41 protein-coding genes and 1 other RNA gene (1 of these 42 only partly in view) are annotated in these 42710 nt (G+C 52.6%); 12 read left to right on the top strand and 30 right to left on the bottom strand.

Annotated elements, in window-relative coordinates:
- The 4 genes from ACO2Q8_RS09490 to ACO2Q8_RS09475 all read right to left on the bottom strand — a co-directional run.
- A partial coding sequence (locus tag ACO2Q8_RS09490; RefSeq protein WP_423344558.1) for a LysE family translocator occupies nucleotides 1-636 on the bottom strand: 636 nt, incomplete at its 3' end.
- Nucleotides 626-1132: a DinB family protein gene (locus ACO2Q8_RS09485; protein WP_423344557.1), complete on the bottom strand. Its 507-nt coding sequence runs from the start codon at nucleotides 1130-1132 to the stop codon at nucleotides 626-628. The genes ACO2Q8_RS09485 and ACO2Q8_RS09490, both read right to left, overlap by 11 nt.
- Before the next feature lie 27 nt (nucleotides 1133-1159).
- Nucleotides 1160-1579: a DoxX family protein gene (locus ACO2Q8_RS09480; protein WP_423344556.1), complete on the bottom strand. Its 420-nt coding sequence runs from the start codon at nucleotides 1577-1579 to the stop codon at nucleotides 1160-1162.
- 24 nt (nucleotides 1580-1603) lie between these two features.
- Nucleotides 1604-2077, bottom strand: a complete 474-nt coding sequence (locus tag ACO2Q8_RS09475) for a YHS domain-containing (seleno)protein (RefSeq protein ID WP_423344555.1) — start codon at nucleotides 2075-2077, stop codon at nucleotides 1604-1606.
- Nucleotides 2078-2252: 175 nt separating this feature from the next.
- Here ACO2Q8_RS09475 and ACO2Q8_RS09470 point away from each other — a divergent pair, with 175 nt between their 5' ends.
- The 5 genes from ACO2Q8_RS09470 to ACO2Q8_RS09450 are packed head-to-tail and all read left to right on the top strand — an operon-like array spanning nucleotide 2253 to nucleotide 7654.
- Nucleotides 2253-2375, top strand: a complete 123-nt coding sequence (locus tag ACO2Q8_RS09470; RefSeq protein WP_423344554.1) for a hypothetical protein — start codon at nucleotides 2253-2255, stop codon at nucleotides 2373-2375.
- Between the two features lie 50 nt (nucleotides 2376-2425).
- Entirely contained in the window at nucleotides 2426-4303 is a 1878-nt protein-coding gene (locus ACO2Q8_RS09465) for an ATP-binding protein (RefSeq protein WP_423344553.1), read from the top strand.
- Nucleotides 4300-5799: a sigma-54-dependent transcriptional regulator gene (locus tag ACO2Q8_RS09460; protein ID WP_423344552.1), complete on the top strand. Its 1500-nt coding sequence runs from the start codon at nucleotides 4300-4302 to the stop codon at nucleotides 5797-5799. Before ACO2Q8_RS09465 ends, ACO2Q8_RS09460 begins: the two co-directional genes overlap by 4 nt.
- Nucleotides 5800-5841: 42 nt before the next feature.
- Entirely contained in the window at nucleotides 5842-6567 is a 726-nt protein-coding gene (locus tag ACO2Q8_RS09455; protein WP_423344551.1) for a hypothetical protein, read from the top strand.
- Nucleotides 6554-7654 carry a hypothetical protein gene (locus ACO2Q8_RS09450; RefSeq protein WP_423344550.1) on the top strand — a complete coding sequence of 367 codons (1101 nt, stop codon included), beginning with the start codon at nucleotides 6554-6556 and terminating at the stop codon, nucleotides 7652-7654. The genes ACO2Q8_RS09455 and ACO2Q8_RS09450 overlap by 14 nt, the downstream gene beginning before the upstream one ends.
- A gap of 164 nt (nucleotides 7655-7818) precedes the next feature.
- Here ACO2Q8_RS09450 and ACO2Q8_RS09445 read toward each other — a convergent pair whose 3' ends face one another.
- The 5 genes from ACO2Q8_RS09445 to ACO2Q8_RS09425 form a co-directional block, all read right to left on the bottom strand.
- Nucleotides 7819-8811, bottom strand: coding sequence for an aldo/keto reductase (locus ACO2Q8_RS09445; protein ID WP_423344549.1), 993 nt, complete (start codon nucleotides 8809-8811; stop codon nucleotides 7819-7821).
- 25 nt (nucleotides 8812-8836) lie between these two features.
- The gene (locus ACO2Q8_RS09440) at nucleotides 8837-9697 is read right to left on the bottom strand and encodes a polysaccharide deacetylase family protein (protein ID WP_423344548.1); all 861 of its coding nucleotides are present in this window, start codon (nucleotides 9695-9697) and stop codon (nucleotides 8837-8839) included.
- Entirely contained in the window at nucleotides 9697-10461 is a 765-nt protein-coding gene (locus ACO2Q8_RS09435) for a methionyl-tRNA formyltransferase (protein ID WP_423344547.1), read from the bottom strand. Before ACO2Q8_RS09435 ends, ACO2Q8_RS09440 begins: the two co-directional genes overlap by 1 nt.
- Nucleotides 10462-10637: 176 nt before the next feature.
- Nucleotides 10638-11510, bottom strand: coding sequence for a 1-aminocyclopropane-1-carboxylate deaminase/D-cysteine desulfhydrase (locus ACO2Q8_RS09430; RefSeq protein ID WP_423344546.1), 873 nt, complete (start codon nucleotides 11508-11510; stop codon nucleotides 10638-10640).
- Nucleotides 11511-11524: 14 nt separating this feature from the next.
- Nucleotides 11525-11899: a hypothetical protein gene (locus ACO2Q8_RS09425; protein ID WP_423344545.1), complete on the bottom strand. Its 375-nt coding sequence runs from the start codon at nucleotides 11897-11899 to the stop codon at nucleotides 11525-11527.
- Nucleotides 11900-12096: 197 nt separating this feature from the next.
- On the opposite strand from ACO2Q8_RS09425, the gene ACO2Q8_RS09420 reads away from it, so the two are divergent.
- From ACO2Q8_RS09420 to ACO2Q8_RS09410, 3 genes are all read left to right on the top strand, one after another.
- A complete protein-coding gene (locus tag ACO2Q8_RS09420) occupies nucleotides 12097-13158 on the top strand; it encodes an RluA family pseudouridine synthase (RefSeq protein ID WP_423344544.1) in 1062 nt (353 codons plus the stop codon).
- A gap of 121 nt (nucleotides 13159-13279) precedes the next feature.
- A complete protein-coding gene (locus ACO2Q8_RS09415) occupies nucleotides 13280-13729 on the top strand; it encodes a GNAT family N-acetyltransferase (protein WP_423344543.1) in 450 nt (149 codons plus the stop codon).
- Nucleotides 13730-13789: 60 nt separating this feature from the next.
- A complete protein-coding gene (locus ACO2Q8_RS09410; protein ID WP_423344542.1) occupies nucleotides 13790-15955 on the top strand; it encodes a transglycosylase domain-containing protein in 2166 nt (721 codons plus the stop codon).
- A gap of 77 nt (nucleotides 15956-16032) precedes the next feature.
- On the opposite strand, the gene trmD is transcribed toward ACO2Q8_RS09410, so the two are convergent.
- The 10 genes from trmD to fabG all read right to left on the bottom strand — a co-directional run bounded on the left by trmD (nucleotide 16033) and on the right by fabG (nucleotide 26940).
- Complete coding sequence (gene trmD, locus ACO2Q8_RS09405) at nucleotides 16033-16707, bottom strand: tRNA (guanosine(37)-N1)-methyltransferase TrmD (RefSeq protein ID WP_423344541.1); 675 nt, start codon at nucleotides 16705-16707, stop codon at nucleotides 16033-16035.
- Entirely contained in the window at nucleotides 16697-17284 is a 588-nt protein-coding gene (gene rimM / locus ACO2Q8_RS09400) for a ribosome maturation factor RimM (RefSeq protein WP_423344540.1), read from the bottom strand. Before rimM ends, trmD begins: the two co-directional genes overlap by 11 nt.
- Before the next feature lie 208 nt (nucleotides 17285-17492).
- Entirely contained in the window at nucleotides 17493-18035 is a 543-nt protein-coding gene (locus tag ACO2Q8_RS09395; protein WP_423344539.1) for a 30S ribosomal protein S16, read from the bottom strand.
- Between the two features lie 280 nt (nucleotides 18036-18315).
- Nucleotides 18316-19863 carry an OmpA family protein gene (locus tag ACO2Q8_RS09390; RefSeq protein WP_423344538.1) on the bottom strand — a complete coding sequence of 516 codons (1548 nt, stop codon included), beginning with the start codon at nucleotides 19861-19863 and terminating at the stop codon, nucleotides 18316-18318.
- 110 nt (nucleotides 19864-19973) lie between these two features.
- Nucleotides 19974-20417, bottom strand: an RNA gene (gene rnpB / locus ACO2Q8_RS09385) — RNase P RNA component class A.
- Between the two features lie 125 nt (nucleotides 20418-20542).
- The gene (locus ACO2Q8_RS09380; protein WP_423344537.1) at nucleotides 20543-21943 is read right to left on the bottom strand and encodes a DUF4403 family protein; all 1401 of its coding nucleotides are present in this window, start codon (nucleotides 21941-21943) and stop codon (nucleotides 20543-20545) included.
- A gap of 16 nt (nucleotides 21944-21959) precedes the next feature.
- Nucleotides 21960-22958, bottom strand: a complete 999-nt coding sequence (locus ACO2Q8_RS09375; protein WP_423344536.1) for a Smr/MutS family protein — start codon at nucleotides 22956-22958, stop codon at nucleotides 21960-21962.
- A 119-nt stretch (nucleotides 22959-23077) separates the two neighbouring features.
- The gene (locus ACO2Q8_RS09370; RefSeq protein ID WP_423344535.1) at nucleotides 23078-24013 is read right to left on the bottom strand and encodes a DUF2279 domain-containing protein; all 936 of its coding nucleotides are present in this window, start codon (nucleotides 24011-24013) and stop codon (nucleotides 23078-23080) included.
- Nucleotides 24000-26084 (bottom strand): VWA domain-containing protein, encoded by a 2085-nt coding sequence (locus ACO2Q8_RS09365; protein ID WP_423344534.1) that lies wholly within the window; start codon nucleotides 26082-26084, stop codon nucleotides 24000-24002. Before ACO2Q8_RS09365 ends, ACO2Q8_RS09370 begins: the two co-directional genes overlap by 14 nt.
- 109 nt (nucleotides 26085-26193) lie before the next feature.
- Nucleotides 26194-26940 carry a 3-oxoacyl-[acyl-carrier-protein] reductase gene (gene fabG / locus ACO2Q8_RS09360; protein WP_423344533.1) on the bottom strand — a complete coding sequence of 249 codons (747 nt, stop codon included), beginning with the start codon at nucleotides 26938-26940 and terminating at the stop codon, nucleotides 26194-26196.
- A gap of 207 nt (nucleotides 26941-27147) precedes the next feature.
- Between fabG and ACO2Q8_RS09355 the strand changes: the two genes are divergently transcribed.
- Nucleotides 27148-27918, top strand: coding sequence for a phosphatidylinositol-specific phospholipase C/glycerophosphodiester phosphodiesterase family protein (locus tag ACO2Q8_RS09355; RefSeq protein ID WP_423344532.1), 771 nt, complete (start codon nucleotides 27148-27150; stop codon nucleotides 27916-27918).
- Nucleotides 27919-28003: 85 nt separating this feature from the next.
- Nucleotides 28004-29224: an enolase C-terminal domain-like protein gene (locus ACO2Q8_RS09350; protein ID WP_423344531.1), complete on the top strand. Its 1221-nt coding sequence runs from the start codon at nucleotides 28004-28006 to the stop codon at nucleotides 29222-29224.
- Between the two features lie 11 nt (nucleotides 29225-29235).
- Here the strand turns inward: ACO2Q8_RS09350 and ACO2Q8_RS09345 are convergent, their stop codons facing one another.
- Together ACO2Q8_RS09345 and ACO2Q8_RS09340 are read right to left on the bottom strand one after the other, a co-directional pair.
- Nucleotides 29236-29916, bottom strand: coding sequence for a hypothetical protein (locus ACO2Q8_RS09345; protein ID WP_423344530.1), 681 nt, complete (start codon nucleotides 29914-29916; stop codon nucleotides 29236-29238).
- A 114-nt stretch (nucleotides 29917-30030) separates the two neighbouring features.
- Entirely contained in the window at nucleotides 30031-30372 is a 342-nt protein-coding gene (locus ACO2Q8_RS09340; RefSeq protein WP_423344529.1) for a hypothetical protein, read from the bottom strand.
- 206 nt (nucleotides 30373-30578) lie between these two features.
- Here ACO2Q8_RS09340 and ACO2Q8_RS09335 point away from each other — a divergent pair, with 206 nt between their 5' ends.
- Complete coding sequence (locus tag ACO2Q8_RS09335) at nucleotides 30579-31514, top strand: alpha/beta fold hydrolase (protein WP_423344528.1); 936 nt, start codon at nucleotides 30579-30581, stop codon at nucleotides 31512-31514.
- 14 nt (nucleotides 31515-31528) lie between these two features.
- Here the strand turns inward: ACO2Q8_RS09335 and ACO2Q8_RS09330 are convergent, their stop codons facing one another.
- From ACO2Q8_RS09330 to ACO2Q8_RS09320, 3 genes are all read right to left on the bottom strand, one after another.
- Complete coding sequence (locus ACO2Q8_RS09330; protein ID WP_423344527.1) at nucleotides 31529-32677, bottom strand: hypothetical protein; 1149 nt, start codon at nucleotides 32675-32677, stop codon at nucleotides 31529-31531.
- A 187-nt stretch (nucleotides 32678-32864) separates the two neighbouring features.
- Nucleotides 32865-35393, bottom strand: coding sequence for an ATP-dependent Clp protease ATP-binding subunit (locus ACO2Q8_RS09325; RefSeq protein WP_423344526.1), 2529 nt, complete (start codon nucleotides 35391-35393; stop codon nucleotides 32865-32867).
- 60 nt (nucleotides 35394-35453) lie between these two features.
- Nucleotides 35454-36107, bottom strand: a complete 654-nt coding sequence (locus tag ACO2Q8_RS09320) for a WbqC family protein (protein ID WP_423344525.1) — start codon at nucleotides 36105-36107, stop codon at nucleotides 35454-35456.
- A gap of 115 nt (nucleotides 36108-36222) precedes the next feature.
- On the opposite strand from ACO2Q8_RS09320, the gene ACO2Q8_RS09315 reads away from it, so the two are divergent.
- A complete protein-coding gene (locus tag ACO2Q8_RS09315; protein ID WP_423344524.1) occupies nucleotides 36223-37098 on the top strand; it encodes a lysophospholipid acyltransferase family protein in 876 nt (291 codons plus the stop codon).
- A gap of 126 nt (nucleotides 37099-37224) precedes the next feature.
- Here the strand turns inward: ACO2Q8_RS09315 and ACO2Q8_RS09310 are convergent, their stop codons facing one another.
- The 6 genes from ACO2Q8_RS09310 to mltG all read right to left on the bottom strand — a co-directional run.
- Nucleotides 37225-38244, bottom strand: a complete 1020-nt coding sequence (locus ACO2Q8_RS09310) for a hypothetical protein (RefSeq protein WP_423344523.1) — start codon at nucleotides 38242-38244, stop codon at nucleotides 37225-37227.
- Nucleotides 38245-38535: 291 nt separating this feature from the next.
- Nucleotides 38536-39159, bottom strand: a complete 624-nt coding sequence (locus ACO2Q8_RS09305) for an L-threonylcarbamoyladenylate synthase (RefSeq protein WP_423344522.1) — start codon at nucleotides 39157-39159, stop codon at nucleotides 38536-38538.
- Nucleotides 39160-39244: 85 nt separating this feature from the next.
- The gene (locus tag ACO2Q8_RS09300) at nucleotides 39245-40291 is read right to left on the bottom strand and encodes a glycosyltransferase family 2 protein (RefSeq protein ID WP_423344521.1); all 1047 of its coding nucleotides are present in this window, start codon (nucleotides 40289-40291) and stop codon (nucleotides 39245-39247) included.
- A 255-nt stretch (nucleotides 40292-40546) separates the two neighbouring features.
- Entirely contained in the window at nucleotides 40547-41500 is a 954-nt protein-coding gene (locus ACO2Q8_RS09295; RefSeq protein WP_423344520.1) for a YihY/virulence factor BrkB family protein, read from the bottom strand.
- Nucleotides 41501-41526: 26 nt separating this feature from the next.
- On the bottom strand, nucleotides 41527-41946 hold the full coding sequence (locus ACO2Q8_RS09290; RefSeq protein WP_423344519.1) for an acyl-CoA thioesterase: 420 nt from the start codon (nucleotides 41944-41946) through the stop codon (nucleotides 41527-41529).
- 84 nt (nucleotides 41947-42030) lie between these two features.
- Nucleotides 42031-42710, bottom strand: the 3' portion of a protein-coding gene (gene mltG / locus ACO2Q8_RS09285; RefSeq protein ID WP_423344518.1) for an endolytic transglycosylase MltG. It continues 358 nt past the right edge of the window; the window shows 680 of its 1038 coding nt (coding positions 359-1038); its start codon lies off the right edge, out of view — the gene reads right to left on this strand; the stop codon is at nucleotides 42031-42033.

Here is a 42710-nt window from a genome sequence, read left to right as displayed (position 1 = left end):
TCGAATGGCCTGCCAGACCGCCATGGCCACGAAAACCCCGCCCCCCAGGTAATTGAACCAGCGACCGCGCAGGTACCGGCCCAGATGGTGCCGTTGACGATCGGCCAAATACACCAGGGCCAGCAACAGCGCGAAGGCCCCAGCCGAGGTTCCGAGGGCAAACACCCACTGACCCGCGCCGGTACGGGTTGGCAGCAGGCCGGTCTGGTTCAGGTATAACCAAACCGCCGACCAAAACGGCAGGAGTTGCGGATTGGTAGCGGCCAGTGTTACCCCTTTCCAGAATGGAGCCACCCCTGCGTCCCGGTTTACGCCCGGGCTCGGGGCAATCACCACCGGTTTTTGCCAAAAAGCGGCCCAGCCAGCGCCCAGCAAAACCGGCAGCGAAGCCCACGACAGCCAATGCGTCCAGGACGAAACCGGCAGCGCCATCAGTCCACCGGCCGACAGCGCCCCGTAACCGAACTCGGGCAGGCTTCCGCCCAACGCCAGCCATAGACCGGCACGCCGGTTTTGAGTCAATGTGGTTTGGATGACCGCCAGATTCACTGTACCCGGATGCAACGATCCCGCAAAACTGATCAGAGCGACAAGTCCGAAAAGGGAAAGCAGCGTGGACACTGATTCAGGATTCATGCGACTGGTATTGAAGGGTCGAATAAGCAACCCCGAATTGGGGCGGCAACACCACCTGCGGGAACGAAGTTCGGACAGCCACCTGAATGAGTGCCATGTGGTGAATGGCGTGTTCGATGTTGTAGAGCAGTTCGCGGGCGAAGGTCGACGGAATCTGCACCGGTTTTTCGGCCACCACCGACAGTTCGGCTTGCAACGCCAGCGGGCGACTCAGGTCGAGCAGATGAACGGCCCGGTCCAGCGCCCCGATGCGCCGGAGGGCTTCGTGGGTGTCCACCTCCAGCCGGAGATCGCGTTTACGGTGATCATAGTTCAACCTACCCGTTGGCGCACAGTCGATCAGCAATTCGTAGAATTCAAGAATGTGCCGAACGTGTTTGCCAACGGTATTGCCGGACAAAACCGCAAGTGGTCGGGCATACGCTTCGTTCGTAAGTTGACCGATGGCGTCGGCCAATTGCATCAGGATATCGGTACTGGCGGATTTTAGTGACATAGTAGGCAGCAGAAAAGAAGTCCAAAATCAGGCTCCGGCGGTTTTCGACCGGTTTAAAACTTGCTCAACAATGGGCCACCACTGCGACCGGGTCAGCACCAGGATGGTTCCGCAACTCAGCGCCACCACGAGCGCCAGAAAAAAGAGGTAGCCGCCATCGCCCAGGATGTCGATGCCCAGTACGGTGAGGTGTGCTCCGATAGCGCCTGCCATCACACCCAGACCCAGACCTGCCCCGATCCAGGATGTGCGAGGAATCAGGATCAGAATCGATGCGATCAGTTCGACAACACCCGAGCCAATGCGTCCCCAGGGTTCGACGCTCAGTTTGGAGAAAATGTAAACGGATTCGGCCTGCGCGCCAAATTTGAAATACAGCGTTTGGAGCAGAATCAGGGCGGCCAGCAAGCGAGCGGCCCAAAGCAGATAAATCAACGGTTTTTTCATGGTGGGTTGGTTTTAAAAAGTTGGTCAGGAGTTGGAGTGGACAAACTTCAGCCAGCTTGCATCGGCTTTCCGTTGCAGATTCATTTCATCCTTATTCCACTTGGGCAGGGTGTTGTTGATAAAGCTGTGGTAGAAGAGGTAGAGTTTTCCGTCTTTGACCTTGAAGGTCTCGGGGTCGATTTCCACTTTTTCGCCGGTGGCACCCATTGCGTAGGCACACCAGCCGCCGTACTGAGGTTCGTATTTTTCCGGGTTTTCCTGAAACGCTTTCAGGTTGGCAGGAGTGGCAAACCGGTACGTAATCGTTTTGTACGTAAGCGTATTAGCCGCAGAACCTTTCACCGCTTTGTTCTGGGTGAAGTAGGCAACGGGGTCGTAGCCTTGCAGGGCCAGGCCATTTTCAAGGTTAAACTGTTGTTTGCGAACTGATGGGTTGTTCTGAGCATTGGCAAGCTCGAGCAGCAAAAAAGCAAACAGGAAAGTCAGGATGGGTTTCATTCGATTGCTTGGTTCGTTGGTTTGATGACGTTGTCATTATCCCTAAGCCAAATCCCGTTCCAGGAGTAAAAACCGCTCACAAACCGCCCTCCAGCCACCAAAAAGACCGATTTATCCCTTTGGCCCTGTACTGGATTTCCGTTCGATTATTACGATATTTCGTAAGCTTTACGAAATGACGGAGTTCCGTCCGGTTTTCGGTCAGCCGTTTGGAACGCCCCGACTGGCGAAAACCGGTCAATCCTTGCGCATTAGCAGTCCATTTGGCATCCTAGCCGGTTTGGAGTGGGATTTGTAGCAGAAAACCGTGAAAGCAAATAGTTCATCGTTGATTGCCCTGACTAGCCGATGTACCAATTCTCCGAAATTCCTGAACAAGTGCTGCGACTGTCGCATTCAACCATCGATCAGGCGCTAGATCCTATTTTACTCTTTGATGAACGAGGTCGTCTAATCCGGGCCAACCTCCCGGCAGCTCAACAGTTGGGTTACGAATCAGACTGCTTGCCGGGCGTCCAGTTCAGCGAACTCCATCCCGGCTACGATGCGGTAGAGTATCAACAATTGTGGTTGCGCGTACGTCAAAACCAGACAATGACTCTGGATTTACCCCAGCTCCGCCGGGACGGTGCGCAACGGTGGACGGAAATCACCCTTACCTTCATCCGGATGGACGAAAGCGACTATCTCTGCGCATTTGTCCGGGATGTAACCGAACGAAGTCAATTGGACGAAACCCTGCGCCGAATTTCGGAAGGAACAGCCGCCGAGATTGGCGTGGACTTTTTTCAATCATTGGTCCGGCAATTGACGGCTATTTTGAACGTTCAGTATGCCTTAGTTACCGAATGCACCCACGTCGGCAAAACACGGGTACGCACACTCGCTTTCAGTCAGCATGATGCGTTACGCGAAAATATTGAGTACGATCTGGCCGGTACGCCCTGCGATATTGTCATGCGCGACCGCGATTTATATATCCCCGGCAATGTATCGGCCAATTTCTTTCAGGCCGTGGGCATTGAATCCTATCTGGGGGTACCGATTCATGACAAATCCGGTGAAGTGGTGGGCCACCTGTCCGTTTCGGATTCACGCCCCATGCGAAATCACCACCGCTACCTGGGCATTCTCCGGGTGCTGGCGGCCCGATCAGGAGCCGAAATCGGCCGGAAAGTAGCCGAAGAAAAACTTCTGCAAATTCAGCAGAACCTGGAGGAAACCGTCCGGCTTCGCACCCTCGAACTGGCCCGCGCCAAGGAGGAAGCCGAGTCGGCCAACCGGGCTAAAAGCGAATTTCTGGCGACAATGAGCCACGAACTCCGGACTCCGCTGAACGGCATTCTGGGCTACACCCAGCTTTTCCGACAGGACGAACGGATTACGAACGGTTTCCGGAAAGGCGTGGAGGTAATTCACAACTGCGCCGAAGACCTGCTATCGCTTATCAACGACGTGCTGGATCTGGCTAAAATTGAAGCCCGGCGCATGGAGGTACTGAACGAACCCCTGCACCTGCCCGCCCTGCTCCGGAACCTGACAAGCCTGATGCGGGTCCGGGCCGAACAGAAAGGACTGGCTTTCGATTTGCAACTGGCTCCCGAGTTGCCCGACTGGGTTGTGGGCGACGAACGGAAACTGCGGCAAGTACTGCTTAACCTGCTCGGCAATGCCGTAAAATTCACCCAATCAGGTCGTATCTGCCTGACCGTAAACCGACTGCCGAGCCAATCAATCCTTCGGTTTTTGGTAGAAGACACGGGCGTAGGCATGAGCAGTGAACACGTTCCGGACATTTTTCAGCCGTTTGGTCAGATCCGGGAGTCGGGGCAGTTCGTCGAAGGCACGGGATTGGGTTTATCCATCACCGATCAGTTGGTTCGGCTTATGGGAGGGAATCTGCTGGTCGCCAGCGAGCCGGGTGTGGGGACCCAGTTTCGACTCCTCCTGAATTTACCCGAACTAAGCCGGTATCAACCGCCTGCAGCCCCCGTCCGCCCCTTACCTCGCCCCGACGCCCCGGCCGAACTGCCCCCCATCGAACAACGACAGGCGCTGCTTCGACTGGCTCAAATGGGCGATATCGGGGGTATTCTACAGGTGTTGACCGATCTTGAAAGCACACCGGCCTATGCCACCTTCGTGCGCCAGATGCGTCAGGCCGCCGAAGAATTCGATACCGCCAAATTGAAGCAATACCTCACCCAGCCCTTCAAAAACGCATGAGCCTTCCGTACGACTCCGGGGCTGGCCGGACCATCCTGATCGTGGACGACATGCCCAACAACATTAGTGTGTTATTCGAAACACTCAGCCGCTTCGACTACAAAGTGCTGGTGGCCCGCGACGGCAAAAGCGCCATTGAGCAAGCCCGGCTGGCTCATCCCGACCTGATTCTGTTGGACATCATGATGCCCGGCATGGATGGTTTCGAAACCTGCCGACGGCTCAAACACGACGACCAACTCCGGTCGATTCCGGTGCTGTTCATGACGGCCCTCTCCGAAACGATGGATAAAGTCAACGGTTTTAACATGGGCGCCGTCGATTACATCACCAAACCGTTCCAGTTGCAGGAGGTCATTTCAAGGATCAATACGCATCTGGAACTGCGAAGATTGCAGCGCGATCTGGAAGAAGCTAACACCCGGCTCGAAGCCCGCGTGGCCGAACGGACCGAATCACTGGCGAAAGCGCTGTCCGAAGTTGAAAGCCTGAAAAACCGCCTTCAGGCCGAAAACGTTTATTTGCGCGAGGAAATTAAGCAAACCAGTAATTTTGAGGAAATTGTCAGCCAGAGCAAGGCTTTCGGCCGGGTGCTGCGGCAAGTCGAGCAGGTAGCCCCCACGCAGACGACGGTGTTGATTCTGGGCGAGTCCGGAACCGGCAAAGAACTGCTGGCCCGGGCGGTTCATAGCCGCAGCAGCCGGAAAAACAAAGCGCTGGTCAAGATCAACTGCGCAGCCCTGCCCGCGACGCTCATCGAAAGCGAGTTGTTCGGGCACGAAAAAGGCGCGTTCACCGGAGCCACTACTCAGAAAATGGGACGTTTCGAACTGGCCGACGGTGGGACGCTCTTTCTGGACGAGATTGGCGAAATGCCGCTCGATTTGCAGGCCAAACTGCTGCGGGTGTTGCAGGAAGGTGAGTTTGAGCGCGTGGGCAGTACCAAAACCGTCAAAGTTTCGGTCCGGATCGTGGCCGCCACTAACCGGGATCTTGAAAAAGAAATCAGTGAAGGTCGGTTTCGGGAAGATTTGTTTTACCGGCTCAACGTTTTCCCGATCCAAAGCCTGCCGCTCCGAGAACGCAAGGAGGATATCCCGCTGCTGGTCAGGCACTTTTGCCTGAAACACGGCCCCGGTGTCGGCAAAACCATCACAGACATTTCGCAGGAAATGCTCGACGCATTGATGAATTACCACTGGCCGGGAAACATTCGTGAACTCGAAAACGTCGTGGAACGATCGCTGATCATCTCCTCGGGCCACCAGCTCGAATTGGGCGATTGGGTGGGCAACCGGCTGCTCCACCGGAAGAGTTCAGCCCCACCCAATACCACTTTGCTCACGATGGAAGAATGCGAGCGCAACCACATCATCGCCGTCCTGGAACATACCCGCTGGAAGGTCAGTGGCGAAAACGGAGCCGCCCGGATTTTGGGCATGATCCCGACCACACTGGATTCCCGCATGAAAAAGCTGGGCATTCGACGGCCCTAACCTATTACGATTTACCGGACTTTACCAGCAAACAGCTTGCTCATGTGTACCGCAACCTATCTGCCCCTTCCCGACGGTGATTATATGTTAACCCACAGCCGCGATGAGAAAACCATTCGGCCAGCCAGCTTCCCACCCCGCTCCTATTGCCACACCGGTCAGACGCTGGTTTATCCGAAAGACCCGCAGGGCGGTGGTACCTGGATTGTAGCCAGTGCCCGATTAACGGTTTGCCTGCTCAACGGCGCATTCAGACCCCATTTACCACAGCCGCCTTATCGGCACAGCCGGGGCCTTGTCCCATTGCAGGTTTTCGACTACAATTCGATCGATGATTTCCTGGATCAGCACAAGCCCGAAGGACTAGAGCCGTTTACACTATTGCTGGTTCAAAAGAACCGGTTGGTCGAACTGCGCTGGGATGGGCGTCGGCGGTGCGTAACTGAGCAGCTTTCCGACCGTCCCCGCATCTGGTCATCGGTAACGTTGTATTTGCCAGAGGTGATCGGGCAACGGGAATACTGGTTTTACGACTGGCTCCAGCATAATCCCGAGCCGACATTCACCGACATTCGCCAGTTTCACCTGACGGCTGGTCAGCACGATCCCGAAAACGGACTCTTCATGAATCGGCAGGATGCACTCAAAACCCTGAGCCTGACCGGTATTCTCCACCAGCATGGTGTTGTCGAGATTCACCACGACGATTTTATTCGCCAACAAGCTACCCACCATACCCTCCAACCGTCCTGTCATGCAACCGCTTAGTCTTTCCGATTCACCCAAGTCTTCGTCATTCGAGCCGGGTTTCCGGCCCTTCCTCTCGCGCTGGCGCTCCCGAAGCCGCTTCTGGATTCGGTTGCGGCATTGGGAGTACTGGCCCTTCGAACTGGTTTACTTCCCCATTTTCGTCTACTGGCTCTGGCTTTCGTTGAAGGCCCGCTCTTTCTTTTTCTTTTCTGCGTCCAACCCCGCCATCGAATCGGGTGGATTGCTGGGCGAATCGAAATGGGATATACTGAGCCGGATTGACAAGGCCTATAAACCAAAAACGATTTTTGTTTCGACGAAAACCGATGCCGAAGAGGTGTTGAATCGACTGCAAAAGGCGGGTATGCGGTTTCCGGTAATTGCCAAACCCGATGTCGGCGAACGGGGTTGGCGCGTGAAAAAGATCGAAAAACCGGACGAATTACGGGCCTATGCTTTCGAAAGTCCCGGCGATTTTCTGGTGCAAGCCTATGTCGATGAACCGCTGGAATTGGGTGTTTTCTACTACCGGATGCCCGGCCAGGCGCAGGGAACGGTTTCATCGATTGTGCAGAAAGAATTCCTGACCGTTCGGGGCAACGGGCACAATTGCATCGAAGAGTTGATCGGACAAAACGAGCGGGCGTTTCTGCAACTCCCGGCATTGCGCGAGCGGTATGGTGACTTTCTGCACGTCATACCCGCAGCCGGTGAAACGATTCCCCTGGAACCTATCGGTAATCACAGCCGGGGCACTAAATTTCTGAATGCCAACCACCTGATTACGCCCGAACTGACCGCCGTTATTGACCGCATTAGTCAATCAATCGACGGTTTTTACTACGGGCGTTACGACTTGCGCTGCCGCAGTCTGGCCGATTTGCAAGCGGGTCGGACCATTCAGATTCTGGAACTTAACGGGGCCGGGGCCGAACCAGGGCACATTTATCAGCCCGGTTTTTCGCTTTGGGAAGCCTATAAGGTGTTGTTTCGGCACTGGCGGGTCCTGTACGCCATCAGCCGGGAAAACCACCGGTGGGGAGTGCCCTACATGACGTTACGCGAGGCTTATCGCTTGTGGAAAAAGCATTCCGCGCTGAAATGATGGAAGGAGCCAGTGTACGGTTTTTAAACTTCGTTATTTGGTGTTCGCTATTCATTATTCGATATTACTTTTAAAGTTTTAATATCGAATAACGAACACCGAATGTTGAATAACGAAGTTTGGGGAATGCAAGACGGAAGCGTCTGGAACGGACTGCGGCCCGGTCACACCAGTTGAACGGCTTCGAGTTGCTGGTCAATGAAGGCGGTTTCGTCGGCGGTTAACGTCACATCAATAGCCTTCGCGTTTTGAACGGCCTGTTCGGCATTGCGCGCGCCCACCAGCGCGACGGTGATTGCGGGTCGGTCGATGGTCCAGCGAATGACCAGTTGGCCCAGGCTCACCTGCTTCTGGTCGGCCAGGGGCCGGATTTTCTCCAGAAACGATGCGATACGCTCCAGATTTCCATCCTTGAAAGCTTTGTAGTTAGCGCGGTGGTCGCCCTCGGCAAATTGATGACCCGGTTTGATTTTTCCGGTCAGCAAGCCCCGCTCCATCGGGCTATAAGCCAGTATGGATTTCTGGTTTTCGAGGCAATACGGTACCAGGTCGGCTTCGATGTCGCGTTTCACCATGCTGTACGGCACCTGATTCGACACCAGTTTCAGTGTCTGTTCGGCCTCCTTCATTTGCTCGACGCTGTAGTTGCTAACGCCCGCCGTCCGGACTTTACCTTGTTCGATCAGCCGCCCAACGGCTTCCATCGTTTCGGCAATCGGCGTGGTTACATCCGGCCAGTGAATCTGGTACAAATCGATGTAATCGGTGCTCAGTCGTTTCAGGCTGTCTTCGCATTCTTTGATGATGCTTTCTTTTCCGGCGTATTTGTAAATGTCGATCGGCGTACCGGCATTGTCTTTCGACTGAAAGGCCAGCGTTCCTTTCGTCAAGTCCCAGCGCATGCCGTATTTGGTCAGAATCTGAACTTTGTCGCGGGGTAAATCCTTAATCGCTTCGCCCACAATTTCCTCGCTGGTGCCCTGTCCGTACACCGGGGCCGTGTCGATGGATGTCACGCCGAGGTCATACGAAGCCCGGATCGCATCCACGGCCTCTTTACGCTCGGTTCCGCCCCACATCCAGCCCCCGGCGGCCCAGGCTCCGAAGGCGATGGCCGACACGGTCACGTCCGAATTGCCCAATTTACGATATTCCATGTTTAAAAAGTTGAGTTAGTGTCTGTCAAATCGTCACGTTGAACCGCTGAATCCGGTTGTCCGACCAGTTGACCCGTCGTTCGGCTTCGGCCAGGTCGATAAATTCGTATTCGAGCAACAATTGCTTCAGTTTGTCCCAGCAGCCCGCCAGCCCGTAGTAGGATTTAAATTGCCGCGTCCGGCTAAGGCCGGGCACCATCGGTTGGTCGGGATCGAAGTCGCGGGGATGAAAATAAGTCATCACGTAGGGCGACTGGCGCATGAAATGCCGCAGCAGCCGCAACGGAAACAGCCGGAAATAACCGCCCCCCGAAAAGATCAGGTCTTTGCCCATGACCTCGACAGTATTGATCGGGAATTCCTTCAGCAACGATCCGTTGACGTCGATGTAACACGGTTCGGCAATGCCAAACGACGAGTCGCCCCCGTGCGCCCGGCGGGCCGGAAACATCGAGCAATCGACCTCGATACCCATCTCGACCAGGTAAGGAAACACCCAGCGGTTTTGTTCCTTGATCGAAAAACCGGGAGCGCGGTAGGAACGCACTTTTTTACCGATCACATCCTGCAACGACTTTACCGACCGTTCCAGATCGGCCCGGTATTCGGTCGGCGATTGTTCGTAGGCCAATTGATGCAGGTCCGAGTGCGTGCCGATTTCGTACCCGGCCTCGTCGATCCGGCGGATCACGTCGGGGTATTTGCGGGCCACCCAGCCGAGGCAGAAAAACGTGGCCCGGGTGTTGGTTTCGTCCAGAAGCCGGAAAATTCGGTCCATGTTGTGGTGAATCCGGGAGTCGAACCGGCTCCAATCCTGCTCGGTGCGGGTCGTCGGGTTGTCGAGCAGGTGAAACCACTCTTCAATATCGAATGTCAGGATATTCATCAATAAAAACGCTTTCCGGCGGCTAAAAAGGCTTTCACGTCTTCCCGCGTCGGAAATGAAAAATACGTCATCTGCGACGCATCGTTGTCAATCAGTTCGTACTTGCCCGAGTGGATTTTCTCGACCGATTCGACAATACAATCCATTCCGAGTTGTTTGGTGTATTCAATCAGTTCGGCCTGCGACCGGTTCCCGATTTCCACCTTTTTCTGCACCAGAATCGGGCCGCTATCGATGCCTTCATCCACAAAGAAAACCGACACGCCGGTGTATTTTTCGTTGTTTTTCAACACCCAGAACGAGGGCATCAGTCCCCGATATTTGGGCAGCAGCGCCGTGTGCAGGTTCAGACAGCCTTTCGGTGCCAGGTCCAGCAAGGGACGTTTAAAAATCTGATTCCCAAGAATGGAAATCAGCAAATCCGGCTGATAGCTCCGGATTTTTTCCAAACTATCCGGCTTGTTGATGTTGTTTTCCAACTGAATCAGCGGCACCTGGTGCTTTTCCAGCACATACTTCACGCTGTTCTCCTTACTTAATTTAGAGGTTACGAATTTTAGGCCGTAACGCAGAAAAAACGGCAATCCGAAGATATCGTAGGTTTTTTTTGCTTTCTCCGTAAACGTTTCCCGCTTGCCGAACGGCGACACATCGGCGACGACGGTTCCGACGACTTTGGCGTAAGGCGGCAATTTTTTGATGAGGTAATCGAGATTTTTGGCGAGGTAGAATGGTTCGTCCTGGGTAATGAATACAATTCTCATGCTAGTTGTGCTTGCGAGCCCAAACTTACTCATTTTTCGGTTTACGGTTTTTTAAACTTCGTTACCGCGCGGGCGGCCCCGTCGGTGTTCGATATTCATTATTCGATATTGATTCCAAAGTTTTAATATCGAACACCGACGGGGCCGCCCGCGCGGTAACGAAGTGTGTCGGAGAATTAGCCATCCAACGCCGGGCTGCGGCCCTGTAAGCCACCCGTGTGAATGGCCACGACGGTACTTTCAGGTGGAAAGAAGCCCTTCCGGCCCAGATCATACAGACCGTACAGCATCTTTCCGGTATAGACCTGCTCCAGCCGAACGCCAGTTTTTTGCTCAAAACTACGAATGAAAGCTAGTAACTCCGGAGTTGTTTTGGCATAACCGCCGAAATGATACTCCGTTAGCACCTCGGCCCTGGGATGGGCATCGGGCAAAAAGCCTTTGAGGGCCGAAAAACCGAGGACCGTCAGACCATCCGGGGCCGATCGCTCCAACCCGGCCAACGTCCCCCCCGTTCCGACGGCACAACAGATAAAATCCGGCTGTTGGTCGACTTGTTGTAAAATTTCCGGTATAATTTCCGCCGTACCCCGAATAGCCAGTTCGTTGGTACCGCCTTCCGGCAATTCGTAAAAACCGCCAAACCGCTCCCGAAGCTCGTTCTGAAAAACCGCATCCGTGCGGTTTCGGTACTGTTGGCGCGTGATGAAATGCAGGTGCATGCCCTGTGAACGGGCAAAGACCAGCGTCGGGTTATCCCGATCGCGGTGGTCTTCACCCCGGACGACGCCAATGGTTGAAAAACCGCATTCCTGCCCGGCAGCAGCCACGGCGTAGAGGTGATTGGAATAGGCGCCACCGTAAGTCAGCAGCGAGTGGTAACCCAACCTTTTGGCTTCCAATAAATTGTAGTACAACTTGCGCCACTTGTTGCCCGAAATCTGCGGATGCAGTTCATCATCCCGTTTCAGAAAAAGCCGATACGGAACCGGCTCCGGAAACGGATTGGGTAAAAACTGCAAACGGGAGGGTTGTGTTTTTTCCAGCAATTCAGTACAAACGGCTAGTTGCCATCCACCTGCTTTTTGGCAAAAACCGCGCCTTCGTACCCGTTATGCCCCTTGATGTTGTAGTGCAAAATCAGGATGTCGCCCGCCATTTTCCCATCGCCGGTGATGATGTATTTGTCGCCTAAGTAGTTGGTATAGGCCTGATCTTTAATAACCAGGTGGCTCCCGGAAACCTGGGCTTCCAGGGGGCCCTTCACCAGGTTCGCTAGGTTTTCAATGGAATACGTGCCGGTTTTGTCGGTGCTTTTCTTCAGCGTAAGCAGGTAATGGTCCGCAGGCTGGGCCTCCTGAACAGTATAAATACCGTCAAAAGGTGTTTCCGGACGAACGGTTTCGGCGGTTTCACAGGCGCTGACTGTCAACAGCATAGCGGATAAGATTCCAGCAAATTTTAAGCACGTAGCCCCATAAGGCCACTTTTTGGGTGGGATATTTGTCTCCATCATGTTCAGGTTGTATTCCGTTGTTGTATTTTGACGGAACAAAAATACTCATGTCACTGCAAAACGTAACAAAAACCGGTGACCGTTCGCTAAAACATCTTATTCATTGGTACTTTTGCAGGATGTTACCCCTTGAACATGATCCCCGTCCTGACGAGGAACCGATCCTGGCCGACCCGGACGAAGACGAGTTATACGAACATTACCGCATCGTGGTCGACCCCGGTCAGAACCTGATGCGGCTCGACCGGTTTCTGACCGAGCGCCTGCCGAATGCTACCCGAACCAAGGTGCAGACTGCGATTGACTCAGAGTCCGTTAAAGTCAACGGGAATGTGATCAAGGCCAGCTACAAAGTTAAGCCGCGCGACGTGGTGACGGTTTCGTTGCCTCACCCACCCCGCGAAACGGACATTCTGCCGGAAAACATTCCCCTGACAATTGTTTACGAAGACGACGAACTGCTGGTGTTGAACAAACCGGCCGGTATGGTTGTGCATCCGGCCTACAGCAACTGGAGCGGTACGCTGGTCAACGCGCTGGTGTATCACTTTCAGAATCTGCCCACCTCGCGCAACGGCAGCATCCGCCCCGGTCTGGTTCACCGGATTGATAAAGACACGTCGGGCCTGATGGTGATTGCCAAAACCGAGTTTGCGATGGCGCACCTGGCGCGGCAGTTCTTCGAGCATACCATCGAACGAACTTACCACGCCCTGGTCTGGGGGGAGCCCAAAGAAGCCGAAGGCACCATTCGGGGTCATATCGGCCGCAGCCTTCGTGACCGGAAAATCCAGGCCGTATACCCCGATGGTAGCCAGGGGAAGCATGCCGTGACGCATTACAAGGTGCTAAAACCACTGCATTATGTTTCGCTTGTTGAATGCAAACTGGAAACCGGCCGGACTCACCAGATTCGGGCCCACATGCAGTACCTGGGCCACCCCTTGTTCAACGATGCAACGTATGGTGGAGACCGGATTTTGAAAGGCAATGCCAACGGCTCCTACAAGTCGTTCGTTCAGAACTGCTTCGCGCTGATTCCCCGGCAGGCACTTCATGCCAAATCACTAGGTTTTCAGCACCCCCGAACCCGCGAATGGTTGCAGTTTGATTCCGACTGGCCGGATGACTTTCGGGCGGTTTTGGAAAAATGGGAACATTATCTCGACAAACGTGGCTGATTGCCCCACCCTTTTATTTCAACATTCGTTATTCAATATTCGCTATTCGTTATTTCTAAATACCTGAATAGCGGAGTGTTAATAACGAATATCGAATAACGAATAACGAAGTTTTAAACGCATGAACATCCGAAAAGGACTCCCCACCGACGTTCCGCAGTTGTTTCAACTGGTTCAGGAACTGGCTTTGTACGAAAAAGCCCCCCACGAAGTGACTAATACGCCGGAGCAAATGCTACAAGACGGTTTTGGTGAAAACCCGCTGTTTGGCGTCCTGGTGGCTGAAATTGAAAACAAGATCGTAGCCATGTCGTTATATTATTTCCGGTATTCAACCTGGAAAGGAAAACGCCTGTACCTGGAGGATATTATTGTGAACGAAGACTTCCGGGGGCAGGGGCTGGGAAAAGCCCTGTTCGATGCGACTGTTGAAGAAGCGCACCAGACGAATTGCACCGGAATGATGTGGCAGGTGCTCGACTGGAACGAGCCCGCTATCAACTTTTACAGGCAGTTTGGCACCCGCTTCGATACCGGGTGGTGGAATTGCCACCTGGATTTCGATAAATAGCCGTAAATTTGCACCACACCCGAAGTGCCGTCTCACCGCGGTTCACTTGCCAAGTAAACAATGCAATTCAACAAAAAACGAATCCTGATTATTTCAGGCTGGGTCTTTCTGGGGTTATTTGTGCTGGGTCTGATCGGCGTCGGTATTGCCTTCACCAAACGGGAAGCCCTGTTAAAAGAAGGACTGGAACGCGCAGTTCGGAAAGCCAAACGGGATTACAACCTGAATGTAACGATCGGCGACGCCCGATTTACCGGATTAGCCACTGTCGCTTTTTCCAATGTAACCGTCGTTCCGCAGGATCGCGACACCCTGTTTCGGGTCGGGAAAACCGAAGTTGGAGTCAGCATCTGGCCACTGCTATTCGGCCGGGTGGCGGTTTCGTCACTCACGCTGCAAAACGGACTGGCTCACGTGGTCCGTCGCGATAGCCTTACCAATGTCGATTTTCTGCTGAAATCCCGGAAAAAAGACTCCCTCGACCGGCAGGAAACGAGCAATCGCCGGGTTGATCTGTCGGTGGTCGCCGAAAACCTGGTGGATAACCTGTTGGCCAAGATTCCGGACAACATGGATGTAAAGAATCTGGAACTTCGGCTGACCGACGAGAAACGCCAACTTCGTTTTCTGACCGAAACCGCCACCATCGACGATGAGGAATTGACCTCCACCATCCGGGTAAACGGCGATGAGTCCGTCTGGCACCTGACCGGTACGGTCGCTGCATCCGATCAGGAAGCGAATGTCTCGCTGTATGCCGACGGAAAACCGCTCGAATTACCGTACCTGGAAGAGCGTTTCAAGTTGAAACTGCAGGCTGACACGCTTCGGGCCGAACTCCGTGATGTAGCCAGTTCCGGCGGAGAGTTCAGAATCGAAGGCGTTGGGGCTGTTCGGAATCTCCGGATCAACCACCCGGCGGTGGCATTGGGCGATGTCGTCGTGGAGAATGCCGCAATGGACGCCAATGTTTTTGTCGGTGAGAATTACATCGGCATCGACAGTACCTCGACCATTTACCTCGGAAAAGTGAAGGCACGGCCGTTTATCAAATACACGCTTTCGCCGGTCAAAATCTATGACGTTCAAGTACATACCGATGCGATGAACGCCCAGGACCTGTTCGATTCATTTCCGCAGGGCCTGTTTGAATCCCTGGAAGGCATGAAGGTGGCCGGAACGCTCAAATACGATGCGGTTTTGCACCTCGACAGTGCTCTACCCGATTCGGTCGAGTTTTCGTCCGGTCTGACGCCCAATGGCTTCAAGATTCTGCAATTCGGCAAGGAAGATTTTAGCCGCATCAACCGCTCCTTTGAACATGAAGTGTATGAGAAAGATAAGCTGGTCCGGAAATTTATTGTTGGTCCGGAAAACCCGGATTTTACACCCCTGAACCAGATTTCGCCCCACCTGCGCAATGCCATTCTGACGGCCGAAGACTATAACTTCTTCACCCACAAAGGGTTCAACGAAAAAGCATTTCGGGTATCGATTGCCACTAATTTCAAAACCAAGAAATTCAAGCGGGGGGCCAGCACGATTTCGATGCAGTTTGTCAAGAATGCCTTCCTGAACCGGAACAAAACCCTGTCACGCAAAGTCGAAGAAATTCTGATTGTCTGGTTGATTGAGAACCAGCGTATTATCAGCAAAGAACGCATGTATGAAGTGTACCTGAACTTCATCGAATGGGGCCGGAACATTTACGGGATTGGCGAAGCGTCCCGGTACTATTTCGGCAAAAGTCCATCGAACCTCGATATTGGCGAAAGTATCCTCCTGTCTTACGTGGTTCCGTCGCCCAAAGCTACCCTTAGCCGGTTTTATCCCGATGGCTCCGTAAAAACCTATGTGCGGGGCTATTTCAGGCTGATCGGTCGAATTATGGCGTCGCGGGGATTGATTCCGTACGATACGACGGCGTACGGTTTTTACGGAGTACGGTTGCGCGAAGGACTGCGGCAGGAAATTGCCCCGGTTGATTCCGTCGAGATCGATTCGTTGATGGTCCCGGGAGATGAAACCGATGAAGGTGCTGGCGGTATCAACGACTTTTTCCGTCGGGTGTTCGGTCGGGAACGGGAGGAGCCCGAGGTTGTTACCCCTCAACAGGAACCCGCCAGCGGGGCCGCTGTTCAAACCGATTCAGTGCCTAAAAGCCGTCGGCAACTCCGCCGGGAGCGTCGGGAACAACGACGCCGTGAGAAGGAACAGGGACTGTGATTACAGTGATGGGAATGATATAGATGATGTATATTGTGAACAGAATAACATCATCTATATCATTCCCATCACTGTAATCAGAGTAAAAGGTCGGGCCGCCGTTGCCGCGTCCGTTCGAGGGCTTGTTCAAATCGCCACTCGTTGATTTTTGCTTCGTGGCCGGAGAGCAGAATTTCGGGTACCATGTGCCCTTCAAATTCGGCGGGGCGGGTGTAGACGGGTGGCGCAAGCAGATCGTCCTGGAACGAATCCGTCAGGGCCGAGGTTTCGTCGTTCAGGACGCCGGGGAGCAAGCGAATGATGGCGTCGGAAATAACCGCAGCGGGAAGCTCTCCGCCCGAGAGCACAAAATCGCCCACGCTGATTTCTTTGGTCACAAAAATTTCCCGTACTCGTTCATCCACACCTTTGTAATGGCCGCAGAGGATGATCAGGTTCTGGGTCAGCGACAACCGGTTGGCCATCCGCTGGTCGAACCGTTCGCCGTCGGGCGTTACATAAATCACTTCATCATAGGCCCGTTCGGCCTGCAAGGCTCGAATGCAGCGGGCAATCGGCTCGATGGACATGACCATACCGGCCCCACCGCCAAAGGCATAATCATCGACCCGCCGGTGTTTGTCGAGCGAATAATCCCGTAAATCGTGAACGACGACCTCCACAAAACCGCCCTGTTGCGCCCGTTGCAGAATCGAGTGCGCAAAAAAGCTGTCAAGCAGCCGGGGCAGGCAGGTTAGAATATCAATCCTCATCGGTTTCGTCTTCGTCCCCATCGTAATCGGCCGCTTTCCGACCCGCCGAAGGCTCATTCAGATAGACATCCAGCAGGCCATCGGGTAACCGGACGTTCAAAATTTTATTCTCTTTATCGGCTGAGGGCGTCAGGTCATCGTTCACCGGAATCAGGACTTCTTTGCCCTGGTAGTCCATCGCAATCAGATCCTGCGGAGGAACGTTGTAGACCGTCCGGACCGTCCCCAGATCGCCCAGTTTCTCGTCCCGGATTCGGAAGCCGACGATTTCGTGAAAATAAAATTGTCCTGCTTCCAATTCATCCAGGTTATCAAGGGGCAAATATAGATCGGAATTGACCAGTTTCTGCGCTTCCTCAATCGTTTCGACGCCTTCCAGCGCCACGATGCCCCGGTTGCGGTTCACCGAGATGGATTCGATGAAATACGGCACCAAATCGCCTTTGATTTCAATCAGGACCGAATCCATCGTTTCGTACAACTCCGGCATGTCGACATCCAGAAAGAACACCACTTCGCCCCGAATGCCGTGCGTTTTGGTTATTTTACCCAGTTGAAAACAGTCGTCTTTTGTCACGCCTTTGTTTGGTTGGTATTCTGGTTTTAGCAGCATAAGCCTGAATAAAAAACAACTGACAGAAATCTGTTTCGGAAAACAGACTCCCGTCAGTTGTTACATCGTACCCACGGACTTTAGTCCGTGTGAGCTTCTATAATCTAGTAGTTAATATCAACTTAAAGGTGATACTAGCTCACACGGACTAAAGTCCGTGGGTACGGAAGATTTACGCCTGAGCTTCGCCTTCTTCAGATGGCGCTTCGGCAGCCGGAGCTTCTTCTTCGGCAGGTGCTTCAGCGACAGGTTCCTCCACCACGTTTTTCTTCGCGATAGCCTGAGCACGTGCTTCGTTCACCTTTTTCTCAGCATCCAGACGAGCCTGTTTGGCATCAGACTGCTGCTGTGCTTTGGTTTCGGCAACACCCTGTTTCCGTCCTTCTTTGCCTTGTTTCCACTCTTCGAATTTCGATTCAGCCTGCTCCTGTGAGATGGCCCCTTTGATGACCCCCACCTGCAGGTGTTTTTTCAGCATGACGCCTTCGTGCGACAGAATCGAACGGGCGGTGTCGGTCGGCTGAGCCCCTTTCAACAACCAATCCACGGCACGCTCGCTTTTCAGAACGACCGTCGACGGATCGGTATTGGGGTTGTACGAACCGATTTTTTCAATAAAGCGACCATCCCGTGGTGCTCTGGCATCGGCCACTACGATGTCGTAAATAGCCAGTTTTTTGCGTCCCCGACGCGATAAACGAATTTTAACTGCCATTTTATTGGTTTGTTTTTCTGGAAGGCAACGGGTTCACGACCCACCTTCGGTTGAATTAGGGTGCAAAGGTACAAACTTTTTTTAGATAATGGTGTGTGAATAAGAAGGGAAGTAATGTTAAATCTCAAATGATAAATTTTAAATGTAAACGTATCCTTATCTCTGACTTTCCACTTGTGTACCACGAATGAAAACACAGCGAGTAAGTTGAAAACCGGAGGTTTTAAAACGACAAAACCCCGGCGTCGGCCGGGGTTTTGACAAAAGGAAAATCTATTGCTTAGCGGGGCTCGCGGGAATCAAACCGCTGACCAGACTGGTACGGCGAGCGCAGCATATTCATCGGGACAATCTTGATTTCGACGCGCCGGTTTCGCTGGAGGTTATCCCCCGTGGTGTTGGGCGCAATCGGTCGGTATTCACCGTAATATTCGACGGTCACCCGACTGGGGTCGGTCAATCCGGCGCGGGTCAGGTACCGTTTGGCGGCATCCACCCGGCGTTTCGACAATTGAACGTTGTAGCCGTAGGAAGCCCGGTAATCGGCGTGGCCCACCAGAATGATTCCGCAGTTGGTTTTCACGTTTAGCAGTTCGATTACTTTCTTCAGGATGTCCTGCGAAGCCGGACGGATCGTGGCTTTGTCGGTATCGAACTCAATGTTGCTGAACAGGGCTTCACATTCCGGAGCAAATTTGCCGCGCAGAATTGAGCTGATGATGCTGTCGAGATTCATGGCAACACCGGCACCGGAAACGATGCTACCGGCGGGCGTGTTAGCTTCTTTGTCGAACAGGTCGGCTACACCGTCGTTATCGGAATCCGTGTACAGACGCGGATCGACCGGTTTCGGCATATTGGCTTTCGCAATCGAGTCGGCATCATTCATCGTGGGGTTATACGGTTCCTTGATCAGGTCTTTCGGATCCGCCCAGCGCAGGTGATAACGGCCTTTCGACGGATCGTAGACACCATCTTTCCCCACTTTAACGGCGCTCTTACCAATTTTATAGGTAATTGAAAGACCCAGCCGTGCCCATTTGTCAAGACCCGAATCACCCCGGCGCCAGCCGTACACGTTAGCCGGATTCGAGTTATCGACACCACCGACGGTCATATCCAGTTTTTCGGTGTTGACGTTATAAAGCGTTGCATCCAGGCCAAGATCCAGCCGGGGCGTCAGTTCATAATGGAGTGCGGTTCCAACGGGGAAGACAAATTCGCGGGTATACACCGACCCATCGGCTTCCCAACGTCCCTGGGTTACAGAGCTATAGTCGCGCCGGTCGTTCGAGTAACGAATCATCTGGTCGGTCGTCAGGTCATAAACCCGGGTATCGAACCACATCAAACCGGCACCCGCCTGAATGTCCCATTTCCAGCGTTTCAGTTTCCGTGTGCCGAACAGCAGGGATTTCATGTTGACGTTAGCGTTCAACGTTCCTTGCAGGAAGTTGGACCGGAACCAGGCATTGTAAAGTGCCTGCTTCGAGCCGCGCAATGAACCGATGTTAAATTCGGCGGAAGCGCCAAACAGGTGCGTCAACTGCTTATTGATGGATACACCTACCGCACCCGTGATTTTTTGCCGGGGTCCTTGTTCCGGAAAAGCCTTATAAAAACCGTAATTGTCGAGATCACCGAAGAAGCGGGTCAGTGCGGGTGTAACCGTGACTGACCAGGTGTTCATCTTGTAATCGCCTTCATACGAGCGATTGCGGGTGGATGTTCCGTCGGTGGTGCGGGTGGTGGTGTCAGTTTGGGCATACCCGACAGCTTGCGTCAGCAACAGAAGCGTCAGAGAAGCAAAAATGGAAATTTTCTTCATGAGAACTCAGGTTTAATTCATAAGCCTTTTACGTTGAACAATCCAACACGGTAACCAGAAATACGGCAGACCGTTTCAAAAACTTCTGCAATGGGTTCGGCGGCAACACGCCACGAAGTAAATCGATAAGCCGGATTCTGTCACCGGGCTGGTTGCCGAAACAACCCATCCGGGTCTTATCATTTATCTCGATTCCGGATCACTCCGAAACTCTATCGATCTACCCGCATCGGCATCATCCCGGACGAGTCCGGAACTACAGGAACGAGTAGCCCCCTTCCGATGCCTATTTGATCTTTCAGCCCATAAGGTTTACCCTGCCCCGCCTGTCACCAGCCGGGCGGTAGGCTCTTACCCTACCATTTCACCCTTACCGAAGCGGCCAAAACCGGCTTCGGCGGTATCTTTTCTGTGGCACTGTCTGTCAGCCAACCGTACGGCGCCAGGCGTTTCCCGTTGGCTGCCTTCCCGTTAGGAAGTATGGTACTCTACGCTGTCCGGACTTTCCTCCCCGTTCCGTTTATACGTCCCGGAGCGATAAGACAATTTACCTCGCGTCGGTTGCCATTCCGTGAACACCGCAAATCTATAAATACTTAGGTTCTTTAAAAACCAGACATCAAAAAACTGCAAATTTTTCGAGCCTATTGTCTAAAAAACTACGTAAATCCGGGTCAAACTACAATCCTTCGACCTTCAAATCGATTTTCCCGGTCGCATACACCACGGCCAGCATCGATTCTGATGTTAAATAAACCTGATCGGGCGAAACTTGTTCAAGTTTGCCGTTGATAACAACTCCTTTGGCCACCTGATTGTTCGTTAACTTGTTTTGAAGCGACGCCCTGGCTTCGTCAATCTGGTTGCCCACCGGAATGGTCAGTTGCTTTTCGAGGGTCCGCGCGAAACTTCCCTGCAAGAGCCAACTGGCGGTTTTGTACAGAATGTTTTTCGTATCCAGGTCATAATGCAGGTCCCGCAGGGAAATCGTCCGGGTTTGGGCATCGTAAAACGGCTGTCCGCGCAGGTAGATTGCCCCGTTGATACTCCCCCGCAAATCGGCCTTGATGATCAGGTTGTTGTTCTGTCCGTATAAATCAATCCCGGTGATCGTGATTTTATACCGCCCGTCGCGAAACTCGTACAACTGCCCTACAAACTCCTGCGATACCAATTTAGCGGCTTCGGCATAGGTTGCTTCGCTCAGTAAACCAATCCGGAACTGATGTGGAATGTCTTTTGAGACAACCAGTTCGGGAATGGTGCTGGCGGGCTTCACATCCGGTTTTATCCCGGTTTGGGTGAGCGTGTACCCTTCAATCCCGATGGTCGAGCGGATGGCTCCGCGCTCGAACTGAAAAGGGGTGATCAGAATCCGCTTGGGTACTACCAGCAACCAGGTTCGGTATTTATCAGAAATCAGATACGGCTGTCGAATCAGGTTCCAGGCTTTCAGAACGGGCGTCCGCAGGTCGATCTGTTTCTGAACCTGCTCATCGAGGGCTTTCGTCACCTTGCCGAGGTTTTTGTCGATCAACCGACCGACGATGCCGGTGACGGGTATCTCCAAACCGGCTATTTTCAAGGCCGGTTTTCGCACCCAGTCGTAGCCCTGGGCGGTGGTTTGGGTATGGGCGGTCCAGTCGCGCTCAACGGAAAACCGGGTTGCAAACTTGATGACAAGCTCAAAATCCGTTTCCTGGAACTGCGTAAACCCGAGCACTTTCAGCCCGGCTTTTGCCCAGATTTTCAACGGAACCTGGAAATAAAACAGACTATCCTGCGCCGTTACCCGAATGGGTGCCTGCTTCCAGACTTTGATCATGAACTGATCGTTGTCGTTGTCAATCAGGCTATTATCTTCGTAAATCAGGCCATTGACCTGACTGTTGATCTGCCGCTCGACATCCGCCAGCGCAATGGATACAGGAATGTTGACAGTCGATAAAAATTTGTCGTTCTGTACCTCCATTTTTGTAACCGAGTAAGCGGCTTTGGGCGCTTTGGGGTTGGTGGTTGTGGACGGTTTGCATGCCTGAACAAGCAGCAACAGCAGCAACAGACTGCGGATAGGCGTCAATGTAGTGAAAATATTTTTATTTAATCTTAACCTTGGTCGCGCCATAGCCAAATTTTTCCTTCTGGGCGTCTTCAAAATAGGAAACCCCCGGATTTTTGCCCAGCCGACGGTGCAACTCATTCCGCAAAACACCATTGCCGACCCCGTGGATAAACGTAATGTCATCCATGCCGCTGGCAATGGCATTTTCCAGGTTCCGTTCAAATTCCTGCAACTGTACCTCCAGCAGTTCCGTGTTGGTTCGGCTGCCAAAACCGTTGGGCAACAGCTTGTTGATATGCAGATCAATAATTGCCGACGGCCGTTCGACGGGTGTCTCTGCTTTCTTTTCCGTCGCACCCAGCAAACTTTCACGCAGGGCCTGTGCATCGACCGACTTCGCCGGTTGCGGTTTGGCAGGCTCTGGCTGGACCGGTTCCTCAACGTCCAACTGATAAAGATGCCCGGTCTGGTTTAGCACGGGAATCGATTTGGTATTGGTCTGGAATGTTTGTGCCCGGCACTTAATCCGTTTGATCAGGGGAGCGCGCAGGGCCGTACCTCCGAGCCGGTGCCACAACGCCTGAATCAAAAACGTCGGCCAGTTTTCAAAAGTCGACATGGAATAGCGCTGGGGCAATTTCGTAACCGATCGCGCTTTCAGAATACCGGTGTGCAAACCCGTATAGCGGGCTTCCCGTTCTTCTCCGATGGAATACGGTAAGTCCCAGTCGGTATTGTTGGCCAAATACACTTCCACTTCCCGTACGCCCCCGCGCTCGCTGAGTTCGACGAAAGCCAGGTAAATGCCGACGTTTCCGATGATTTCGGGCTTTACGGTTTTCTGGACTTCAAAACCCGGTTCCTGCTGGAAGCGTGCGGCTTCCATCGGCGAAACCACCACTATCTCCGAACGCAGAACCGGAATCCGGAATCCGTCTTCAATTTCAATTTCTACCTGATTGCCGGGCAAAAACCGGGTAACGACGCCCTGTTCCTTCGCCCGTAGCATTCTGACTTTATCTCCAATGTTCATGTTTGTAATGTGTATCGTATCCGTCCCGTACCCCCGGACTTCAGTCCGGGTGAGTTAATAGCAACTTCTGGATATACCAGCTCACACGGACTGAAGTCCGGGGGTACGTAACAGGTACGTTAGTAATAAATTGCGTGGAAACGCAACCCGTTCCGACTATTGAATTCGAGTGAGGGGGCGGGCATTTTCAAGGTATTCAATAAAAAAAAGACCGTTTTTAAAGTTTTGCTCCGGGTTTTGATACGAGTAAAGTCGACATCCAGCGACAGATAATACTGCCGGTAGGGACGAAACCCCATCTCGATACTTTTGTCCTTTTCGGCCGCTACCATATCGTGAATCCCGTACCCCACCGCGACGTTCAGCCATTTCGGAAACTTCGATTCCCGCCCCGCAAAGGTCGACGGATTGACCGAAAGCCAGTAGGTCTGTCCGTTGTAATCCTTCAGCCAGCGATCATTCCAGTTTTTTCCCAGCAGATTAGGCCGTTCCTTCGCCAGTCGGGTATAATGGAACGAGAATTTCGGCTGAATGCGCAACTCTCCCCAGGCCAGGTACTGCCCCGCATACAAGGCCGGACCTGCAATATTAGCAATCATATCGCCTACTGAAAAACCGTATTCAGGCGAAAAACCGTCCAGAATTTCGATGGGCGTCTGGAAAATAACGCCTGTCAGCCCGGCATAGAGCGCAGCTTTTCGATCGGAAAGGCCCGCCCAGCGATACGCTTCGGCCGACAGACGCGTAATCTGATACGCAGTAACCATATGGCCAACCTTGTCAAGCTGCAACCACTCGGCGTTGTCGTTGAAAAACTTGAAATTCGTTAGCGGGTTGTTGTACCAGGCCCGGCTGAGTCCGTAAAGCGTTCCCGCATACACCACCGTTTCGCCGATGATGAGACCGCGAAGCCGACAACGGTAACACGGCTCGTCTGTCCGACGGGTGCTGTCCTGGCCGAAAAGCGAAAGAGCGAAAGAATGAAAGAGCGAAAGTAACAGTATAAACCGCCAGCCGCTTTGGCTTCTATTTTTCCTCCGGTTAATACGCGCCATGATACTTGCGCAGGCCCCATTCTACACTGATCAAAAGAACAATCAGGAAAAAGAGCCAGCGTAAATTGATGAGTTCGTTTAAGGCTTCATTGCTCGTCAGCCGTCCCGTAGGTTTGCGGCTCACCAGGTCGTCGGCCAGCGCATTCAGCGTCGATGCATTGTAAAACCGCCCGCCGGTTTGCTGGGATAATTGCCGGAGCATCAGGTGATCCGCGGTGGTGTTGATGGCTTCAAACTGCTGCTCCCGAACGATAAACTCGCCCGTGGCCACCTCGGCCCGACCGTTGAGCGAAGCCGTTGCCCGGAACCGATAAACGCCTTCGGGCAGATTACTGACCTCAAACCGGGAATTGCTGGCTGTCGGGGTGTAATTGAAACTGCGCGGCACGGCACGCTCGTTCGTAATTTCCAGCCGAACCGGGCGGTCGTATAACTTCTCGTATATATCGTTATACATCTCGGTTTCGAACGTCACTTTTTCGCCCGCCAGGAATTCGTTGCGGACCGGATACACTCGGAGCTTCCGCCGGTCTTCCTTGATCGAAACGAGCTGCATCACCTTCTGGAGCAATTCGTCAATCACGGCCTGGTTGTCGGTCAGGGCAAACTCTTCGAGTCGCCACTCCCACAGCCCTTCGCCTGCCAGCACGGCGGCTTTGCGCGTACTACTGCTGTTGATGGCCAACAATGGTTTGCTCGTCCGGACGCTGCCCACCTGCTGCCACAGCACCACCTCACTGCCAGGCGACAATTTATAATCGCCAAACGGTACCAGCATCGGCGGCAGACGATCCAGCAACGAAAGCTTCTGGGCGTCGAGGTTCAGTTGCCGGTAATCCGGATTGAACCGCCCCGTCACTTTGTCGGTTTGCCCCCCTCCGGCCACGATTTGCATCACCGGATTCAGGTTGTTCAAGGCCTGAAGGCCCGACTGATTGCCGAGCACAAACAGCACCGGGGTGTTTTTTTGCAAGGCCCGCTGCACAACAGAGGCCCCCGCATTCTGGTTGTCGGGCAACTGGTGCAAAATCACCAGGTCATACGCTTTATCAGGAATGTCCGAATTGCCGCCGTTGACGGTCCGGATATCCAGTTCATAATTCTGGTTTTTCTCAATGATGCTCCGTAACGCTTTAATGTCGGGGTGTGGACTCAGAGCGAGCAGCAGAATTTTTTCTTTCCCATCAATGATATCAATGTACACGTCCCGACGGTTATTACGCGGGCTGAATTCCCCACTCTGGGGCAACACCTCAACCACGTAGTGCTGCATCCCCTTCTGATCAGAAGACGTCTGAAACGTGAGTTGCTGAAACGTTTCCGGTTGATTGAAATTGACGGTTTGCCGGCCCAACTCGCGACCGTTCTGCCGCAGGACGACGGTGCCGCTCCGGCCCTGAAAACCGTAACTCGCCACCTCGGCCTGAATCGGAAACTGATTGCCGAGATACGCAATTTTGTTCGCTACGGCATCTTTCAGTTGCACATCCCGCTTCGGAATGGTGTCGCCTACCCCCACGGTATGCACCGCAAAATTGTAGCGCCCAAACGTCGGTGAGAGCCCCTGGTTGGCAATCCCGTCCGAAATCAACACCACGTCGGTCAGGTTCCGGCCCTCGTAGGCATTCCGGATGCCGCCGAGCAGGTTTGACAAATCTGTGGTTCGCTGGTTGAACGCAACTGTCTTTAAATCACCGGAAATCAGACTATCGCCCAGGGTCTGGACGGCCACTTCAATATCTTCGCCTTCCAACCGTTCGCGAAGCTGGCTGGCAGCTTCCAGCGCCCGGTCAAGCTGAGCTTTTCCGGCCACGGTCATCGACTCCGAGTTATCGATGGCCAGCACCACTTTCGGTTTTTCGGTAATTGTCTGGACGCTCCGGATCAGCGGATTCAGCAACAGAAAGCAAACCAGACTGACCACCAGAAACCGGAAAGCCGCCAGTGACAGATTCATCCGCTGGCTCCAGCCCGAATTGGGCTGATACAACGCATACGCATACGCGGCCCCCACGGCCAGACAAACCAGCAACCACCAGGGAGACGACTGAAAATAAAGCTCGGAGCGCATTTTAAACAGTTAAAAATTAAAAGTTAAAAATTAAAAATTAAAAAGACTACCTGTTCGGTTGGCACATACTGCGTCAGCCTACTTTTAACTTTTAATTTTTAACTTTTAACTACGTTAGCATTCCCCCGTCGACTTGCAGCACCTGGCCGGTGATGTAGCGCGACAGGTCGGAAGCCAGGAACAGGGCACAATCGGCCACTTCTTCCGGTTGTCCACCCCGCTTGAGCGGAATCGACTGCTTCCATTCTTCCACGGCTTTTTCGTTGATTTCGCCGGTCATTTCGGTTTCGATAAAACCGGGGGCAATGGCATTCGAACGAATGTTGCGCGAACCCAGTTCCAGCGCCACCGATTTCGTAAAACCGATGATCCCGGCCTTGGAAGCCGCATAATTGGCCTGCCCGGCATTGCCCCGAATCCCGACCACTGACGTCAGGTTGATGATCGAGCCTTGCTTGGCTTTCATCATCGGTTTGATCACGGCTTTGGTCAGGTTGAAGACCGACTTTAAGTTAACGTTGATAACGGCATCCCATTGTTCTTCGGTCATCCGCATCAGCAAACCGTCGCGGGTGATTCCGGCATTGTTGACCACGGCATCGATGGTACCGAAGTCGGCCAGGATTTGGCTGATCAGTTCTTCGGCGGCTTTGTAATCGGATGCGTCGGACCGGTAACCCCTGGCTTTGATGCCGTAAGCCGCCAATTCGGCTTCCAGCGCCTGTCCTTTTTCGACGCTCGAAAGATAGGTAAAAGCAATATTGGCACCCTCCTGGGCAAAACGAGTCGCAATGGCCCGGCCGATGCCGCGCGAGGCTCCGGTAATCAACGCCACTTTTCCTTGAAGTAAATTCATGGATTGAATTTGAGAATAACGAAGGTTGAAAAGATTGGCCGCAAAAATAGTAGTATATATTCGATCATCCGACTACTTTTGCCCGAAACGTTCGCCGTGCCGCCCGACATTTTTTGTTCCCGTCTTTCCGGGCTGTCAATCCGGAAAGGCCCGGTCAGGTCGTCCCGTCGATTGTCAGCAGTCGTCACCGTAATTCCTCCCGAAAGCATGAAACGTTTTGCGCTGATCGTTCTCCTCTTCTGTCCGAGCCTGTTTGCCCTTGCGCAACAAATTCATTCCCACAACGATTACGAAAAACCGGAACCGCTCACGGCCGCTATTCGCCACCGGGCCGGGTCCATCGAAGCCGATGTATTTCTGGTCGATGGTAAATTACACGTTGCGCACGACAAATCCCAGATAAAACCCGGCCGTACACTGGATTCGCTGTATTTGAAGCCCATTGCCGCCTTGTTCGACAAAAACAAAAACCGGTTTTCGGCCGGAACCGTCAGCGAGAGCCGGAAGTATACGTTCCAGTTGATGATCGATTTGAAGGAAAACGGCGTTGAAGCCATCAAAGCGCTGGAGCAGGCCGTGGCGCCCTACCGCACCTGCTTCGACCGGGCGATGAATCCGCAGGCGATTCAACTGGTTGTGAGCGGAAGCCGCCCGCCGATTGCCAACTGGATCGATTATCCGTCGTATATTCTGTTCGACGGCCGACCGAGTGAACTTTACGACGACGAAACCATCAAGCACGTGGCCCTGTTCAGCGATACGTTCCAGAATTATTCACGCTGGAACGGCGAGGGCGGATTGCCCGACAAGGACCGCGAGACGTTAAAACGGTTTATCAAACGGGCGCATAGTCAGGATAAACCGATCCGGTTCTGGGCCGCTCCCGACACGCCAAACGCCTGGAAACAACTCGCCAAACTCGGCGTCGATTACATCAATACCGATAAAGTTGCCGAATGCGCCGAGGTGATTAAGTAACTTTTTAAAGTTGTAAGGCCATTCAGGATAAGGAACCACGGAAGGATTTCTATATTGCTTCCCAAAACTCCTATTCCTGAACCACATGAAACGAAGAAACTTCCTCCGCCGGATGACCGAAGGCACGGCATCGACCGCCCTCCTGAGCGCCCCGCTCTACTCCCAGGCCACCCACTGGCTGCTTTCGGGCGCACCTACCGGCGAACTGGCGAATCACAAAATAGCAGACATCCGGTACACCCAGGTACAACTTAAATGGCCCCGGTTTGTGGGAAAAAACGCCCGCCGAGACATTCATGGGTACGGGCCAAACGTCAGTGTCTGTGTCCTGACCACCGATCAAGGTGCCAAAGGCTGGGGCATGCACGGACGGCGGCAAGATGAATCCGTGGCCTACCTGAAAGGGAAACGAATTTCGGATGTTTTTCTACCCTCGGCGGGCGTCACCGATCCGAAGGCTTTGCCGTTTGACGTGCCGCTGCACGATCTGGCCGGAGTTATTCTCAACAAACCCGTCTACGAACTGATGGGCCGTAAAATGCCGATCACAACCAAGTGCTACAGCGGCATGATCTATTTCGAAGAACTGGAGCCAAAAGAGGGTCCGGTAAAAACCGTTGCCAACGGAATGGATAAAATCGTGGAAGCCTGCGCCCAGGATTACAAAATGGGTTACCGGCAGTTTAAGCTCAAAATCGGGCGGGGCAATATCTGGATGCCCCGCGATGAAGGGCTGAAACGGGATATTGAAGTCACAAAGCTTGTGGCGAAGTCCTTCCCGGATGTCGAGATTCTGGTCGATGGCAACGACGGTTTTACGGTAGACGGCATTATCGATTACCTCAAAGGCATCGGCGACATTCCGCTTTTCTGGGTGGAGGAACCGTTTGCCGAAACCATCGCCGACTACCGCAAACTCCGCGATTGGCTGAAAACCAGCTCCGTTAAAACCTTGCTGGCCGACGGCGAGGCTAATCCGGATCAGCAACTCCTGCGCGAACTGGAAGAGCAAAAACTCATCGACGTTCACCTGACGGACATCATTGGCTACGGTTTTACACCCTGGCGCACCTTGATGCCCGAACTCAAAAAGCGGGGCATTCAGTCATCACCGCACGCGTTTGGGGAACTACTGAAATCCTATTACTGCACCCACCTCACCGGAGCGCTGGGAAATACCGTTACGATTGAAGGTGTTCCGGCTACCTGCGAGGATGTTGATTTTGGCAATTATAAAATCGAAAACGGTCGGTTCATTCCGTCGTCGGCACCCGGTTTTGGCATGAAGTTACTGAAAACTACCTGAGTATGTTTGCGCTAATCAAACACGTACTGGATGGTAAAACCGGGTTGCAAGCTGGCCGACAATCCTGCGTTCCAGGATTTATAAGTGGACGTTTCTGGGTAAATCTGTCGGTTCACATAAACACTTCCCAATCCGGCTTCCACGATAAACCGCTCTCCCAGCAGGTACGCTAAACCGGCATCGACCGCAAGGCCGATTTGCTGATTGGTCGAACGGGCTCCGTTCCCTTTGTTCCGAATCGCAAAGTAGGACAAGTTTCCGCCAACGAACGGGCGCAACCGATTGTCGGAGATATACTTTTTTATATACGGTGTCAGTCCGTACGAAAACGCGGAATCGTTTCCGGTTTTGCTAAAGCCCAGGGGAACCGAGACCCCGAGTAACAGGTTTTTGGCGACGAACCAGCCCACCGACGGACTTAGGCTGAAGGCGGTTTCGCTACTGCGTTCGTTACCCGGCAGGTTAGCCTTTTCTGCTTCAGTCGTTAACCTGAATGAACCACCAATTACCCAACGACCCTTGGCGGTTTGGGGCGCTTCGTAGGTCGTATTGGGATGAGTACCCTGAACGCCAGTCAGAATGACCAAACCGATACCGACTGAGCTAAAGGTTACAGGAAACGAGGTTGTACTGGCCGATGCTTCGAGCCCGATTCGGTCGGTCAGGTAATAATTAGCCCCCACCTGAAGCACCGGAGCAAGCGCGAATGAACTGGCATCCGGGTTTTGCTGGCTTACACTACTTTCAACATTCGTCTGGTTATAAGCTAACGATAAACCGCCCCCCAGAAAAACCCGCCACCTCTGCTATCCCCAATACCGACGGACAAATCCATTCAGTCCCAGGCCATACTGCGTCGACTTTACATACTCAGGCCGGTCTATACCCGTTCCACGGAAATTACTGACTACCAATCCGGTAGTTAATCCAACGCCCAGCAGCCAATTGTCTTTAAAAAATGCCCCGCGAGTAACGTTGAGACCATATGCGGAGGACTGATTCGAAAAATCACTGAATCCGGATTTGTTCTTTTGTGACGAGTATCCCAACGACACACTCCCCGTCCAGATGCCCTGGCCTTTGTTGGTTTGGGCGTTGGTCAGGAAAGCAGTTACAATGAAGCTCGCGGTTAGGAATAGCTTTTTCATAGGAACGGTTTGTTGTAGGCCAAAAGATAGGCCAATTAATCGACATATGTAAAAAGCCAACTGTTAAAATTTCGTAAGCGCATTTAGCCGGTTTTGGGTCGAACGGCCCCGGTTATCGGTTAGACGCCCCCAGTTGTTAACTAGCCTTTAACACCCACTCAAAATCCGGTTACTTTTATTCAGCAATCGACTGAATACAACCTGACATGAAACCCTACCGTGAATCCCGCTTCAGGTACCCCACCGAGGCCGCTGTTTTTCTTGAAGAATGGAACCAGCAAATTGAGAGACTGAACGGTTTTTCGTACGAACGCCTGAACCTGCCGACCTCCTTCGGGACGACGCGGGTTTGGGCGGCAAACGAACACCTGCACAGTGCTCCGACGGTGGTCTTTTTTCCGGGTGCCCGAACCTGCGGGCTTTTCTGGGATCTGGACAACGCCCTGCAACCGTTCCGGAAACACTACCGGTATTACATTGTGGATGTGAACGGACAGCCAAGTCTGAGCGAGGGCGGGTGCCCGAGGGTAAAAACCGATGACTACGGTCATTGGGCGACCGAGGTACTCGATGGATTGGGGATTCAGAAAACCGCCATTGCCGGAGCCTCCCTGGGGGGCTTGATTTGTCTGAAGCTGTGCCTGACCTCACCGGAACGCATCGAGAAGGCGGTTTTGCTTAATCCGGCCGGTATTCAACCGTTTTCGACTTCGCTCCATAATCTGTATAACAACCTCCTTTCGATACTTTGGCCGACTCCCGCCAACCTGGACCGATTTCTGAATTCGGCGGTTTTCTGCCCACCACACCATACGCTACCTCCGGCTTATAGAAAGCTGGTGTGCAGTTATTTACTGTATATCCTGAAGAACCACCGGTTTCGGGGCGATTATCCGGCCCCGTTGTCAAAAACAGAGTTTCACCGGCTCACCACCGATATTGAACTGATCGTGGGTGAAAACGATCTTCTCTTTCCGCCCCGCGAAACCATCCGACTGGCCGAAAAAAACATTCCGTCCCTGCAAAGCAGCCTCGTACTGCCCAAAACCGCCCACGGCATCGAAACCTCAAAGGTGGCCATCATGGCGCTTTGGGAAAGTATGGAAAGCATCAAACGCGCGTCATACGAATACGTTTGCTAAATACTGTGCATCGATCAAAATACGTATTGTACGGTAAATGCCGGGGATGTCGTGAGTTGAACGCCCTGTAACCACAAGCCATTTTTCAACTCGTTATTCTGGGTCTGTTTGCTAAAACTGATATTTACCAGGTTGGCTTCGGCGATAAAGTTCTTACCGAGCAGATACGCCAACCCGCCGTTCAGGGTGCCACCCGCGGTGTGGTTGATGCGTTCTCGGGGGAAATCGTCCTGCTTGAAAGTGTAAGATGAATACGTAAAGGTGGCACCCACGTAAGGCCGCAGGCGGGTGTTCGATAAATACCCGCGGACGTATGGCGCAAAACCGATGGTTGTTTCGCTACTCTGACTGCTCCCGGATGTGGTATTCCAGGTGATGGGCACTGAAATCCCAACCAGAAAGTTATTGGCCACAAAAACGCCGATGGCCGGGGCTGCGATCAGACTTTTGGCTTCACCCGTCCGATTATTGACCTCTTCAGTCCGGCCTGAGAAAACCACGCTGGCTCCGACCGTAAACCGCCCAGCCCGGGCCTGGGTCCCGACCGTCGGCGGGGTCGCATCCAGAATGGCCCGCTCGGCGGCCGTCGCTCCGGTCATGTACACCAGACCCGCCGTTAAACCGCTAAACGTAAACGGAAAAACCGTACTCGTCGTACTCAACTCCAGTCCCCAGCGGCTGTTCAGAAAATAGACTCCGCCAATCTGGGTGAAGGGTGCAATCTGGAAGGTATTGGTTCTGTTTTCACTCTTCAGGCTGGTCGAAGGATCGTAGGTCTCCTGCCGGAACTGGTCGAGACTTCCACCGACTCCACCCCCGGCATAAAACCGCCAGTTGTTGGTACCCCAGTATTTGCGGACAAAGGCCGATAAACCGCCCCGTTGGTACCATTGATTCAACGGAATGGGGTTGGCATTAATCTGTTTATAATACGATCCGTTTATGGCCAAACCCAACAGCCAGCCGTTTTGCAGAAAGACGCCGTGATTGACCGAAAAGTTAATTTGGGGGCTGCGTCGCGTGTAGCCGTTGGGGTACTCGCCCGCCAGTTGGGTAGCATTCAATTGAAAATTACCGCTCCAGAGCGCCCGTCCGGGTTCGGTTTGGGAAAGGGCAGCGTGGGTGACGAAACAGGTCAGGAGGAGAAGTAGGTTTTTTTTCATAACAGGTCGAGGTATGGCAAACCTGTAGCAATAATAATACCGGTTCGGTAGGGGCCTGAACCAGATTGTCATTTGTAGCATTTACTACTTCCCAGACTGCTTACTTACCCTGACGAGAAGGCTTCAAAACAAAAAACCGGGCTGAACTTACGTCCAACCCGGTTTGTGTCATTTGCTTAAACGTTGCTTATTCGGTCACCGGTTCGTGCTTCTTCACCGTGATGATCAGGTTCTCACCGTTGTCATCGTAGTCGGCCTGAATCACATCGCCTTCTTTCAGATCACCTTTCAGGATTTCTTCTGCAACGGGATCTTCGAGGTATTTCTGAATGGCCCGGCTCAGCGGACGAGCACCGTACTGTGGATCGTAGCCTTTTTCCGACAGGAAGTCTTTTGCTTTTTCCGTCAGCTCGACTTTGTACCCTAGGCTCGTGACGCGGTTGAGCAGTTTGCCCAGCATCAGGTCGATGATCTTGTGAATGTCTTCGCGTTGCAGCGAGTTGAACACGATCACATCGTCCAGACGGTTTAGGAACTCGGGTGAGAAGGCTTTCCGGAGCGCGTTCTGGATGGTGCTCTTCATAATCTCGTCCTGGTTTTCAGACTTATTACGAGTAGCAAACCCGATACCGGTTCCGAAGTCTTTCAGATCACGTACCCCAATGTTCGAGGTCATGATGATGATGGTATTCCGGAAGTCAACCCGGCGACCCAGACCATCCGTCAAAATCCCGTCGTCAAGCACCTGCAACAGGATGTTGAACACATCCGGGTGGGCTTTCTCGATCTCATCCAACAGCACCACCGAGTACGGTTTACGACGGATTTTCTCGGTCAACTGACCACCTTCTTCGTAACCCACGTAGCCCGGAGGAGCCCCTACCAGACGGCTTACGCTGAATTTCTCCATGTATTCTGACATGTCGATCCGCACGAGCGCATCGTCTTTGTCGAACAGGTACGAAGCCAATACTTTCGCCAACTCGGTTTTACCAACCCCGGTCGGGCCGAGGAAGATGAACGAGCCGATCGGTTTTTTCGGATCTTTCAGGCCAACGCGGGTTCTCTGGATGGCTTTTACCAGCTTCAGAACCGCTTTGTCCTGACCGATCACACGACCGGTCAATTGCTCGGCCATGTTCAGTAGCTTGGCGCCTTCGTTGGTGGCTACCCGGTTGGTCGGAATACCCGTCATCATCGCTACGACTTCGGCCACGTTTTCTTCCGTTACCGTGTAGCGTTTTTTCTTGGTTTCCTCTTCCCAGGCTTGTTTGGCGCGTTCCAACTGATCGATCAGGCGTTTTTCCTTATCGCGCAGTTGAGCGGCTTCTTCATATTTCTGGCTTTTTACGACCTGATTTTTCTCTTTCTTGATGTTCTCGATGCTTTCTTCCAGCCGGAGAATGTCTTCGGGAACCGAGATATTGGAGATGTGTACGCGGGCACCTACTTCGTCCAGCACGTCGATGGCTTTGTCGGGCAAAAACCGGTCGGAAATGTAGCGTTCCGACAGTTTCACGGCCGCTTCCACTGCTTCCTGGGTGTAGTTGACATGATGGTGATCCTCGTACTTATCTTTAATGTTGTTCAGAATCTCAATGGTTTCTTCGACCGAAGTAGCATCGACCATGACGACCTGGAACCGACGGGCCAACGCGCCATCTTTTTCAATGTACTGACGGTATTCGTCAAGCGTCGTGGCCCCAATGCATTGGATGTCGCCCCGAGCCAGCGCCGGTTTGAACATGTTGGAGGCATCGAGCGAACCCGAAGCACCACCCGCGCCGACGATAGTATGCAACTCGTCGATGAACAGGATCACTTCCGGTGATTTCTCCAGTTCGTTCATGACCGCTTTCATGCGTTCCTCGAACTGGCCCCGGTATTTGGTACCGGCCACTAAGGAAGCCAAGTCCAGTGTCACCACACGTTTGCCAAACAGCACCCGCGATACTTTTTTCTGAACGATCCGCAGGGCCAGGCCTTCCGCAATGGCGGTTTTCCCAACGCCCGGTTCACCGATCAGGATCGGGTTGTTTTTCTTCCGGCGGCTCAGGATCTGAGCGACACGTTCAATTTCTTTTTCCCGGCCCACGATGGGGTCCAGTTTGCCGAGTTCGGCCAGTTTCGTAAGGTCACGCCCGAAGTTGTCCAAAACCGGCGTCCGCGACTTTTCGGATCCTTTCGGATCTTTTCCGGAGCCGGAGCTGCTGCTGCCGAACATACCGCGGTCGTTATCGTCGTCGTCAGTTTCGGGCCCCATATGCGGACGTGTACCGGATGATTGATATTCCAGCATCTCCTTTATTACCTCGTAATTGACATTAAACTTGTTCAGGATCTGGGTGGCCACGTTGTCTTCGTCGCGCAGAATGGACAGCAGCAGGTGCTCGGTGCCGATCAGCGGGCTTTTGAAAATCTTGGCTTCCAGATAGGTGATTTTTAGGACTTTTTCAGACTGGCGGGTGAGTGGAATATTAGCCAGATTTTTGACGTTGTTGGTTGCGGTTCCTTTGGTCGCCTGCTCGATCGTCACGCGGAGTTCGTCCAAAGAAATGCCCAATTTTTTCAATAACCCAACGGCTACCCCTTCGCCTTCCCGAATCATACCCAGCAGCAGGTGCTCTGTACCTATGTAATCATGACCCAGACGCAGGGCTTCCTCTCTGCTGAGCGAGATAACTTCTTTAACTCGGTTCGAAAATTTAGCTTCCATTCGCTTAGGGTTGTATTAGAATGCGTCTTTTCGTACTAACGAAAATTTTTTCGGTATTGTTCACTGTATCCGTGACTGCTTCAGAACGTCGGTAGCGGAGGGTCCCTGGCAGAAAATCAAATCCAGAATGCTTAGGTCCGGTACAAATACGTTGCCAAAGTTCTGTTGGTACGCAACCGGCTTGTAAAACCTGCCATTTTGTATACTTTCCCGAACTTGAATCTGATCATGAGCGTTGAAAAACCCCTCAACCGATTGTTTATCAAACGTTTCAGTCAACTGAAGCTTTTTCGACCAGCCCAGCCATTGCAGACATAATGTCAGCAATTCCAGATTCAGGTCAAACAGGTTGACCCATTTCCGGCGAAGTACCCTTTCGAAATCATCAGCGTAATACTCAAAAAAAGGAGCTTTGCTGTAAGCCGTAACCAAACACCGCCAGTGACGGTCGGGCCAGGCTTGCCGGTTATCGATCCGAACCTCCCGAATCGACTGCTTGTGCGTTCCATTTAGTACCGGAACCGTCAGCCGGTCAATGCCGTTTGCTGTCAGGACATAACACCGATTTCTGTAACTTTGCTTTCCATAATGCTCGGCTGCTTCCAGCCGAACGGTATCGAAGGGTAAAAGTGCGGTGAAATAAGTCAGGCTGGGCAGATAATGTAACTCAATCCGGATGCCCTGACAAGCACAACCAACTTGGTACTTTTCCAATATACTCGACCTGTTGATAGGACCAAATAAATGTATTTCGCATGGAACAAGCAAACGGTTTGGCAAAATTTTAATTTGCCGGTATTGAATTGCTGTTCAGTCGCCCTTTTTTCGAATGACACTAACGCTGTTTCGATGGTTCACCCGACTTCCATTTTCTGTTTTCTACGCCCTTGCCAACGTTTTATACTTCCTGTTGGCCTATGTCATTCAGTATCGAAAACAGGTTATCCTGACCAATTTAAAACGCTCGTTTCCCGAAAAATCAGATAAAGAGCTTCGGCAAATTGCCCAAAATTTTTACCGCAATCTAGCCGATGTTTTAGTTGAGACGTTGAAGTTACCGGGAATGTCACCGGAGGAACTAAAAAGACGCGTTTTATTTACGAATTCGGAACTGGTAAAAGAAAAGTTAGCCAAAGGTCAGCCGGTGTTGATCATGGCCTCCCACCAGTGCAACTGGGAGTGGGCCCCCTCGGCCTCGGTCGTTCACGGCATGCCCGCCGATGCGGTGTACAAAAAGTTGGCGAATCCGCTTTCAGAACGGCTTGTTCATTACATCCGCTCAAATTTTGGAGCAAAACCTATTCCTATGAAGGGTCTGCTGCGGGAAATGGCCACCCGCCGGAACGAACCCCGGTTGATTCCGCTGGTTGCCGACCAGATCCCCGACCAGCCGGAATTTGGCTACTGGACTACCTTTCTGCATCAGGAGACGCCCTTTTATCCCGGTACTGAACGGCTGGCGAGGAGTTTCAATCTACCGGTTTTTTATACAGAAATGATCCGAACGCGTCGGGGTCATTACACCATGACATTCTACCTCATCGCCGAACCGCCGTATCAGCACCTCCCCGACGGTGAAATCATCAACCGCTATCGGGATTATCTGGAGCAGACGATCCGGCACCACCCCGCCGACTGGCTCTGGTCCCATAAACGCTGGAAACACCAACGGGACAAGTATGCCAAAACACAGGTCAAATTTTAGTTAAGAGTTATGAGTTAAGACGGGGCCGCCCGTGCGGTGATGAGTTGCTCCGCCGGTTTATTGGCTCAGGCAGAGCAACTCATCACCGCACGGGCGGCCCCGTCTTAATTCATCACTCTTAACTCCTCACTGGTACTGAATGTACAACGGTTTTGGGTCGAGGGCCAGCACTTCTTCAGGCTCCATGAGGTGCGGCACTTTGTGTTTGGAGCGGTGATCGACCTTTTTCAGATCGTTTTTGTAGAACAACTTAAAACCGGTATACTGCACGGGTTCCTTGACGATGTAGTCGCGGTAGGAGTCGATTTTAAGCGAAGGCGGCCCCCAGCCGTCCATGTCGATCACAATAGCGACGCGTGGGTCTTTTTTAATGTTCTGGTAATTGGTCACCATGCGCTGCGTAAACCGGTGAACCACCAGGATTTTGGGCGGCAGGTTATTTTCCTTCACGACCCGACTCAAAAACTGCACGGCATCGTTGACGTCGGCGGCATCATAGGTACCGATTTTGGTACCCGGTTTTGCTCCGGTTTTCATCGAAAATTCAGGGTCGATCCCCAAATGAACGTACGGAAGCTTCAGGTATTTTTCCAGGTACGCCATCTCGCCTTTCAAATCGGCCAGGCCCACCTGAATGTCCAGGAACACAATGGCGCCGTGCTGCGCTCCCCAGCTAATCACTTTCCGAATGGTTTTGTCGCTCATTCGAAGCCGGTATTTACCGTCTTTCTGCGGAGAGCCCTGGGCCGAAATGGCTACCAGATGGAGGGCTTTCTGAACGGGCTTGGAGGGATCGGCTTTCTGCCAGCGTTCGGCTTCCTGATCCAGCCGGCGCAGCATTTCTTTCCGGGGATATTCCCCCAAAATACCCATCCGGGTCGAATGGGGGTTGCCATAGTAGGCCAGAATCCGGCGGTGGGGCAAAATTGTGTCCGGCAAGGTTCCGGCAAACCGGAGGCTATCCGCTTTCAGCGGGTCCGTGTTGGTGGTGGTATCGGCCGCAGCCGTCGTTACCGGCGCTGGTGATTGTGCCGAATCCTTCGCCGGAGCAGCACCAGAAGCGGCTACACTATCGGTTTTGGCGGTTTCTTCGTTCTTCCCGTTGCTGGACGAACAACCGGTGAGTACACTGAATTGAAAAAGCACTGAAGCTACTGCTACTAATTTCCATGCCATCCGGCACGGCCTATACCCTCCGTTTACCACTGTGTTTTGATTAAGAATGAGACGATATCGTATCCTGCCGTACCCACGGACATTAGTCCGTGTTTTGGGAGTTTGTTCTACCTAATTGGTCATATTAACTCACACGGACTAAAGTCCGTGGGTACGGCAGGGTACGTTTGCCAAAAATAGAAACTCTGCGGGGAATCAGAAGCGGAAACTGAAAAATAATAGCACACGGTTTCTGAATCGGTCCGGACCCGTTCAAAACCGCTATTCTTCAATTTCACCCAGGCCCCATCGAACAATTTCAAAGGCATCGGTGGTAGCATCTATGATCGTCGAGGGAATGTTGCCACCCATGCCGCCATCGATGACGATATCGACCTGATGCTGAAACCGTTCGAAAATAATCTCCGGGTCGGTGATGTACGGAACGATGTCGTCTTCGATATCCTTGATGGTCGTCGTGATGATCGGGTTGCCGAGTTCCTTCACGATGGCGCGGGGAATCGAATGGTCGGGAATCCGGATGCCCACAGTTCGCTTATTGGTATGCAGGATTTTCGGGACCCGGCTGCTCACATCCAGAATGAACGTGTAGGGCCCCGGCAGCAGCCGCTTCATGAGTTTAAAAGCCTGGTTGCTTACCCGGGCGTAGTCGGCAATGTGGCTCAGATCGTGGCAGATGAAGGAGAAATCATTCTTTTGTGGCTTGATGCCCTTGATCCGGGCGACCCGTTCAATGGCCCGCGTATTGTGTATATCGCAGCCCAGCCCATAGATGGTGTCGGTCGGATAAATGATTACGCCACCATCGCGCAGCACCTCGACAACATGACGAATTTTTCGTTCTTCCGGTGTTTGGGGATGAATGGTGAGGTATTCGGCAGCCATGAGGTTCGGGGCTTTTTGGCTAAACTAGCAGGCGGCAATTTGGTTGCAAATAACGATTTTATCCGCTATTTGCCATCCAATTTTTTCAAACAACCGGCCGGATAGTTCCCCGGCTCACCTGCCGATGTTGCTGCCATTGTGCGTAACGCTGGTAAAATCTGTGGATCGGAATGTGCCACTGACACAGCCGCAGAATGAGCGCCGTCCGCCAGTCCGGTTTTTCCATGTATTCGAGTAACTCCCGAAACCGGAAGGCCAGTTCAAACTGCTCCGTGTAAAAACATTGCCGGATAAACCAGCGGATACGGCCCGCCAGCGCCCCGTACTCTTCGGCCGACTGACACTGGTCGAAAGCCTTGTAACAGACTTTCAGGGTGGACATAAGCAAAGCATTGTGCCGGTCGCGGAACTGCGTGGAAAGCGACCGAGCCAGCACCCGCTTGCTGGTCAGCACTTCATCCTGATAATGGTAGCGGTAATGTCGGGCCGACCGAACCCAAAAATCAAAATCTTCGTAACTGAGCGATTCGTCGTACCCCCCCAGGCTTTCCAGTACATCTTTCCGCATCATCATCGTGGGAGTCGGCACAACGTAAGCAGCCAGAATATCCCTAAAAATCCAGCCCGACGGCACCTGACCCGTGGCCTTTCCATTTTGATCCACCGGGAAATGATAACCCGTCAAACGGTCTTTTTCATCAATGAAAGCGGCATTACTGAAAATCACGGCGTAATCACCCGGCAACCGCTCAAAACCGGCCACCTGCCGGGCAATGCGGTCGCGGTGCATCACATCGTCTGCCGAAAAATCAATAACATACTTTCCTTTGGCCCGTTGCAGACCCTGGTTGAAGGCCCGACAGATCCCCAGGTTTTCGGTATTTTGAATGAGCTGAATAGTCGGATGTTCTTTTTGCAGTTCCTCAACCCGTTGAACCGATCGATCCGTGCTGTGATTATCGATTACGATCAATTCGATGGCCGGATACGTTTGTTCTAAAACCGATTGCAGCGCAGCGGAAATAAAGGATTCATGGTTGTAACTTATACAAATCACGGATACCAGCGGCCGGATCGACGACAGATAATCTGCCAGTAATCCGTGCGAAGCACCCTTAAGAGTTTCAGCCATAGTGGTGATGAAGCGTATTTATCAAACAAAGAGACCGCTACTCTCCCGTACGCAATAGTAGAAATAATTGATGCAATAGAAGCAATCTTTTTTAGGGAACGGCATTGATCCGGCCAGGAAATGTGCCTGCCCGTTGACTAAAAATAAAACCTGTTTGGCACGGTTTTTATACTGATTTAGAAAGAGAAACAGTCAAAACTTGCGCTGAAAAGCCGGGTTTGTGATTTTTTGGGTTAGGGTTATTGTAAATGCTCTCTAAGCGGTTTGGGGAGCATTTATTGTTTTTTCTTCCCCCTGCGGATTCTTATTACCTTCCAATTGATAGAGCGCTACGTTTAAATCGAAACCGATAATCAGCAATAAACAGACTAAATTAATCCAGATCATCAACACAATCAGTGTTCCGATGGAGCCGTACAGCTTGTTATAAGAACCGAAATTGGAAACATAAAACGAAAAACCGTAGGTTGTCAGGACTACCAGCACGGAGGCTATAATTCCGCCCGGGTTGACAAACTTCCATTTCATATCGATGTCAGGGCCAAATTTATAAATCACCGAAATGGCGGCTATAAATACCGCAAATACCACCAGGTAACGGGCAATGTTCAACAAGTTGGTAACTACAATATTATCAAGTATCTGAATTCGCTGAAGGTAATCCGTGATGACACCCCCGACAACCAGTACGGCAATCGCCAGAAACAGCGCAAACGCCAGCATGATCGTCAGTCCAAAGGCTATCAGCCGGGTTTTCAGAAAACCGCGCCGTTCGCCGGTTTTGTGCGACGAGTTAAAGGCCATCATCAATGACAGGATTCCGTTTGTAGCGGCATACAAAGCCAGCAAAAACCCGAACGACAGCACCCCACCCCGCGGCCGGCTTATGATGTCGTAAATGGTCGTTTTGACGGTTTCGTAGGTCGATGCGGGCAGGACGCGCGCAAAGAAATCCATCACCTGCCCTTCCAGGTCCGGAATCGGAATCAGCGGTATCAGGGTAAAAACAAAGATCACCGCCGGAAAAACCGCCAGAATCAGGCTGTAGGCCACCGAAGCCGCGCGTTCGCTGGTGTCATTGTCGGTAACTTTAGGCAGGAATTTCCGGAGAAAATCAAACCAGTTTTGCTTCGAATCGAAAGCCTGGTGTTTTTGCAGGAAGAGAATAACGCGCTGAACGGCGTTGTACTGCATCAATTTTTCCAACATGATGAAGTAGCGTTACTGAACAAAAATTAAACCGTCTGTATCAGAAAAGGTTTCAGCTTTTCAATCAATTCAGCGGGCGCTTTGGTTAGTCGCCCCGAATCGGCCAGCATGAACACCAGCGTTGTCTCGCCCGTATTCAGGTGCTCTCCGTTCTGGTTGTAAATGTCGTACAGAAAGACAATCCGGACATTGGGCAACTCCCGGATGGTGACCCGAATCGTCAGCAGATCGTCGTACCGGGCCGGGCGCAAATAGCGAGAACGGTTTTCGTAGACGGGCATCATCACGCCCGAATCTTCCATCGCTTTGTAATGAAAACCCAGGCTCCGGAGGGCTTCCACCCGCCCAATCTCATAATACCGGGCGTAATTTCCGTAATAAACATAACCCATCTGGTCGGTATCGGCGTAGCGAACCCGGATGGGAGGCACTTCGAAAGTGAACATGTATTGAATGAAGAATTATGAATGAAAAGGTTGTTCCCAAGACAAAGGAACTTCATAATTCATCATCCATAATTCATCATTAGTTTATTTCATGATTCCCCGCTTGTTCAATTCCGCGTGGTAGATCCGGGCGTTGTTCATGTGTTCTTCGTACGTACTGGCGAAGGTATGATAGCCGGAAAAATCGGCGCGGGCGACAAAATAGAGATAATCGTGGTTTTCGGCGTTCAAAACCGCATCAATCGAACTCAGCATCGGCAGGTTGATCGGGCCGGGCGGTAATCCCTTGAACCGGTACGTGTTGTAGGGCGAATCAATCTGTTTGTGCACGTTGAGTACCCGGCGGATCGTAAAATCGCGGTGGGCAAACACCAACGTCGGGTCGGCTTCCAGCAACATCCCCTTCTTCAACCGGTTCAGATACACCCCGGCCACACGCGGTTTTTCGTCGTTTTTCTTGCTCTCCGACTCCACGATCGACGCCAGCGTCTGGACCTGGGTTTGCGTTAGACCGAGGTCTTTGGCTTTCTGCTGCCGCTCGGGCGTCCAGAATTTCTTATATTCATCGGCCATCCGGTCCAGAAAATTGGTCGCACTGGTGGTCCAAAAAAACTCGTAGGTGTTCGGCAAAAACATGCACATGATGGTGGTGGTATCGAACCCGTAGCGTTGGCAAACCACCGGGTCGTTCAGCAGCGAGTCCAGTTTATCCGGACCAAATTCGAATTTGCGCCCCAGCCGGGCAATCAGATCGTCTTTCAGCC

This window comes from Larkinella sp. VNQ87 (assembly GCF_049445795.1).
In the GTDB taxonomy this organism is placed as follows: Bacteria; Bacteroidota; Bacteroidia; order Cytophagales; family Spirosomataceae; genus Larkinella.
This window is presented reverse-complemented; position numbering and strand designations above follow the sequence as displayed.

Excerpts from the sequence above, each read along its gene's own strand:
- ACO2Q8_RS09485 (WP_423344557.1), bottom strand. The coding sequence starts at position 1,132 with ATGTCACTAAAATCCGCCAGTACCGATATCCTGATGCAATTGGCCGAC.
- ACO2Q8_RS09480 (WP_423344556.1), bottom strand. The coding sequence starts at position 1,579 with ATGAAAAAACCGTTGATTTATCTGCTTTGGGCCGCTCGCTTGCTGGCC.
- ACO2Q8_RS09475 (WP_423344555.1), bottom strand. The coding sequence starts at position 2,077 with ATGAAACCCATCCTGACTTTCCTGTTTGCTTTTTTGCTGCTCGAGCTT.
- ACO2Q8_RS09470 (WP_423344554.1), top strand. The coding sequence starts at position 2,253 with ATGACGGAGTTCCGTCCGGTTTTCGGTCAGCCGTTTGGAACGCCCCGA.
- ACO2Q8_RS09465 (WP_423344553.1), top strand. The coding sequence starts at position 2,426 with ATGTACCAATTCTCCGAAATTCCTGAACAAGTGCTGCGACTGTCGCAT.
- ACO2Q8_RS09460 (WP_423344552.1), top strand. The coding sequence starts at position 4,300 with ATGAGCCTTCCGTACGACTCCGGGGCTGGCCGGACCATCCTGATCGTG.
- ACO2Q8_RS09455 (WP_423344551.1), top strand. The coding sequence starts at position 5,842 with ATGTGTACCGCAACCTATCTGCCCCTTCCCGACGGTGATTATATGTTA.
- ACO2Q8_RS09450 (WP_423344550.1), top strand. The coding sequence starts at position 6,554 with ATGCAACCGCTTAGTCTTTCCGATTCACCCAAGTCTTCGTCATTCGAG.
- ACO2Q8_RS09445 (WP_423344549.1), bottom strand. The coding sequence starts at position 8,811 with ATGGAATATCGTAAATTGGGCAATTCGGACGTGACCGTGTCGGCCATC.
- ACO2Q8_RS09440 (WP_423344548.1), bottom strand. The coding sequence starts at position 9,697 with ATGAATATCCTGACATTCGATATTGAAGAGTGGTTTCACCTGCTCGAC.
- ACO2Q8_RS09435 (WP_423344547.1), bottom strand. The coding sequence starts at position 10,461 with ATGAGAATTGTATTCATTACCCAGGACGAACCATTCTACCTCGCCAAA.
- ACO2Q8_RS09425 (WP_423344545.1), bottom strand. The coding sequence starts at position 11,899 with ATGCTGTTGACAGTCAGCGCCTGTGAAACCGCCGAAACCGTTCGTCCG.
- ACO2Q8_RS09420 (WP_423344544.1), top strand. The coding sequence starts at position 12,097 with ATGTTACCCCTTGAACATGATCCCCGTCCTGACGAGGAACCGATCCTG.
- ACO2Q8_RS09415 (WP_423344543.1), top strand. The coding sequence starts at position 13,280 with ATGAACATCCGAAAAGGACTCCCCACCGACGTTCCGCAGTTGTTTCAA.
- ACO2Q8_RS09410 (WP_423344542.1), top strand. The coding sequence starts at position 13,790 with ATGCAATTCAACAAAAAACGAATCCTGATTATTTCAGGCTGGGTCTTT.
- trmD (WP_423344541.1), bottom strand. The coding sequence starts at position 16,707 with ATGAGGATTGATATTCTAACCTGCCTGCCCCGGCTGCTTGACAGCTTT.
- ACO2Q8_RS09395 (WP_423344539.1), bottom strand. The coding sequence starts at position 18,035 with ATGGCAGTTAAAATTCGTTTATCGCGTCGGGGACGCAAAAAACTGGCT.
- ACO2Q8_RS09390 (WP_423344538.1), bottom strand. The coding sequence starts at position 19,863 with ATGAAGAAAATTTCCATTTTTGCTTCTCTGACGCTTCTGTTGCTGACG.
- ACO2Q8_RS09375 (WP_423344536.1), bottom strand. The coding sequence starts at position 22,958 with ATGAACATTGGAGATAAAGTCAGAATGCTACGGGCGAAGGAACAGGGC.
- ACO2Q8_RS09370 (WP_423344535.1), bottom strand. The coding sequence starts at position 24,013 with ATGGCGCGTATTAACCGGAGGAAAAATAGAAGCCAAAGCGGCTGGCGG.
- ACO2Q8_RS09365 (WP_423344534.1), bottom strand. The coding sequence starts at position 26,084 with ATGCGCTCCGAGCTTTATTTTCAGTCGTCTCCCTGGTGGTTGCTGGTT.
- fabG (WP_423344533.1), bottom strand. The coding sequence starts at position 26,940 with ATGAATTTACTTCAAGGAAAAGTGGCGTTGATTACCGGAGCCTCGCGC.
- ACO2Q8_RS09355 (WP_423344532.1), top strand. The coding sequence starts at position 27,148 with ATGAAACGTTTTGCGCTGATCGTTCTCCTCTTCTGTCCGAGCCTGTTT.
- ACO2Q8_RS09350 (WP_423344531.1), top strand. The coding sequence starts at position 28,004 with ATGAAACGAAGAAACTTCCTCCGCCGGATGACCGAAGGCACGGCATCG.
- ACO2Q8_RS09340 (WP_423344529.1), bottom strand. The coding sequence starts at position 30,372 with ATGAAAAAGCTATTCCTAACCGCGAGCTTCATTGTAACTGCTTTCCTG.
- ACO2Q8_RS09335 (WP_423344528.1), top strand. The coding sequence starts at position 30,579 with ATGAAACCCTACCGTGAATCCCGCTTCAGGTACCCCACCGAGGCCGCT.
- ACO2Q8_RS09330 (WP_423344527.1), bottom strand. The coding sequence starts at position 32,677 with ATGAAAAAAAACCTACTTCTCCTCCTGACCTGTTTCGTCACCCACGCT.
- ACO2Q8_RS09325 (WP_423344526.1), bottom strand. The coding sequence starts at position 35,393 with ATGGAAGCTAAATTTTCGAACCGAGTTAAAGAAGTTATCTCGCTCAGC.
- ACO2Q8_RS09315 (WP_423344524.1), top strand. The coding sequence starts at position 36,223 with ATGACACTAACGCTGTTTCGATGGTTCACCCGACTTCCATTTTCTGTT.
- ACO2Q8_RS09305 (WP_423344522.1), bottom strand. The coding sequence starts at position 39,159 with ATGGCTGCCGAATACCTCACCATTCATCCCCAAACACCGGAAGAACGA.
- ACO2Q8_RS09300 (WP_423344521.1), bottom strand. The coding sequence starts at position 40,291 with ATGGCTGAAACTCTTAAGGGTGCTTCGCACGGATTACTGGCAGATTAT.
- ACO2Q8_RS09295 (WP_423344520.1), bottom strand. The coding sequence starts at position 41,500 with ATGTTGGAAAAATTGATGCAGTACAACGCCGTTCAGCGCGTTATTCTC.
- ACO2Q8_RS09290 (WP_423344519.1), bottom strand. The coding sequence starts at position 41,946 with ATGTTCACTTTCGAAGTGCCTCCCATCCGGGTTCGCTACGCCGATACC.